We start from the raw sequence: 56510 nt of genomic DNA, 5'->3' as shown, positions 1-56510 counted from the left end.
CTTCTTCGCGGCGACCGCGCTCGTGCCCAGCACGGCGGCCACCTGGGCAAAGGGCACCGCGAAGAGATCGTGGAGCACATACGCCACCCGCTGCCCGGGGGACAGTTCGGCAAGGATCACGAGCAGCGCTCGGGACACCTCTTCGCGGCGCAGGTACGCCTCGTCGGCGCTCAACTGTTCGCTGGGCAGGTCATCGGCGAGCAGCGGAAGTTCGCCCCGTCGTTCGCGGCGCCGCAGCAGGTCGAGGCACAGCCGCGCGGTCACCGTGGTGAACCAGCCCTCCGGGTTGATCACCTCTGCCGGGTCGGCTGCCTGAACCCGGGTCCACGCGGTCTGGACCGCGTCCTCGGCATCGTGTTGCGATCCGACGATTCGGTAGGCCAGCGACATCAGCCTGGGCCGGGCCGCCTCGAACTGGTCAACGAGTTCCACGGACGGGTCACCTTCCATACGTGCTCAGCGTCAGGAGTGGCGAGAGAGGTCCACTACCCGACGGGCACGCCCGTAAGGAGCCACCATGAGCCTACAGATCGTCCGGTTCAACACCGAGGCCCCGCAGATCCCGCGTGTCGAGGAGGCCCTCAGGAAGCTCTTTGCCGCCATCGAGGCGGCAGCGCCGACCGGTATCGACTACACGGCGGTGCGGGTGGGTGACGGCCCCGAGTTCCTGCTGACCCTGCAACTGGCTGGCGCCGGCGCCAACCCGCTTCTGGACATCCCGGAGGCCCTCGCCTTCCGGACCGAGATCGCGCGATGGGCCAACGGTCCGGTGCCGCCACAGCCGGCCACCGTACTGGGGAGGTACTCCCGTTGACCGACGCACTCGACAATGGACTCCTCGTCGCGACCGTGGGCTGCCTCCTGGCCAACACCTTCGAGGGGGAGTGCCTTCCGATCTGGGATGCTCTGGCTTGTCGAAGATCCGCGGTCGGCCGCACGGACGGGCACGTGCCGATTGAGGGCCACCGGAGCATGCGCGGAGACCATCGTGAGGGCCGACGGGCGGGGCGTGGTCGGCCGTGCCTGCGCTCGTCTCCTCGCTGACGTCGCGAAGGTGACCGGCCCGGCAGGTGGTTCACCGACCTTTGCCGAGGCCAGGCAGTCCTCCGCGGCGTACCCGCGTATCACGGCCAGGCCCGAACTCGATGTCGTCGGTCGGCGGTTTGTCATCCATCTCCGCCATCGCGAGCTCGATCCGTTCCGCGCGCGCTGGCACCAGGACCGTCTGGCGGCGGAGGAACGGAGGCCGTCGCCGTTCTCAGGCCGGCTGCTGCTGCATGACCCAGATGGACAGGGGCTCGGTCAGGGTATGTACGACCTGCCATCCGGCACGGCGGTACATCTCGACGTTGGCCGGATTGCTGGTCTCCAGGACCGCGGGTAGGCCGTCCGCGGCTGCTCGGCTGAGCCCAACGCCCATGACAGCGCGGCCCCACCGGCGACCGGCGCTGTCGGGGTGAGTGCCCAGGACACCGAGGTACCAGAACGGGTAGGTCGGTAGGGCGGCGTGCACGGCCCGGTCGTAGGCGCGGACGCGGGCGAGCGCGTCGGCGGGCAGGTGAGCGGAGAGGGCGTCGTCCGAGGACGCGTTTCCGGCTGTGGGAGGTTCCCAGATGGCGGTCGATGCGCCGTGCTCTATCGTCCAGATAGTTCCCTTCTGGACACGCTTGTCGAAGAGGTGCCCGAAGAAGGTGGCCGCATATCGCGGGTAGGTCTCCTCGTCAGGGAAGAGATACCGCAGGACAGGGTCTTCGGGGAACGAGGCGACCAGCGAGTTGAGGACACGCGCACGGTCCGCCACGGTCGCAACGGTGATGTCAGGTGGTCGCACAGCCGCTGACTCTATTCACTCCGCCGTCGCACGCCGACCGATTATCGACTCCGCCGGTGGGCGGACTCGCTCGTGTCACTGACCGCACGTCGCGCAGCGTCTCGGTGGCAGGACCACGACGGCGAGGCGGACCTTCGGGGGCTGAGGCCGGCCAGTGGGGAGTTCAGCGGGCTGCGCCGCTCGCCGCTCGGTCTTGCCGATGACCGGGCACGCGGTCCGGCCGGTAGCCTGGATTCCGTGGCTACCGTGGTGCGCCGGACGCGGTCGACATCGCCGACCGGGTGGGCAGCCCGGGAACTCGACCCGGAAGTGGCGACCGCACCGCGCGGTATATCCCTCGCCTGCTACTAATGATCAAAGACCCGGCCACCTGAAGGATGTCCGCATAACGGCATCCCCTTGATTTACCGGGATTGACAGGCCCGGATGCGGGCCGGTAATGTCTGCCGCACCGCGAATGCAAGAGCGCATGTGCACAGTCTCTGTACGCGCCACCATGGACCGCGTCCAACATGTGGATGTCTGTTGACGGACCGCCGTCACGTCGATATAGGATTCGCTGGATACTATTTTTACGTCCACTCGATCTTGGATTCTGCTGTTCGCCAGAGAGATTCGGGGCACGTTGGCGTCGCCCCGCCGGAGTGAGTCGAATGTTCATCCGGAATGCTCGCCTGCCGTGAATGAGGCTGCGGCGAGTCCTTTCTGAACGTCGCGGTGGCGGCGTGTCGTTCGTTTCGTGTCACGGGGGAAGAGTCGAATGCCGTCCGAGTATGCGGTGGCAATTGTTGGTCTGGGCTCGAGAGGATGCAGCGTCTTCGAGCGTATCGTCGCGCTCGCCCGACTCGGTGTACCCGGTGCGCCCACCCGAGTGGAGATCATCGACCCGCTCTCGGACGGTCAGGGCCTGCACGGCACCGACCAGCCGGATTACCTGCTGCTCAATACGCTCTGCGGTGAGATATCCATGTATCCCGACGACGAGTCGGTCGGGTCGTACTGCGGGCCGGTCGGCCCGGATCTGCACAGCTGGGTGACCGAGCGTGGCCTCCGGCTGGCCGAGGACGGGCACACTCTCGGGCCCGCCGGCCGCCCGGTCCGGCCCACCGATTTCCTGCCCCGACGCGTCCTCGGCGAATACCTGCGCTGGTTCTTCGACGAGGTCCGCCGCGGCGTTCCCGACGGCATGCGGGTCACGGTGCACCGTGCGGCCGCCGTCGACCTCGACTCCGACCAGCGCGGCGGCGTGACCATCACCCTGGCCGACGGCACCCAGGTCCGCACCGACTACGCCTTCCTGACGATCGGACACACCGGCAACGAACCGCCGCCGGCCGGTGCCGAGGAGGCCGGGGCGCACCGCTGGATCACCGACCCGTACCCGCTGCCCCGGCGGCTGGACGTGATCGGCGCGGACGAGACCGTCGCGGTCGCCGGCTTCGGACTGTCGGCCATGGACGTCATCGCCACCCTCACGGTCGGACGCGGCGGGAGGTTCGAGCGGCAGAGCGGCGCTCTGCGGTACCAGCCGAGCGGCGCCGAACCGCGGATACTGCTGTACTCCCGATCCGGCATGCCCTTCCGGGCCCGGCCGGACCGGGCGGGGATCTCCACCGCCTTCCCACCGATCGCGCTCACCCGGGCCGCGGTGCGCCGACTGCGCGACACCGGGCCGATCGACGTCGACCGGGCGATCCTGCCGCTGCTGATGATCGAGATGCGGATCGCGTACCACCGGTGCCGCACCCTGCTCAGGGACGGACCGGACGCGCAGGAGCAGTTGGCCGCCGGACTGGCCGAGGCCGCGGGTGACGGCAAGCTGGTCGCCGCGGTGGACTCGCTCGACCGGCTGCACGGCGGGATCGATCCCGCCGAACTCTGGGACGGCGCAGCCGCCGCGCGCCTGGACGACAGCGACACGTACCAGCGATGGTTGCTGGCCACCGTCCGGGCCGACCTCGACGAGGCCGACCGGGGAGTGCTGGGCAGCCCGGTCAAGGCCGCCCTGGAGGCGGTCCGCGACGTCCGGGACTTCCTGCGCGACGCGGTCGCCGCCCAAGGGCTCACCCCGGGCTCCCGGGAGCACTTCTTCGGGCAGGTCGTGCCCCTGATGAACCGGGCCGTCGTCGGCCCGCAGAAGGATCGCCACCACGAACTGGTCACCCTGGCGGAGGCCGGCCTGATCCGGTTTCCCCTGGGGCCCGCGCCGCGCACCGCCTTCGACCCCGGCACCGGTCGCTGGGAGCTGACCTCCACCCGCCTGGCCACGGTGCACCGCGAACACGCCGACTGGCTCTGCGCCGGCAGCTCGCCCTGGCCGACCGTGCACTCCTCGGCCAGCCCATTGGTGCGCTCGTTGTACCGACGAGGGCGCCTGCGGCGGCACGCGCCCGCCAGCGCCGTCGTGCACGCCGCCGACGTCGACGCGAATCTTCATCCGGTGGGCGAGGGCGGTGCCGATCCCCGTCTCTGGTTGATCGGGCCGCTGTGCGAGGGCGCCACCTTCTACAACCACCTGATCCCCACCCCGGGATACTCCCGCGCTTTCGTCGACGCACACCGCTGCGTCGCGGAGATGTTCCACAAGCAGAAAGGACTGCAGTGATGAGCACCCTGGCCGAGGCCGACGAGGCTGCCAAGCACCAGTGGAACGAGGCGTATCAGCTCGACGGGCACCCCAACCTCTGGGGCGATCCGCCAGTGCCGTACGTGGTGAACGCCGCGAAGCTCTTCGCCGACCACGACGCGATGGTCGTGCTGGACCTCCCGTGTGGCGACGGACGGAACCTGTCCCCGTTGGCGCAGGCGGCGACGGTGGTGATCGGTGGCGACACCTCCGTCAACGCGATGAACCTCGCCCGTCGGGTGATCGCCAAGGCGAACGCCGACAATGTCGTCCTCCGCGCGGTGGACGTCTTCGCCACCGGCCTGCCCGACGATTCCGTGGACGGCATCTTCTGCTGGGACCTGCTGGGCCACCTCACCGAGCCGGTCAAGGCGCTCCAGGAGCTGTACCGGATCTGCCGGCCCGGCGGGCACATCGTGGCGAACATGTGGACCATGAACGACTGCCAGGTCACCGACCCCGGCATGGTCGAGACCGGGCCCAAGGAGTACCTCGACCACGCCGATTTCTACTGCAAGTTCTACGACCGCGACGATCTGGCGGCATATTTGTCGGCCAGTGGGGTCAGCGACGAAGTCGCCACGGTGGAACTGCTGCGCTGGACGGAGCCTCCGCACGCCGGTTACCGGCCCTGGTTCCACGAGCACGAGAGCCTCGCCTTCACCATTCGGAAGCGGGCCAGGCGGTGACGGGTCCGCGCCGCGCAGCGCGCGGATAACCTCGGCCCCGCGCGAGCAGGTCGGCGCCGCCCTTGCCGGTGTCGACCGACCGCGCATCCTGCATTTCACCGACAACTGACACCAATCAAACGGGGACTCGATGTATCTGGGGAAGGTAACGGGCTTCGGGACAGCCAACGGAACGTTCGGGGAACTGCTGCAGGGTGTCCTGCCCGAGGAGGAACGCCACTTCCTGGTGACCCTCCCGATGGACGGGTGGGCACACGCGGCATTCCACTACCTCCCGGACAGCCCGGAGGTCAAGGTGCGGCCGGCGCACAAGGCCAAGGCCCGCCGGCTGGCGACGCGCCTGCTGCGGACGTACGGGATATCCGGCGGCGGCGTGGTGGAACTCGGCGGTGCGCTGCCGGAGGGCAAGGGCCTGGCCAGTTCCTCGGCCGACCTGGTGGCCACCGCCCGGGCCATCGCCGACGCCATCGGCATTTCCCTGGACGCCGCGGCGATCGAGGGTTTCCTGCGCGACGTGGAGCCCTCCGACGGGGTGATGTATCCGGGCATCGTCAGCTACCACCATCGAGAGGTGCGGCTGCGGGAAGAGCTCGGTTTCCTGCCGCCGCTCACCATCGTGGCGCACGACCTCGGCGGCATGGTCGACACGATCCGGTTCAACCGGGCAACCGCCCTGCCCCCGATGCGGGTCCGCCACGAGTACCGGGCGCTGCTCGACGAGCTGGCCGCCGCCGTGCGCACCGGTGACCTGACCACGGTCGGCCGGATCGCCACCCGCAGCGCCGAGTTGCACGTGCACCAGCATCCCCGTGCCGACTTCGCGCAGATGCGTCGGCTGTGCCGTGAGGTCGGCGGCCTGGGGCTGGCCATCGCACACAGCGGTACCTACCTCGGTATCCTGCTCGGCGAACACCGAGAGGACGAGGAGCGGACCGCCGCCGCCCTCGCCCGCTGCGCCGAGCTGCCCGGAAAGGTGCGGGTTTTCCGCACCCTCGGCGCCGCCGACTATCCGAGCGTGCCCGCCGCCGTCGGGCGCGTGAGCCGGTGCGGCGAAGGGCTGACCGAGCTGCGCGAGCAGGTACGTGAGGGGATGCCGACGTGAGTACGACAGGCACGATCGCGGATCGGAGTTGGCCGCGGGCGCGTACCGCCGTCCTCCGCGACGCGGTCGGGGTCGGCGTGGCCGTCGGCGCGCTCGGGCTCTCCTTCGGCGCGCTGTCGGTACTGGCCGGCTTCTCCGTCGCGCAGACCTGTGCGCTGTCGCTGCTGATGTTCTCCGGTGCGTCGCAGTTCGCCGTGATCGGGGTGATGGGTGCCGGGGGCGGGGCACTGACCGGCGCGGCGACGGCCACCCTGTTGGGGGTGCGGAACAGCCTTTACGGCCTGAATCTGGCGTCCCTGCTGCGGCTTCGCGGGGTGCGGCGTCTGGTCGGCGCGCACCTGGTGCTCGACGAGAGTTCGGCGATGGCGATGGCCCGCAACGACCCGCGCGAGGCCCGTCTGGCGTTCTGGGCCACCGGGATCTCCGTCTTTGTCCTCTGGAACATCGCCACGCTGGCCGGTGCGCTCGGCGCACACGTGCTGCCCGACCCGGAAGCACTCGGACTCGACGTGGCCGCACCGGCCGCGTTCGTCGCCCTGCTGCTGCCGCGACTGCGCGGCCGGCGGCTGTGGGCACTCGCCATCGCCGCGGCGGTGATCGCGCTGATCATGGTGCCGTTGGTGCCGGCCGGGATGCCGGTACTGGTGGCCGGGCTGACCGCCGTCGTCGCGGCGTTCGCCGCCCGCCCGGCGGGTGACCGCTGATGTGGACCGCGATCCTGCTGGGCACCCTCGGGGTGTACCTGCTCAAGCTCGTCGGGCTCTGCGTACCCAGGTCGGTGCTGGAGCAGCCACAGGTGCAGGAGGCCTCGGCGTTGCTGCCGGTGGCGCTGCTGGCTGCCCTGGTCGCGGTGCAGACCTTCGCCGCCGGCCACGACCTGGTGATCGACGCGCGCGCCGCCGGATTCGCCGCCGCCCTGGTGGCGGCGTTGCTGCGGGCACCGTTCCTACTGGTCGTCGCGCTCGGCGCCGGTACCGCGGCCGTGCTGCGTCTGATCACTTAGCGCCACCGGGTGTTTGTCCTCGGTGTCCACCGCACGAATAATCGTGGTGCAGATGACCACACGAGTGCTGAAGGGGGACGGAGTGGCGGGCCGCCGACGGTCGCCCTCCCCATCAACCTATGGGTATTGATCACCACGGCCGGACCCAACGGCTGGACTGGGCAGACGTCACACTCCGCGAATGGGACTGCACGGTCCTGTCGTCGGATCCGGCGGATCCCGACCACGGCATCGTGCTGGACCGGTCCGCGTTCTATCCCGGCGGTGGCGGTCAGCCGCCGGACCACGGCGTGCTGATCTGGCAGGGCGTGCAGACGCGGATCGTCGGCACCCGCAAGGGCGACGACCTCTACCTGTTGCCTGCGCCCGGGGATCCGGTGCCCCCGGTCGGCACCACGGTGACCGGTGCGATCGACGACGACCGCCGTACCTCGCTGATGCGCACCCACTCGGGCCTGCACGTGCTCTGTGGCACCGTCTTCCGCGACTTCAACGTCCTGGTGACCGGTAGCAACATGGAGCCCGGTGAGGCCCGGATGGACTTCAACCTGCCGGAGATCCCGCCGGGCTTCAAACAGAGCCTGGAGGACGCGGTGAATGCCGAGATCGCCGCGGACCGCAAGATCGTCGTTCGGATGCTCTCCCGGGAGGAGGCGAACGCGACTCCCGACCTGGTGCGGACCCAGTTCAAGGCACCACCGGAACTGCCTCAGGTGCGGGTGGTCGACATCGTCGGGCTCGACGTGCAGGCCGACGGGGGCACCCACGTGGCGTCGACCGGCCAGATCGGCCGGGTGAGCGTCACCAAGGTCGAGAGCAAGGGCCGGCAGAACCGGCGGGTCCGGATCAAACTGAGTTCCTGACGCCCGGAGCTGGGCCGGTGGCGTCACCACCACCGGCCCAACCGCACACCGGTCAGCGGGCGTCGGGCAGTTCGCGCCGCAGGATCTCGGGCCACTGCCGCGGATCATCGCCGAGGTAGCCGTGGACCCAGTGCAGCCAGCGGTCCATGCCGAAGCCGACACACGCCGACGACGCCGTCGCTCCGGTGGCTTCGGTCATCGCGAAGCCCTGACCGAAGTGCTGTTGGTGCAGGTTGACGGAGCTGACCGCGACCGCGGCACCGCTGCCCACCATCCGCCCGCACACCTCCTGCTTGAGATCCCAGGTGGCCTGGTAACCGGCGAGGTCGGCACGGCTGTCGGTGAAGAACGGGTCGTTGGCCGAGCCGATCCGTGCCGGCAGCCCCAACTCCCGGACCACCTCGGTGAGATCGGTGAGCGCCCGGTCGCGGAAGCGGCGGGCGCCGGCCCGGTCACCCACGTAGACCACCTCGCGCATGTCGAACGACCAGAGCCGGGTGGCCTCGGCCGTGGTGCCGGCCTCATACCGAGCGCACGACTGACGGGCGGTGGCGATCAGCGGCTCGCTGAGCCGGGTGCCGCCGAGCGCGGCGAACAGGTGCAGGCACACGGTCGGTGCCACCGCCACCGGCGCCTCCCGCAGCTCGGCCCGCCGCTCGACGGCGGTGCGGGCCCGGGCGAAGCGGTCCAGTGCCGGCAGGTCGGAGGCCACCACCGCGCAGGTGGTCAGGTGCTGCGGGAAGGTACGGGCGTAACCGGCCCGCTCGATGGTCTCCCAGGCCACCAGATGGGGGACCAGGTACTCCTCGGCACCCCAGCGCCGGGCCAGGCGGAGAAAGAGCCCGTCCAGGGCACGGACGAGCCGGGCCGAACCTGGACCGTGCACGGCCAGGCCGGGCCCGACGGCGAAGCGGGGCGGGCCGCCGTCGGCACCGGCGACCGGGGCCACGTCGGCGGACCAGGCGTCGTACACGACCCGGGCCTGCCGCGCCGGCACGACGCGGGCCCGCTCCAGGGCCTCGGTCAGCCGCTTACCGACCTTCTCTGCCACGCTGTCGTCGACGTGGTAGACCACAGTGAGCTGGTCGGCGTGATCACATTCCCACGACCATGCCTCGTCGAGGCAGTAGGGGAGCAGATCGTCGAAACACCGCCGGCCGTCCGGCGTGAGGCGGACCTCGGCCTGCCACACCCGTGGTGCCGGCGTCACGATCGGGGCGCTCATCGTCGGCTCCGGGGCCGACAGTCCAGCCGCAGTCCGGTGGCGGCGCGGAAGCCGCGTCCGCGTACCGCAGGGATGGGACCGAGCGGGTGCACCTCCGCCACCCGCTCCACCAGCGCCGCCAGCACGACTTCCAGCTCGGCCTGGGCGAGACCCATGCCGAGGCAGACGTGCCGGCCAGCACCGAAGGCCAGGGACGGTCGGTCCCGGCGGGTGTGATCGAACCGGTGCGGGTCCGGATAGATCCCCGGGTCCCGGTTGGCGGCGGCCAGGCAGACCTGGACCGGAGTGGCCCGTGGAATCGGTACGCCGGCCAACTCGACGTCGGAAGCCGCGAACCGCAACGTCACATGCAGCGGTGGCTCGTGCCGCAGTGTCTCGGCGACGACCGCCGGGACCAGTGCAGGGTCGGCGGCCACCCCGGCGTACAGCGCGGGATCCCCGGCCAGCCGGGCGAAGAGGTTGGTGATCGCCGCCGCGGTCGTCTCGGTGCCCGCGGCCAGCAGCAGGATCGCGTTGTTGACGACGTCGGCCTCCGTCAGCACCTCGTCGGCGGCGAGGACGGCGAGGATGCCTGCGTGATCCGTGCCGGCGGCGATCCGGCTGCGGAAGTACGCGGCGAGTTCCCGCCGCCGCTGCACCACCGTCGCCAGCGGCACCGGCGCGTGGTCGACGTACTCGACGAGGGGTCGCATGGCCTCGTGCAGCCACTCGGCGTCCCCGTCGGGCAGCCCCATGAAGCGGCACACCACCCGCATCGGCAGGGTGGTGGCCAGCCGGTCGGCGAGGTCCGGGCGGGCGTCGGCCAGCAGGTCGTCCAGAGTCGCCGCGGCCAGCGGAGCGATGATGTCGCGGGCGAACTCGGCCACCTTCCGGGGACGCAGGACCCCGGCCGTCGCCGCCCGAGCCCGGGTGTGCGCCGACCCCTCCTGGTCGAGCATGGACGGCCCGAACGCCCGCCGGCTGGTGCGGAACGGGTGGTAGACGGTGAAGTCCGGCGAGGTGACGACCCGGCGCACCAGGTCGTACCCGACCACGAAGTACGAGTCCAGGGCGGGAACGAACGACACCGGTTGGTGCTCGCGGTGCCAGTCGTACAGCGGCCAGGGATTGGTCTGGAAGACCGGATCGGCGAAGTTCAGTTCACCGGCCGGCCCGGCGGTCAGATCGACCGTCGGCATGGAACCCTCCTCAGGGTGTGAAGCCCAGGTCGCCGGTGCCGTCCAGGAAGTCGCCCAGGTGGGTCAGGTCGGCGAGGGTCTTTCCGTCGTCCTGCATGGCCTTCTTCAGCGCCTCCTCGCGGTCGCGCAGGACCGCACCCGCGGCGAACACCGCGCCGACCCGGTCGGCGGGAAGCAGCAGGAAACCGTCCGGGTCACCGAACAGCCAGTCGCCGGGGCGCACGGCCACGCCGGCCACCTCGACGGTCTGCGGCAGGTCGGTGACGCGTTGGCTGGTGGTGCGCGCCGACACGAATGTCACCTGCGTGGAGAAGACCGGCACGTCGATGGCGGCGAGGTCGGTCAGGTCGCGTACGGCGCCGTCGACCACGATCCCGCCGAGCCGCTGCACCGCCGCGGAGGTGAGGAAGATGTCGCCGACGATCGCCTCGGAGCGCGTGACGGTGTTGTGGATGAACAGCACGTGCCCGGGCGGTGTCTGGGCCAGTGCCTGCAGCGCCGGGAGCATGTCGTCGGCCGTGGCCACCGGGAAGACCGGCCCGCAGATGCGTGGCCGGCCGTTGCGCGGCACCGCCGACAGGTGCAGCGGCACCACGAACTCGGGCGCGGCGTCCGCGAGCTGGGCGCAGCCGACGGTCGCGAAGCGACGACGGATCCGGTCGATGTGTCCCTCGTCGGTGGGCCGCTGCTCGGTGACGGTCATACCCGTTCTTCCGTTCCGGCGACGACGTCGTACAGGCCGCGGAGGGTGTAGAAGGTCTCCAGCTCGTGGTCGGCGAGATCGACCGCCACCCCGGTGGTCTCCTCGACGAAGACGATCATCCGGATCATCGAGAAGGAGTTGACCAGCCCGAGATCGAACAAGTTGTCGTCCGGATCGATGTCGGCGGGCGGGGGGTTCGTGCCCGCCTCGGAAGCGGTTCGGGTCAGGAACCCGACCACCTCACGGTAGAACTGCTCTCGTTCCATCTGCTGCCTCCCGGTCATCCGTTGAGTACGTTCCACAGCGTGTCCACGCCGGCGCGCAGTTGATCAGCCGGCACCGTCAGCGGCGGTGCGATCCGGATCCGTTCACCGTGCCGGCCACCGGCGAACACCAGGACGCCCGCCTCGAAGGCGGCCGCCACCACCGCACGGCTGGTCCGTTCGGTCGGGCGGAAGGACAGCGCCGGGCCGGTGACGTGCACCTCGTCGGCGAGCCCGGCGGCGGCGAGCCGGCCGGCCAGATCCCGCAGCGGACGCTCGACGGCGGCTGCCATCGCGGCGACGTCGTGACTGTCGAGATAGGCCGCGACCGCGATCGCCGCGGCCGGGCCCATGGTCCCGGTCTGGAAGGTGTGCGCCAGGTAGACGGCCGCCGCGTCCCGCTCCAGGTGCTGCTTGTAGACCACGGCGGAGAGCGGGTACATCCCGTTGGTAAGTGACTTGCTGAACAGCACCACGTCCGGGTCGAGGCCGGCGGTGGTGGACGGGCTGAAGGGGCCGTGCCGGTGGAAGCCGCACTGGATCTCGTCGGCGATCAGCAGCACCCCGGCCGAGCGCGCCGACTCGGAGAGCCGGCGCAGCCAGTCGACGTCGAGCGGCACGTAGCCGTTGGCACCCTGCACCGGTTCGTAGATGACGCAGGAGACGCCGGACCAGTCCTCGGGCACCTCCCCGGGAGTGAGGTGCCCGACCTCGGTGTCGAGCAACTCGACGAAGCCGGTGTCCTGCAGGGAGAACTCCCGCTGGACGGTGGTGACGGCGGCCGCGTCGACGCCCAGCCCGTGGAAGGCGCCTCGGACGCCCAGCACCCGGCCGGGACGGTGCCGGCGGGCCAGGGCCAACGCGGTGGAGACCGCGAAACTGCCACCGATCTGGAACAGGACCCGCCGATCGGCGGTGCCACCGAGTCGGCGGCACAGCCAACGCGCGACCAGTTCGGCGTCGGCCGTCTGGAACGGGGCGGCGAGGTCCGACGGCCGTCGCATCGCCGCCACGATGGCCGGATTGCGGTGGCCGAAATTGACCGCGGCGAACGCGGACATGAAGTCGGTGCAGGACCGTTGCCGCCCGGCCGGGTCCGCCAGCCGGAGCGTCGCGTTCTCCGCGTCGACGAGCAGGAACCGGCCTGGTAGGACGCCGCCTTCGTCGAGCCGGCTGAGGTATGAGGTGGTCTCACGGTCCAGTACGGCGTTGCTCACAGGCTCAAACTCCTCGAAGAGGTCCCGGACGCAGTGGCACGCGGCGACGCGTGGATGCCGGCGACGCTGAAGGTCAGCAACCGGCGGACGGGCTCAGCGGGACTCGATGGTCCGCAGCTGGGCAGGGCACGTTGGCCGGCTGAGGTCGACGCAGAGCTTGGGCCGCACCCGACGCCGGCGCGGATTGCGCGCCTGGCCGGTGCTAGGAGATGACCGCCCGTTATGAACGCGAAGTCGTGGTGTTTCCCCCGAACCACCCGAACACGCGACAGACGCTAGACCAACCCGGCGCGTACGGTCAACCGAAATGCTGTCGCATTTCCGCGGTCTCTTCGGTTCGCTGAGCGCCTTCGTGGTGGCCGTCTCCGCAGCACCGCCTTTTCGAGATCAAGATGGACTGCCGCGTCGCGGGCGGTTGGTTGCCGGCGCGGACTGCGTAGTGCCTTCCGGAAGTGTCCCGTTCCAGCATGCGGACACCGCAATGCCGGCAGAGCCACAGGTGAGAGGCGGATTGGCGGACAGCGAACGTCAGCAGCATTGACACCCGTCAGGCCGCTATCCCACCATGGGAGCGCGCCCACGGACGGCCATCGCTCGTCCGTGAGCGCAGATGTGCTGGTCGCCGATGGCAAACAGGCGACCGGTGCCGAACAACGGGGGTTTGCTGCGAACGCGTCGCGACGATCTCGTGGCCGGGTGTGCGTGCCTCCGTGTCGGTGAGCGCCACCCACTCTCCAACTCCGTTCTGACCGTCGTGCCTGCTCGGCCGTACGGGTCCGCGGTGAACGGCTGTGAGTTGTGCCCGATGAGGAGTTCGCGTGCCCATTGACAGTGCCAAACGGCAGGTTTGGCTCGTGCAGCAAGGCGTTTGGGACACGCCGATGGAATCCATGCCCCTCGCCGCTGGATACCTCAAGGCCACCGCGCTCGCCGACGAACGGATTGCGCGGGAAGCCGAGATAGAGATTCGCAATTACCGGGGCGGGATGAAGCTTTCCGCGCTCTCCCAAGATCTATTCCGGGACGGCGCTCCCGATGTCCTGGCGTTCTCCGTGCTCGGCTGGAACTACCGCGAGTTCGGAGTCCTGGCCGAGACGTTCAAGCAGCTTCGCCCGGACGGCTGGGTGATCTTCGGAGGCACCCACGTGGCCAATCGGGCCCAGCGGACCTTCGCGATGGTTCCCGAGGTCGACGTGGTGGTCAACGGTGAGGGCGAGTTCGTCTTCACCGACCTGGTCACGGCCTACCTCGATGGGCGCTCGCCGCGGTCGCTGGGCGACATCGACGGAATCTCCTTCCAGGATCCGGACGGCGCGGTGGTGACCACACCGGACCGGCCGCGCCTGGAGGACCTGGACGTCATCCCGTCACCCCTGCTGACCGGAGCCATCCCGCTGCTCGACGACGCCGGTGAGTTCCGGTACGACGTCGCGCTGATGGAGACCAACCGGGGATGCCCGTACAAGTGCTCGTTCTGTTACTGGGGCGGCGCGGTCGGCCAGCGGGTGCGGGCCTTCTCCCGCCAGCGTCTCCGCGACGAGCTGGAGTTCCTCGCCCAGCACAAGGTGCACACGGTGGTGCTCTGCGACGCGAACTTCGGCATGCTGCCGATCGACGCCGAGTTCGTCGCGGACCTGCTGGAGATCCGTGAGCGCTACGGTTACCCGCGCACGCTGGAGACGTCCTGGGCCAAGAACAAGTCGAAGGTGTTCTACGAGATCGTCCGGGACATGAAGAACGCCGGGATGCGCAGCTCGTTCACCCTGGCCCTGCAGACCCTCTCCGACGACGCCCTCAAGCTGATGAACCGCCGCAACATGAAGGTCAACGACTGGCGCGACCTCGTCGAGTGGCTCAAGGCGGAGGAGTTGGACTGCTACGCGGAGCTGATCTGGGGAGCGCCGGGGGAGAGCCTGCAGTCGTTCCTGCGGGGGTACGACAGCCTCGCCGAGCACGTGTCCCGGATCGCGGTCTATCCGATGCTCCTGCTGCCGAACACCGAGTACTTCGACAAGAAGGAAGCCTACGGCTTCGTGACCGTCCGCGGTGACACCGACGACTTCGAGTACGTCCTAGCCCACCACACCATGCCGCTGCGGGAGAATCTCGAGGCCCGCCGGTTCATCTTCTACGCCCGGGTGCTGGCGGAGAACCTGGTGCTACGGCACGTCTGGGCACCGGCCCGGGTGTACGCCGGGCTCAGTCAGTCCACGTTGCTGCTGAACTTCGCCGACTGGTTGGAGCGCCAGGACGACACCGACTCGGCGCCGCTGCGGGAGGCCGCAGCCAATGCCGCCGCCGAGTTCGGCGCGGTCAGTCCGGCGCTGGTCTACATGTACGGCGACCCACGCGCCAAGACGGTGCTCAGCCGGTGGTGGCAGCAGGCGGTACGCCCGCTGGTGCCGGAATCGGCCCGCCGGTGCCTGGACGAGGCCTTCCGGTACGACATCGTCACCCAGCCCACCTGTGCCGAGCCGGGCAGCCCGGAGGCGGCCGGGTTGGACCTGGTCGACGTCGACGGCGAGGCGTTCCTGCGTGGCGCGCCGGTCGAGTTCGAGTTCGACGTGCCGCGCCTGGTGGAGGCGATCGGACGCGGCGACACGGTGCCGATCGAACCACGGCGGCTGGTCACCTCCTTCTACTACAAGGTGGGTTTTGCCGCGTTCGTGGCCACCACGAATCACGAACAGTCGGCCTACTTCCTCGGCCGGCCGGAGCGGGACGTCCTGGGCGGCCGGCTGGCCCAGGACGTGGCCGGATGACTCGAGCGATCGGAGAGACACATGGACCTGGGTATGCGGCACGTGACGCAGCTGACCGTCGGCACCTGGCAGGCGGAGGTGCTCTACACCCTCGCCGAGCTGGAGGTCTTCACCGCGCTCGCCGACCAGCCGGCCACCGCGGCGGAACTGGCCACCGCCCGCGGATGGCACCCGGAAGCCACCGAGGCGGTACTCGACGCCGGCGTGGCACTGCGGTTGCTCAGCCGCACCGGAGCGGTGTACGCCAACACTGAGCTGTCCAGCCGGCTGCTCACCGGCGACACCGACGACTGCCTGGTCGAGTGGGTACGGACCATGGGCCGCTGGGCCCGGGCCTGGGCGCGGCTGACCGATGTGGTTCGCAACGGCGGGCCGGCCCTGGGCCACGACATCCGGCTGACCGAGGACCCGGCCTACCTCGCCGACCTGGAGGTCGGCTTCTTCCGGTACGCCACCCGGCTCGCCGAGGAACTGGCCGTGTGCGTACCCGGCCCGCTGGAGGGTGCACTTGTCGATCTCGGCGGGGGCTGCGGTGCCTACTCGATGGCCCTGTGCCGGCGGCACCCCGGGCTCACCTCCGTCATCTGGGAACTGCCGGACGCGGTGCCGCTGGCCAGCAAGGTGATCGCCGAACACGGAATGGCCGACCGGGTCAGCGTGGTCGGACGCGACTACACCCGGGAGGAGTACGGCACCGGCCTCGCGGCTGTGCTCATGTCCAACATGCTGCACTCCGAGCGCCGGGAGACCGCCGCCGACATGCTCCGGCGGGCGCACCGTGCGCTCGCGCCGGGCGGCCGGCTGATCGTCAACGGCAACCTGCTCAACGAGGACCGCACCGGCCCCCTCTTCTCCGCGCTGCACAACGTCTCGTCGATGGTGCTGTGGGAGGGCGGACGGGACTTCAGCGTGGCCGAGCTCAGCCGGCTGATCATCGACAACGGCTTCGGTGAGCCTCAGGTGGAGCCGATCGCCGGGGCCTCGTCACACGTGCTGATCGCGCGCAAGCCGGAGTGACGGTGCTCCACGAACCGGTCGTCACCGATCCCACCGAGCTGTACCGGCTCCGCGACGGCGTGTACGCCGCCGACCTGCTCATCGTGGTCGTCGCGGAGCTGGACCTGTTCACCTGGCTCGACCGGTACGAGCGCGAGCACGACGACCCGGCCGGGGTCGAGCAGGTGTGCGGCGCGCATCAGCTCGACCCGCGGGCGGCCGACGTGACGATCACCTACCTCGTCGCGCGTGGGTTGCTGGCCCGCGTCGGCGACCGGATCGTGCCGACCAGGGTCGCCCGGGAGCATCTGGTCGCCGGCTCGCCGTACGACCTGCGGGCCTACTACGCCTCGCTGCGGGAGCGGCCCACCTGCCGGGACCTGCTCGCGGTCCTTCGTTCCGGACGCCCCGCGGCGTGGGCCGGTGCCGGCGGCCAAGAGGCGTGGTCGGACCGGCTGGCGTCGCCGGAGTTCGCCGCGTCGATCACGGCCGCGATGGACGCGCGGGGCGCCTACCTGGGCCCGGCCCTGGCCGAGGCGATCGCGGACCTGCCCGCCCGCGCGGTCCTGGATGTGGGCGGTGGCTCCGGAATCTACGGCTCGGCGCTGGTGCAGCGACTGCCCGGCCTGCGGGTCGATGTCCTCGAACGGCCGCCGGTGGACGGCGTCGCCCGCACTCTGCTGGCCACGCGCGGCTACGCGGACCGGGTCGGTGTCGTGCCCGGCGACATGTTCGCCGGCCTGCCCGGTGAGTACGACGCCCACCTGTACTCGCACGTGCTGCACGACTGGGGAGCCGGCGAGATCCGCCGGCTCCTGGCGAACTCGGCCGCCGCCCTGCCGCCGGGCGGTTGGGTGGTGGTGCACGACACCCACATCAATGACGACCGATCAGGGCCATTGCCGGTGGCGGAGTACTCGGTGCTACTCATGCACTCGACCCCCGGCAAGTGCTGGTCCGTGGCGGAGCTGCGGGCAATGTTCGCCGAGACCGGCTTCGACTACGTGGACTGTCGGCCGACCGCAGCCGATCGCACCGCCGTCATCGGCCGGCGGGCCCGTCGATGACCGAGAGGAAGTTGGTGGCCGTGTCTCCCACCCTGACCGAACGCGTACGCGGTTGGACGCGACCGACCCGGGAACGGTGGTCGGCCATCTTCCGGCTGCTGCCCCGGGCCGGTGCCGGAGTGATCATCGCCGCGGTCCTGCTCAACCTGCTGATCGGCGTACTGCCGATGGCATTCATCATCTGGACCGGCCGGGTACTCGGTGACCTTCCGGCCGTCGCCGGTGGTGCTCCGGAGGCCTGGCGCACCATCGTGCTCAGCCTGACGATCGCGGTGGCCGCCTTCGTTCTCCAGCAGATGCTGGTGCCGTTCCAGTCGGCTCTGGGGGAGGTGGTGATCCGGCGGGTCGACGGCTTCTGTGCCGGGCGGCTGGGCCGCGCGGCCCTTGCCGAAGCCCCGATCGCGGTGCTCGAGCGGCCCGACATCAGCGGCCTGCTCGGTGAGGCGCGGGGCGGCTACGACCGGGTGCTGCCCACGCCGGGCGACGCGGTCGCGGGCGCGTTGGCGTTGATCGCGCGGTACAGCCAGCTCACCGGTGCGGTCGTCCTGGTGGGGTTCGTGCTCTCGGTACCCGCCGCGCTGCTGATCGGGGCGACCGCGTTGATCGTCCGGTACGGCCAGCGCGGTTCCCTCGGCCGCTTCGGCGCACTCTGGGTCAGTCTGCTGTCGAGCCGGCAGCGGGTGATGTATCTCCGCTCCTTCGGCACCAGCACCAAGGTGGCCAAGGAGATGCGGATGTTCGGGCTGCTGGACTGGTACCAGCGCCGGCATCGGGCCGACTCGCGCTCCTACCTGGATCCGCTGTGGGTCGGCCGCCGCCGGATCCTGCTGCGCCCGTTCCTCGCGTACGCCGCCGTCGCGCTTGTCGGCGGTGCGACCGTGTTGTATTGGCTGGCCGGGGCCGCCGGTAGCGGCACGCTGACGCTGACCCAGTTGGGTATCGCCATTCAGGGTGTGCTGATCCCGATCCGGTTCGGGGTGTTCTTCCCGGAGTCGGACGTGCAGACCCAGTACGGCATGCAGGCGTACCAGGCGTTGACCACGTTCGAGCGGACCGCCGCCGAAGGCCGGGCCGGCGTCGCCGGTGACCGGCCGGTGCCGGCCGGGCCGGTCGGCCGGATCCGGTTCGACGACGTGGTGTTCCGGTACGGCGAGGCCGGCAGCCTGGTGCTCGACGGTGTCTCCTGCACCCTGCCGGCCGGGCGTAGCACCGCCATCGTCGGGCTCAACGGTGCCGGCAAGACCACGCTGGTCAAGCTGCTGGCCCGGCTCTACGACCCGACCAGCGGCGCGATCTCGGTCGACGGCGTCGACCTGCGCCAGTATTCACCGCGGGACTGGCAACAGCGCCTCGCCGTCATCTTCCAGGACTACGTGCACTACGAGCTGGACGCGGCGGCCAACATCGGCCTGGGTGCGGCGGACCACCTCGACGATCGGGAAGGTCTGCTCGCCGCCGCCCGCCGGGCGGGAGCCGAGGAAGTGATCGACGCCCTGCCGCACGGCCTGGACACGATCCTGTCCCGACAGTACGCGGGCGGCACCGACCTCTCCGGGGGCCAGTGGCAGCGGATTGCCCTGGCCCGGGCGCTGTTCGCGGTGCGGCACGGCGCGTCCCTCCTGGTGCTCGACGAACCCACGGCCCAGCTCGACGTCCGCGCGGAGGTCGAGTTCTACGACCGGTTCCTCGAGCTGACCCGCGGACTCACCACGGTGATCATCTCGCACCGGTTCTCGACCGTACGACGCGCCGACCAGATCATCGTCCTGAACGGTGGGCGGGTCACCGAGCAGGGCAGCCACGACGAGCTGATGGCGACCGGCGGCCAGTACGCCGAGCTGTTCCGGCTACAGGCGAGACGCTTCTCCGACGACGACGAGCCGGTCGTGGAGGTGACCGCATGATAGGGCTGCTGCGTACCGCCCGCTTCATGCTGGGCCTGGCGGCCCGCCTGGACCGTGGCCGGCTCATCCGGTCGGGCGTGTTGATGCTCCTGGGGTACGCCGCGACCCCGTTCATCGCACTGGGCCTGCGGGATCTCACCAACGCCGCGCTGAGCGGCGACGTCTCCGCGGCCACCATCGCCGCGCTGGTCGTCGCGGTGCTGCTCACCTTCGAGCTGATGCTGGGCCACTTCGCGCACCTGTCGTACTTCGAGGTCGGCGAGCTGGCCGAGGTGGCACTCAACGAGGAACTGCTACGGCACGTCAACGCGGGCCACGGACTGGAACGGGTGGACGACCCGGAGTTCGCCGACGGCGTGACGATGGTGCAGGAGGAACTGGTCCGCACCCGGGTCGCGCTGGAGGCGGTGCTGCAGCTCGGCGGCCTGTTGCTTCAGGTTCTCGTCACGACCGTCGTGCTGGCGATGCTGAACCCGTGGTTGCTCCTGCTGCCCGTCGCGGCTCTTGCGCCGGTGTTCATCGGCAAGCGGGCCCAGGCGACCATCGACGCCGCCAAGGAGAACGCCGCGGAAACCACCCGCCAGGCACGGCACCTGCTGGAACTGGCCACCACTCCGGCCGCGATCAAGGAGATCCGCCTGTTCCACGGCGAACAGGAACTGCTGCACCGGCACGAACGGGCCTGGTCGGCCTCGACCCGACTGCTCTGGCGGGCGCACCGCCGGGCGGCGACGCTGCGCTCCGCCGGTCAGTCGGTGTTCGCGCTGGCGTACGGCGGCGCGGTGGTGCTGATCATCTCCCAGGTACGCGACGGGCGAGCCGACGTGGGCGACGTGGTCCTGGTGATCACCCTGGCGGTGCAGGTGGCGGTGCAGGTGGCGAGCGCCCTCAACCTGCTCGCGCTGTTGCAGGGCGTCGGCAGGACGGTGGCGCGGCTGACCCGGCTGCGCCGCTCGGCCGGCGGAGCGACCACGGTGGACGCGACGTCGTCCACGGTGCCGGAGCGCCTGAACGACGGCATCGTGCTGGACAACGTCAGCTTCCACTACCCGGGAACGGACCGACTCGTGCTCCGCGACATCAACCTGCGGTTGCCGGCCGGGGGATCGGTTGCCATCGTCGGTGAGAACGGCGCCGGCAAGAGCACACTGGTCAAGCTCCTCTGCGGGCTGTACCAGCCGGTGTCCGGGCGGATCCTGCTGGACCACAGCGACCTGTCCGACGTGCCGGACGAAGAATGGCGAAAGCGGGTGGCCCCGCTATTCCAGGACTTCGCACGCTTCGAACTGCTGGTGCGGGAGAGCGTCGGGCTCGGTGACGTGACGCGCGTCGACGACCGCGACGCGATCGCCGACGCCGTCGACCGGGCCGAGGCCGGCGGCGCGGTGGCCGCGGTACCCGGCGGCCTGGACGGCCTGCTCGGGAAGGGGTACGGCGACGGCGCGGAACTCTCCGGCGGTCAGTGGCAACGGCTCGGGCTGGCCCGGACGATGATGCGCGACCGACCGCTGCTGCTGGTCCTCGACGAGCCGGCGGCGGCCCTGGACGCGGCCGCCGAACACGCCATCTTCGAGCGCTACCGGGACTCCGCCGGCCGGGTGGGTGCGGTCAACGGCGGCGTCACGCTCTTCGTGTCGCACCGGTTCTCCACCGTACGCATGGCGGATCTGATCGTCGTGCTCGACGGTGGTCGGGTGGCCGAGAGCGGCAGCCACGCCGAGCTGATGGCGCGCGGCGGTCTGTACGCGGAGCTGTTCGGCATGCAGGCGCGGGTGTCCACGTGACCGCGCCGATGACCGTGCCGTTCGCCGGCACCCGTACCGCCGAGGCGGCGTTGAGCTGGGGGCAGGAGTCGATCTGGCGGACCGTACGCTGGCTCGACGAGGACGACCCGTACTTCAACATCCCGTACGTCCTGCCGATCGACGGCGACCCCGACCTGGACCGGGTCGGTGACGCGCTGCGCCGGCTGGTGGAGCGGCACGAGGCGCTGCGCACCACGATCACGGACACCCCGGACGGCGCCCGACAGACCGTCGTGGCGGCCGGCGAGCTCGTCGTCGACGTGCACGAGGCCGGCGACGACGCGTCGCAGGTGGCGCAGCAGGTCGCCGCCGACCTCGCGGCTCGCGCCTTCCGGTACGCCGAGGAGTTGCCCTTCCGCTGCGCGGTGGTGCTCCGCGACGGCGTGGCCACCCAGTTGGCGCTGGCCCTGTCGCACCTGGCCGTGGACGCCTGGTCGATCCGGGTGCTCACCGACGACTGGGCCGCCCTGGTCGCCGGTGCCGACCCCGGTGACGTGCCGACGCAGCCGCTGGACCGGGTGGCGTTCGAACGCGACGGTGCCGGGGCCGGCCGGGGAGCCGAGTCGGTCGAGTACTGGGCCCGGACGCTGGCACAGGCACCACGGACGCTGTTCGACTTCCCGCCACGGGAACCGGAGACGTTGCGGTTCGTCCGGGTCGGCATGGAGTCGCCGGCCCTGGCGGTGGCCGCCACGGAACTCGCCCACCGGTGGGGGGTGAGCACGGCCAGCGTGCTGACCGTGGCGTGTGGCGTCCTGCTCGGGGTGCACACCGGCCACGACCGCGTCGCACTTCAGCTCATCGTCGCCAACCGGCACGACCGGCGGTTCCGCACCATGGTCGGCCCGGCGGCCCAGGACGGCCTGCTCCTGCTCGATCTGGACGGGGACTCCTTCGCCGACACCGTGCGGCGGGGCCACATGCAGGCGATGGCGGCGTACCGGTACGGGCACTACGATCCGGCGGCCGTTCGCCAGCTGCGGGAACAGGCCGGCCTGGCCCGGGGCGCCCCGATGGACCTGTCCGCGTACTTCAACGACATCCGGGCCTCCGGTGCCTGGCCCCGGCTGCCGGCCGCGCCCGACGGCCCGCGCAGTCTCAGCTCGCGGACCCGCACCTTCGTGGTCGGTTCGCACGCCAAGGTGGACGCCAAGGCGTTCTTCGCCACCGGCGCGGCCCCCGACACCGGCCAGCTGTACCTGCTCGCGGACACCGCACACCTGGCCCGCGACACGGCGTTCGCCCTGCTGTGCGCCGCCGAGGAGATCCTGGTCACCGCCGTGGAGGCCGACGATCTGCGGATCTCCGACCTCGCCGCGGTCGCCGGGCTCACCGTGGTACGACGCGGGCCCGGCTGGACCCGCAGCGGTCCGGACTGGGTACGCCTCGAAGCGCCCACCGGAGCACCGCAGGACACGCCCGAGATCGTGCAGAGGTCTTCAACCACCGGAGGCGCCGTATGACCGCTGTGACCGAACTGACCTGGGACGACGAGATGCGGACCGCGGTGGACCGCCTCACCCACACCGCCGAGGAGAACTACTACAACCCTTACCAGACGTTCGAGTGGCCGGATCACATCGACGAGGGCATTCCGTGGATGAGTGCCGACCTGATGACCGTGCACGGCACCGAGGCGGCCGCCGACCTGTCGCCGGCGCAGCGACTGGCGCTGTCCAAGTGGGAGAGCATCCACTTCTACAGCCTGAACGTGCACGGCATCCGGGACCTCATGACGGAGGTCGTGGCGCGGATACACACTCCCGGATTCGAGATCCCCACCCCGTTCTTCCATCACTTCCTCGGTGAGGAGAACGAGCACATGTGGTTCTTCGCCGAGTTCTGCCTGCGCTACGGCGGGAAGATCTATCCGGACCGGACGATGGCCTTCCCCCGCGAGCCGGCCAGCCCGGTCGTCGACCACTTCATCGTGTTCAGCCGGATCCTGATCTTCGAGATCATCGTCGACTACTTCAACAGCCGGATGGCGGCCGACGCCACCCTGCCGGAGACGATCCGGGCCATCAACCGGGTGCACCACCAGGACGAGTCACGGCACATCGCGTTCGGCTGCCACCTCGTCCGGGTCCTGTTCGACCGGTTGCAGGCCACCTGCGAGCCCGCCGAGGTGGAGCAGGCCCGCCGGTACGTGGCCCGGTACATCGAATCCTCACTGCACCAGATGTACAGCGTGGACGCCTACCGGGACGCGGGTATCGACCGGCCCGCGGCGTTCCGACAGCGACTGTTGGCCGACCCGGGACGCCGGGCGGTGCACGACGCCTTCGCCGGGCGCGCGTACAGCTTCTACCGACGGATCGGGGTGCTGGCATGACCGCGGGCCCGACCGAAGCCCACCCGGGCACCGTGCCGGCGTTGCGCGACCCCGGCCCCGGGTTGATCGTGCTCGACCCCGACCAGGCTCGGCTCTTCCACCTCCTCGACGGCCTCTTCGTCGAGGTCGCGGACCGGTTCGGCGCCGCACCCGTGGTCGGGCCGCCGCTACTGCCGGCGGCGGACCTCGCCCGACTCGACTACTTCCGCAACTTCCCGCACCTGGGCGTGCTGGCCGCCCGCCTGACCCCCGAGGCGACCGCCGAGGCCGCCGCCGGTGCCGACCCCACCGCGCTGACCGCCGTGCCGACCGGCTACCTCCTACCCTCCGCGACCTGCTACGGGCTGCTCACCGCCATGACGGGCGTACGCCTCGACGCCCCGGTACGGCTGACCGCGACCGGCCGGTGTTTCCGCAACGAGGAGCGGTTCGAGGGCCTGCGTCGGCTCTGGGGCTTCCACATGCGGGAGATCCTGTTCGTCGGGGACCAGGACGGTGCCGCCCGGCACCTGGACGTCTCCCGCGAGATGATCCTCGACCTCGCGAACCGGCTCGGCGTGCCGGTGACGGTGGAGGCCGCCAACGACCCGTTCTACGACCGGACCGGATCCCGGGCCCGGCTGGCCATGCTGGACCCGGTCAAGCACGAGTTCGTCACCGTGGACGGCACCGCCATCGCCTCGGTGAACCGGCACCGCAACTTCTTCGGTGAGCGGCTCGACATCCGGATCGGTGCCGACAACGCGTACAGCTCGTGCACCGCCTTCGGGGTCGAACGCTGGGTTCACGCGATGGTGTGCGCGCACGGGTCGGTGCGGGCCGCGCTCGCGGTCGCGGAGCGGACCAGTGGCTGACGTTCCGGTCAGCGTCGGTGTGCTCGGCGTCCGGCTGCCTCTGGTGCAGGCCGGCATGGGCGGGGTGACCGGCCCCGCCCTGGCCGCTGCCGTGGCCGAAGCCGGTGCGTTGGGCACGGTGGCGCTGTACCGCTTCGACCCGGCTACCGCCGCCGCGCTGGTCCGCCGCACGGCGGAGAGCACTGCGGCCACCTTCGGCGTCAACGTGATCCCGGAGGTCGCCGGCGCGACGCTGCCCACGCAGATCGCCGCGGTGCTGGACGCTGCCGACCGCAAACTGGTGATCAACGTGTACGGCCTGCCACCGTCGTGGCTGATACCCCGGGTGCACGACGCGGGGCACACCGTGCTCGTCCAGGTCGGGTCCGCCGCCGACGCGCAGCGGGCGGTGGCGGACGGCGCCGACGTGCTCGCCTTACAGGGCGTCGAGGCCGGCGGACATCATCTGGGTGACCGGCCGGTCGCCGAGCTGCTGACCGAGGTGCTTGACCGCGGCGTGCCGGTGCCGGTGCTGGCCGCCGGTGGTATCCAGCGCGCCGACCAGGTCGCGGAGCACCTACGGGCCGGCGCGAGTGGATGCCTGTGCGGCACGGCGTTCGTGGTCGCGGCGGAGGCGACCGCGCATCCGGACTACCAGGCCGCCATCGTCGGCGCCGGCGACGACGCGACCACCGTCACCGACCGGTTCGCGATCGGCTGGCCGGGCCGCCGGCATCGGGTGCTGCGCTCGGCCGTCACGCAAGCGGCGGAACCGCCGGCCGGCCGGTTCGTCGCCTGGACCACGGTCACCGGCCGGCGGTTGCCGGTGCCGTGCGGGTCCGCTGCCGTGCCCACCGTCGAGATGCAGGGCCGGATCGCCGAGATGGCCCGCTATGCGGGTACCGGCTCACGCTGGGTGACGGCGGTGGAGCCGGCCGCGCAGATCGTGTCACGCCTGACGGGAAGGCCGGCCACCGGTGAACCCGTCGCCCGGGTCGGAGGCGCGCCGTGACCCGCACCGCGTCGCCGGGTTCACCGGACGGTCGGCACCTGTCGGGCCGAGGTCCGCAGCGTGGGGATCTGCCGGACCCGGATCTCGACCGTCGCGGTCCGGGCGGCGGCCCTGCCGAGGCACTGCGCCGGCTGGTCGGCGGTGCACCGGACGTCGGCCTCGACCTGGTCGCGGTCGAGCGGGTCCGGCGGGCGATCGACGACCACGGCGACCGCTGGCTGGCCGACATGTTCACCGGGCCGGAACTGCAGCAGTTGCGACTCGTCCGCGGCGATCTACCCGAACGGGCGGCCGGCCGGGTCGCCGCCAAGGAGGCGGTCGTCAAGGCGTTGCGCCCGGACGACCTCGTGGCCTGGCACGACATCGAGGTGCTGCGGCTGCCGCACGGCGCTCCAGTCGTGCGGTTGTCCGGCCGGGCCGGCCGGCACGCCGAGCACCGCGGCGTGCGGTCGGTCGCGGTGAGCATCACCCATCAGGACGGCTGGGCCGCCGCGATCGCGGTGGCCGGGTCCGCTGACCCCGACTCGATCGAGGAGTACCCACATGGATGAGATCCGCGAGTGGATCCGGAGCAGGAACCCGTCGCTGACCGGCGACATCAGTGAGGACGACGACCTCATCGAGGCACGCTTGATCGATTCGCTGGACTTCCTGGACTTCGTCTACCTTCTGGAGGAGGTCTCCGGCAGTCCGATCGACCTGCAGCAGTTGAGCGTCGACGACTTCCGGACACTGGGGCGGATCCGCAAGCGGTTCCTGCCGGCCGAATGAGGCCGGCCGCGCGGGGGGACGACAAGATGCCGGACCGCCTTCTCGTCAGGGTGTCGGACGAACGGACCGTCGAGGCGGAAGCGACCTGGGGGCAGCGGGCCATCTGGTCCTGCATCCAGTTCATGGGGGAGCATGATCCGTACTTCAACGCGGGGCGGGTTCTGCCGGTGCCGCAGCGGTGCGGCCTGACCGACGTCGCCGAGGCGCTCGGTGAACTGCTCCGCCGGCACGAGACCCTGCGGACCGTGTTCGAGTTTGCTGACTCGACCCTGCGACAGACGGTGCAGGGCTGCGGCGAGCTGCCGGTCGCGGTGGAGCCGTTGTCCACCGCCGGACACGCGTCGGCGGACGCGGCCGCCTGGACGCGGATGTACCAACTCGCCGGCCTGGTGTTGCCGGTGCACGAGTGGCCGGTACGGATCGCGGTGCTGACCGAGGACGACCGACCGCGGTTCGTGGCGGTGGTGTTCAGTCATCTGGCGGTCGACCACACCGGCGCCGACCTGGTCATGGCGGATCTCGCGGAGCTGTTGGCCGGGAAACGGCCGCCGCTTCCCGAGTGCCGGCCCGTCGACCAGGCCGCCTACGAGCGATCCGAGGCGGGGCAGGCCACGAGCGCGACAGCCCTGCGGCACTGGGCCCGTACCTTCCGGACCATTCCCGCCTCCATCTTCGACTACCGCACCCACGACACCGGCGAACACCGGTTCCGTCGGATGATCATGTACAGCGAGGCGGTCACCGCCGCTGCCGCCGCTGCCGCCGCACGCCTGCGGGTCACCTCGTCAGCGGTGCTGCTGGCGGCGCAGGCTCTCGTGTTGGGCCGGTACACCGGCCACGACGTCGTGCCCGTGCAGCTCATCTGCGCCAACCGCGACGCGGAGCGGGAACGGCTGGTAGGCACGGTCGCCGGAGACGGCATAGTCCGGGTCGACCTGGCCCAGGACTCCTTCGCGCGGGTCGTTCGGCGGACCTTCCTGGCAGGGGTGGGCGCGTACCGGTTCGGTTACTACGATCCCGAGGCGGCCTGGCACCTGAGGGCGGCGGAGCACCTCGCCCGTGGCGCGGTCCTGGGCATCGGCGTCTACTTCAACGACGTACGCGACAGCGTCCCGTCCGGTGTGCCGACCGACCCGGCGGACGAGCGGACGATACGCCGACTCGCCGCCGCCACGAGGATCGAGCAGGCCGGCGGTTGGGACCTGATGGACGCCCGGGTGTTCCTGACCGTGGCCACCGCCGGCGCGGCGACCCGGCTGTCGATGCTCTGTGACACCGCGTACGTGCCGACGGACGACATCGTCGCGCTCCTGCACGGCATCGAACGGGTGGTGATCGCGGCGGCGACCGACGACCTCACCGCGCAGCTGATCTCCGAGGCCGTGGGGGTGCCGTCGGTCGCACGCGGCCCGGACTGGGTGCGCGGCCCCGACGGATGGGTCGACCTGGCCGGCACCCGCGCACTGTGGCGCGACCTGCTTCCCGAGGGCGCCGTGGGCGGGGTCTTCCCGGACGAGGACCCGACCCTGACCGGTTCCGGGTTGGTCGGCTATCTCGCCGGGCCGCAGATCGGCGACCTCGGCGACCTGCACGAGACGTTCGTCGCCGCGCTCGGTGAGCGGACGGATGTACGCGCACCGTCCCGCTACGTCCGATGCGCCCACGGGCCGGATGATCCGGACGACCGGCTGGCGTGGGAGAAGTGCCCGGTGCTCGTCGAGGAGACGGGACGGCGGGCCGAGGGCACCACCGGTCGGCTCTCGGTCGATCCGGCGGTTCGTCGCGCGGCCTGGGTCGCGGCCGGCGCTGGTTGCTGACCGATCCGGGCCACGACCGGGGAACGGTCGTGGCCCCGGCGTCACGCCAGTGACTCCATGAACCGGTGCATCCGGTCGAGGGCCTCCGTCAGGCGGTCCGGTGTCTGGGTGAACGACAGCCGGACATGGCCCCTGCCGTGCCGGCCATAACTACTGCCCGGCATGACGGCGACTCCCGTCTCGGCGAGCAACCGCTGAGCGAAGACCACGTCCGGCAGACCCGCGTCGCTGATGTCGGGGAACGCGTAGAAGGCACCCATCGGCGGGGTGAGTCGCACCGCGGGCATGTCGAGCAGCCGGGTCACGGTGAGGTCACGGCGGGCGCGGTACTCGGCGGCGTACCTCGCCGACCAGATGGCCGTCTCGGGCGCGGTCAGCGCCGCCGGCAGCGCCCGCTGGACGAACGCCGGCATGCAGCAGTTCGTGTTGGTCAGCAGTACCGTGAAGTCGGCGGCGAGGTGCGGGGGAGACACCATGATCCCGGCCCGCCAGCCGCACATGGCATGGCTCTTCGATAACGTCTCCGAGACGATGACGCGTTCCGGTGGCAACTCGGCGAGCAACGCATCCGTGTCCACACCGGACCAGTCCAACCCCCGGTACGCCTCGTCGCGCAGCACGTAGAAGGAGTGCCGCCGGACGAGGTCCGTCAGCTCCCGGGCGGTCTCCGGGAGCAGGACGGCCCCCGTGGGATTGTGCGGCGAGTTGACCACCAGCAGGCGGGTCCGGGCGGTGACCCGGGCGGCCAGGTCGGCGATGTCGGGGACGAAGCCGGCCGCACTGCGCAGCGGATAGCCGACCGGCACTCCACCGGCGAGCCGCACCAACTCGGCGTAGACCGGGAAACCCGGATCCGGCAGCAGCACCTCGTCACCGGGGGCGACGAGGGTCAGCAGGGCGAAGTGCAGGACCATGTTGCTGCCGGGCACGAGCAGCACCTGGTCGGCGGCCACCGGCATCCGCAGCAGCCGCGCGTAGTGTCCGGCGAGGTGCTCGCGTACCTCCGGATCACCGGCCGGCGCCGTGTAGTGCGTCCAACCGTCGCGCGCACTGCTGACCATCGCCGACACGATGTGGGCCGCCGTCGGCAGGTCGGGCTCGCCGAGTTCGAGGTGGATGACGTCCCGACCGGTGGCGGCCAGCTCGTCCGCCTGACGCTGCACCGCGAACGCCGAGTGTCGCCGCAGATTGCGCAGCGGAGGCTGCGCCACCGCCACGCGGGACGGCGGCGGCGCAGTTGCCAGCGTACGCAGGGCCTCGGTCATTCCGGCTCGCCCAGCACCCGCTGCACCTCGGCGCGAATTCGTCCCTCGGTCGGCCACATCGCCTCTTCGAGTGGGGGAGAGGACGGCACCGGAACGTCGGGCTGGCAGACGAACCCGATCCGTCCACCGGTCGCGGCCGCCACCCCGGGCTCGTCGAGCAGCCGGGACAGGATCTGCGCGGGCGCGCCGGAGCGCGGGCCGTCGTCGACGAACACCAGCCGCCCGGTGCGGCGGACCGAGGCGGCCAGCGCCGCAGTGTCCAGCGGGACCAGCGTGCGGGGGTCGAGGACGTCACAGTGCACGCCGTCGGCGGCGAGCGCGTCGGCCGCGTCCGCCGCGACCTTGACGGCTCCACCGATCGCCACGATCGTGGCCGCATCGCCGTGGCGCAGGTGCGCGGCCGCGCCGAACCGTAGGGGCGCGGCGGCGAGCGCGGCACTCAGCCCGCGCTGACGGTTCAGCTCCGGCGCGACGAAGTACAGGACCGGGCCGGGCCACCGCGTCGCGCCGCGGAGCAACGCGCACGCGTCCCGCAACGAGCCGGGTACGACCACGGCGAGACCCGGTGTCTGCATGAAGATGCCGTACGGACACTGCTCGTTCTGCGGGCCGAGCTGCTGTCGCCCGCGGGTCGCCGACGTCACGATCATCGGCACCTGATACTGGCCGCCGGAGAGATAGTGCATCCGGCCGGCGTGGTTGACCAGTTGGTCCATCACCAGCATGGCGAAGGAGGCGCGGTTCAGGTCGACGATGGGCCGCAGGCCGCTCATCGCCGCGCCGACCGCCATGCCGGTCATCGCCTGTTCGGAGATCGCGCAGATGCGCACCCGGTCCGAGCCGAAGCGCCGACGCAGCGACGCCGGCGAGTTGGTGGCCAGGAACACCAGATTCGGATCCCGGGTGAACTCCTCCTCGAGGACGAGATCCAGCAGACCGACTTCGTTCACGATTCCTCCGCCCAGACATGCGTCGCCGCGTCCTCCGGTGCCGGCCACGCCGAGCTGCGGGCGGTCTCGACGGCGCGCTCGACCCGCTCGCGGGCCTGCTCCCAGATGGCCTCGACGTCCGCGTCCGACAGCCTGTCGCGCAGGGGCGGACTCTGCCGAGCGGTGTCGATCGGATCCCGCGCCCGCCATGCCGCCATCTCGTCGGATGGCCGCACCTCCGACGAAGGGCGCTCGAATTGCAGGTGGAACCGGGTCAGGTAGGTCCTGGCCTCGATGAACGTCGGACCGCCGCCGCCACGGGCGAGTTCCACGGCGTCGCGGGCCGCCGCGGCGACGGCCGCCACGTCGTTGCCGTCGACTCCCACCGCGCGGACCCGGTGCGCCTCCGCCAGGCGCAGCAGCGACACCTCGGGGTAGACCTCCTCGGTGCGGTTGCCGGCCTGGTATCCGTTGTGCTCGCACACCAGCACCAGCGGCAGCCGTTGCACGGCGGCGATGGTGAGGGTCTCGTGCACCGCCCCGCTGCCCAGGGCGCCGTCGCCGATGAACGCGACGCTTACCGCCGGCTCACCGCGTACCTGGGCGGCCATGGCGGCACCGGCGGCGACGGGTACGCCCGCGCCGACGATGCCGCTGGACATCAGGAGATTGGTCCGGCTGTCACTGATCAGCGCGGCCGCCTTGCCGCCGCACAGGCCGGCGGCACGGCCGAACAACTCCGCGGTGAGCGCGTCGAGATCCACCCCGCGGGCGATCGCATGCCCGTGCCCCCGGTAGTGGCTGACCAGGGAGTCGACCTCGGCCATCGCCGCGCACACCCCGACGGCGATGGCCTCCTGGCCGACGTACGGATGCACCGGCCCGATCACCTCACCGGCGGTGCGCAGCTCCATCATCCGCTCCTCGAACACCCGGATCAGCACCATGCTGGTGAACATCGCGACCGGGTCCGGCGCGGCCGGTCCGGCGCTCTTGGCCGGGGCGACGGCCATGGTCATAGGGTCTCCTCATCTCGCCTGTCGTGCGGAAGGTCGCCTCGTCGGGTGCTGATGGTCAGGCCGGTGCCGGCCGCGATCCGCGCCGTGATGAGCCGCGGGTCGTCGGCCAGCGTCTGCTCCACCCGCAGCACCGCGGCGCGGTGCTGCGGGTCGGTGTAGCGCTTCAGGTCCATGTCGTCGACGAGGAGCAACCCACCGGGCGCCAGCGCGTCGATCGTCAGGTCGAGGCCGGTCCACTTCCCCGCGACGGCGTCGGCGAAGATGAGGTCGAACCGGCCGAGCGTGGGCAGCAACGTCTCGGCGTCACCCGTGTGGATCGTGACGGTCGCCGGCCAGTCGTCGGCCCGGACGGCCGCAGCCAGGGACTCGTCCAGTTCGACCGTCTCCAGCCGGGCGTCGTCGCGCCGGCCGAGCCCCTCGGCCAGCCAGGCGGTGCCGACACCCGTACCGGTGCCCAGTTCCAGGATCCGACCGTTGGGCGGGACCGCCGCCGCCAACGTGGCCAGCAGCGGGCCCACCGGGTCCTCGCAGGCGCCGTGGAAGCCGAACTCGGACGCGCGGGTGAGGGCGCGGTGCACCCGGGCGGGTACCGCGGTGCGGGTCGTCATGGCGCCACCTCCGACGCGTCGGGACGGGATTTCGCGTGCCACTCGTCTCGTACGGGTGTGATGACCTCGGACATCAGCCGACGTAACAGCGCCGGCGACGCCTCGGGCGGCAGGCTGAACACGACGTGCCGGGCTCCGGCGGCCACCAGGCGTGCCGTCCAGAACCGGGCGGCGAGCAGGTCCCCGGCCGCGACGTGCAGTTGCGCCGACAGGGTGATCTCGGCGGGGTCGCGTCCGGCGTCGACACAGTGCTTGGCCAGGATGTCCCGACCCCGACGCAGCGTGCTGACCTGACCGTCGGCCACATTCCAGACGTCGGCGTGCCGGGCCACGACCTTCAGGGCGCGCGGTCCGGAGGCCCCGAGGACGAAGCGGGGCCGGGTGGTCGGGCGCGGATTCAGACCGGCGCCCTCCAGCTGGTAGTACCGGCCGGCGAAGTGGACCGTGTCCTCGGTGCAGAGCCGGTGCACGACGGTGCATGCCTCGTCCCAACGGGCGAGCCGTTCCGCCGGGGCGGGCAGGGGTATGCCGAGCCGCCGGCATTCCTCGGCATGCCAGCCCGCACCGAAGCCGAACTCGACCCGCCCGGCGGAGACGTGGTCGACGGTGGCGAGCATGTGCGCCAGCACGGCGGGATGCCGGTAGACGTTCCCGGTCACGAGGACGCCGATCCGCAGTCGTGTGGTCTGGGTCGCCAGCGCGGCCAGCAGGGTCCACGCTTCCAGGCAACTGCCCTCGGGTGCGGCGTTGACCGGCTGAAAATGGTCGTAGAGCCAGGCGTCTTCCCAACCGCCGTCGGCGTCCGCGGCGGACCAGAGCCGTTGCAGATCCGACCAACTGATCAACTGCTGGGCGACCTTGAAGCCGAAATTCAGCTGTGCGGCCGTCACGGCAGAGGCCATCGCGTACGGATGGTGGGCTGACTCATCGAGTGCTCCTGTCCCGCGGGTCGAGGCACACGGCACGCACCGCTGGCCGCACGAATATGGCAGCACCAGACGGCGGCAGGCCGTTCCCGACGGCGGTCGCGGTGTCATTTCCGGGTGGTGGCGACCGACGACGCGAATTGTTTCCTAGCGTCCGTTCAGTTCGCACAGATTTGTCGTCAGCGCGCACCGGCGCACCTGACGTCACGTCCAGGTAGTTGCTGACCAAGCCCTCGTTGCGGTCGCCAATTGTGGTGCGACGGCATGGGCGTACGCGATGTGTGCTATTTGAATCCCCCGTTGAACGACCGGTGTGGCGTCGCCTGAAGACGGTAGCCACCTGTCTCTGTTGAGCCTCCGGTGCGACGTCGTGACAGTCGGTCGCGACGCCTCGATGATGGAACCGTGGCCGGCGTCGGGTCGTCAACCAGCATCCCGCGCAGTGAGAAGCACCTATCTCTAGGGCGGCCCGGGGTCACGGAAAAGCATAGTGGACCGCCGCTGTGCCTTGACGGGCTGGCTATTGTCATCCGGGAGCCCGCGCATCGGTCGGTCCGCACCGCGGCAGGCAACGCTTTACGTATCCAGCCGCTATCATCGGACGTCGCGCGCGCTTTGACAGATCGCTTTCACGCCGACGGGGGAACGAAGGCGCATGATCAACAATGCTGGGTCGCGCAATACCACCGCGGTGCTCGACGACGGTGCCGGCCCGCCGTCGCTCAGCCGACTGTCGGACGCGGACCTGTCGTCCATGCTGCTCATTCGGCATTTCGAGAAAAACCTGCTCAAACTTTTCGAGCAGGGATTCCTGCACGGCACGACACACACCTGTCTCGGGCAGGAGTACGTGCCCGTGGCCCTGACGTCCCTGCTGCACGACCACGACCACGTCTTCAGCAATCACCGCGGCCACGGCCACTACCTGGCCCGGTACGCAGACCCCGAAGGGCTGCTTGCCGAGTTGCTCGGCCGCGCCGGTGCGGTCTGCGGCGGCGTCGGCGGCAGCCAGCATCTGCTCCGCGAACGATTCCTGTCCACCGGCGTGCAGGGGCAGAGCCTGCCGGTCGCCGCCGGCGTGGCGTTGCACCTGAAGCGGTCCACGCCGGGAGCGCTCGCCTGCGTCTATATCGGTGACGGCACGTGGGGTGAGGGCGCGGTCTACGAAGCCCTGAACATCGCCGCCCTGTGGGAGCTGCCGCTGCTCGTCGTCACGGAGAACAACGGCATCGCCCAGTCGACACCGACCGGGCAACAGATGGCGGGCGACATCGGCGGCCGGGCGGCGGCCTTCGGCATCGCGTACGAACGGTTCACCGGCTCCGATGTGACCCGGCTGCGAGCGGCCCTGCGGCCGCTGGTGGAGCACGTGCGTCGGGCGTCACGGCCGCTGGTCGTCGAGTTCGTCACCCACCGCCTCGGCCCGCACAGCAAGGGAGACGACTCCCGCTCCCCGGCCGAGTTGCGCGCGGTCCGCGCGGCGGACTGGGTCGTCGGGTACGCGGCCGGGCATCCCGAGCAGTTCGAACGGATCGACGCGGAGCAGTCGCGGCGGGTCGAACGGGTCGTCGCCGAGGTGCTCGCCCGGCCACTCACGGCGTGGAGCCCGCGGTGACCGCCCCCCGGGTGGCCGGCGATCTCAACACCGCGCTGCACCGGCTGTTCGCCGAGGACGAGCGGGCCATGCTGCTCGGCGAGGACGTCTGCGATCCGTACGGTGGTGCCTTCAAGGTCACGCGCGGACTCTCCACCCGGTATCCCCGCCGGGTGCGCAACACACCGATCAGCGAAGGCGCGCTGGTGGGGGTGGCCAGCGGGCTCGCCCTGGCCGGCGACACGGCCATTGCGGAGATCATGTTCGCCGACTTCGTCACGCTCGCCTTCGACCAGTTGGTCAACTTCGCCAGCAAGTCGACCGCGATGTACGGCCGCGACCTGCAGCTGCGTCTGGTGGTGCGGTGCCCGACCGGTGGGAATCGTGGCTACGGGCCCACCCACAGCCAGACGCCGCAGAAACATCTCATCGGAGTACCCGGGCTGGCCCTCTACGAGGCGTCTCCCTTGCACGACAACCACACGCTGCTCACCCGGATCCTCGACGACGGCGTACCCGCCGTCCTGTTCGAGGGCAAGGTCCTCTACGGCGAACGCATGTTCGCCGGCGGCGTGGTCGACGACCTCTTCGGCTACGACCTCACCGACGGCGTGGCCCGGATCCGCCTGCACGACCCGGTGCCGCCGGACTGCGTACTGATCACCTCCGGAGCGATGGTGCACCGCGCCGTCGAGGCGCTGCGTGAGCTGCTTCTGCACGACGAGATCGTGGCCGAGCTGCTCGTCGTGTCCCGGCTCTACCCGGTGGACCGGGTACCCCTGCTGGGCTTGACCGCAGCGGCGCGGCGGGTGGCGGTGATCGAGGAGAGCACCGCCGGGGGCACGTGGGGTGCCGAGGTCGCTGCGGCTCTGCACCCACCCCTGTGGGGCACCCTGGCCGCGCCGATCCGTTTGATCCATTCCCTCGACAGCATCATTCCCGCCGCAGCCCACCTGGAACGCCAGGTGCTGGTGCAGAGCGACACGATCCGGCACGCCGTCAAGGAGCTGGTCCATGGTTGACATCCGAATCCCCCGGCTGAACACGAACGACGCGTCGTACGTGCTGGTCGAGTGGCTGGTCGACGACGGCGCAACGGTGCAGAGCGGCGCGACGGTGGCGACGGTCGAGACGTCGAAGGCCCTGGAGGATCTGGTCTCCGAGCACACCGGGGTGCTGAACCGCCGGTTGCCGGCCGGCGCCGACTGCCGGCCGGGGCAGGTCGTGGCGGTACTGACGCCGTCGTCGCAGCCGTCGCCGGTCACCGACCCGGGCCGGGAGGAGGCCGACGTTACGCCGCAAGCCCCACGGGCCACGCCCGCCGCCCTGGTGATCACGGAACCCGCGCGGACTCTCATGCGGGAACACGGTCTCGACGAACAGGACCTGGCCACGCTGGGCCGCGCGCTGATCCGCCGCAGCGACGTGGAGGCTCTGCTGGCCGGTGGTCCGGTCGGGCCGCCGCTCGACGCACCGGAGACCACCGCGGCGTCGCGGGAGGACGGCCATGCCCGGCCCGCCCGCTGACCACGACCCGGAGCAGCCGTCCCCCGGCTGGGAGAGCGTCCAGGTGAACGTGGCCGGAGCGCACCTCGCCGGTGCCGTCTGCGCGGACCTGGATCGCCGCACCTTCCTGCACCCCGGCCCGCCGCTGGACGTCGCGGACGCGCCGGCACCGATGCGGTCGGCCATCGTGGGCGCACTGCTCCTCGAAGAACAGGCCGACAGCCCGGCCGCCGCCGAGCGGCTGATCGACCGCCGCGAGGTGCGGCTGGTGCCCTCGGTCGACGCGGGTGCCGTGGTGCCGATGACGGGGGTGCTGTCGCCGTCCATGCCGGTCGTCGTCGTGACGGACACCGACGGGCGGCAGGCGTTCGGGCCGCTGGAGAACGGTGCCGGCGCGTGCCTGCGCTTCGGCTGTCACGAGCAGCAGGTACTCGACCAGATCCGGTGGATCGCCGAGGTCGTCGCACCGGTGCTCGACCAGGTGGCCCGGCTGACACCGATCAACGTGACCCGCATCATGGCCGAGTCCCTGCGACGCGGCGACGAATGTCACGCCCGCACCGTCGCGGGCAGTTCCCTCCTGCTGACCCAGGTCTTCGCCACCCTGCTGGGCCGACAGCTATCGGGCCCGGACGTGGCCCGCGTGGCCCGCTGGTGCCGCGCCAACCTGCACCTGTTCGGGGCATTCGCCACGCCTGCGGCCCGCCTCCTCGCCGACACCGCACACGCGCGCGAGCACAGTCCGATCGTGACGACGCTGGCCTCCAACGGCAACGAATTCGGCATCCGGGTCAGCGGTGCCGGCGACAAGTGGTTCGTCACCGAAGCGCCGGTGGGCGAGGTCGTGCTCTTCGACGGGTACCGCCCGGCGGACGCCCATCCGATCGCGGGTGACTCCTTCGTCATGGAGGTCGTGGGTCTCGGTGCCATGGCGCTCGCCACCAGCCCCGTCGTCGCCGTGCAACTGGGTTGGTCGGCGGCGGATGTCGCGCGGCACACCGCCCGGATGCGCGAGATCACCACCGAGCCGGGCGACCGGTTCAGGTTGGCCGGCGACGAGTTCCGAGGGGCCGCCGCCGGCATCGATGTGCACCGGGTGGCGCGCGCCGGCTTCGGCCCGTCGGTCAACACCGGCATCGTGCACCGCCGGCCGGGCGTCGGCCAGATCGGCGGCGGCATCGCCGAACTGCCCACCGCGCCGTTCCACCAGGCTTCGGCCGTGCTCGGTGCGACCACGGGGGTGTCGTCGTCGCCCGGACGTTAAGGTCCCGTCGGGAGGTGCGGTGATGAGTTTCCGGCTGGCTGCGTACGCCGTGTGCGTCGAGGATGATCGAGTGCTGCTCGCCCGTCACGTGTCGCCGGCTGGTGAGACGACCTGGACCCTTCCGGGCGGCAAGGTGGAGCACGCGGAGGATCCGTTCGACGCGGTGATCCGGGAGGTCGGCGAGGAGACCGGCTACGACGCGGTGGTTGCACGTCTGCTGGGCGTGGACTCCAGAGTCATTCCCGCCACCGAGGCGTGGTCAGGGCAGGTGCACCAGAACGTGGGCATCTTCTACCAGGTCCGCATCACCGGGGGCGTCCTCCGGCCGGAGCCGAACGGTGCGACCGCCGAGTCGGTCTGGACGCCGATACCGGACGTGGTGCACCTGCGCCGGTCCTCCCTCGTCGACATCGGCCTCGCCCTGGCGCGGACGCGTCCGGAGACCGGTCACGTCCCTGCGGTCCCGGCCGGCGGGCTCATTCAGCATTGAGCACTGCTCAGTCGAGACGGGCGCGAGCCACCCACATCTGCCCTGCGGTGCACGGGAACCCTTCCCCCACGCGGATCCGAGCGATGTCCCTGATTCGAGCAGGAAGGTGGCGCGCCGCACGGATACCTGACAGAGCCCTGACAGGTAGCCGTGGGTGGAGCAGCCTCACGAGGCTGCGTCCGAGGGTCGGGCGGTGTCAGGCGTGCAGGGTGGGTCGGTAGGTGAGTTCCTGGGTGCGGCCGTCAAGGGTCCGGCTCTCGATCAGTTCCAGGTCGAAGTCGGCCGCACCCTGGAAGATCGGCTCCGTACCGGTCTGACCCGTGATCACCGGGAAGATTGTCACCTGGACGCGGTCAACCAGACCGGCGGCCATCAGCGCCCGGTTCATCGACAGGCTGCCGTGCGACCGCAGGGGCACGTCGGACTCCTCCTTCATCCGGGCGACGACGTCGACGGCGTCGCCGTGCGCGATGGTCGCCTTCGGCCAGTCGAGAGGACCGTCGAGGGTGGTCGACACCACCGTCGCCGGGAGGTTCCGCATCCGGGTGACCCAGGCGTCCCGCACCTCGGACTCCTCGGTGCTCTCGGCCAGCAGCCGCGCGAACACCCGGTACGTGTCGGCTCCGAAGACCATGCGCTGCTCCACGCTGTACTCGGCGAGGCGGTGCGCGAGCAACTCGGGGCCCTGCTTGCCCCAGTAGCCGCCCCAGTCGCCACTTGTGGTGCCGTAGCCGTCGAGGCTGGCGAAGACGTCGAAGGTGTAGGTGACGGTCATGATGTTCTCCTCGTACGGGTGAGTTCGGTGCGACGCCGCTGTAGGAAGGCGCGTTCGGTCTCGTTGGTGGCCAGCGCCATGGCCTCGTCGTAGGCGGCCCGCGCCGCTGTGTCGCGGCCGAGCCGGGCCAGCAGTTCGGCGCGGGTGGCGGGCAGCCGGTGGTAGCCGGGGAGGTCGATGTCCGCCAACGCGGCGAGGGCCACCGCCGGTCCGTGTACCTCGGCCACCGCGACCGCACGGTTGAGCGCGACGATCGGGGTGGGCGCCAGCGCGAGCAGTTGGTCGTACAGTGCCAGGACCTGTCGCCAGTCGGTGGCGGCGCCGTCGGTGTGCACCGCGCTGATCGCGGCCTGGATCTGGTACGGCCCTGGCCGGTTCCGCCGCAGGCAACGACGGACCAGGTCGTGGCCCTCGGTGATGAGGGTCCGGTCCCACGACGAACGGTCCTGCTCGGCCAGCGGGACCAGTTCGCCGGTCGGGCCGAGCCGGGCCGGGCGGCGTGCCTCGGTCAGCAGCAGCAGGGCGAGCAGGCCGAGCACCTCCGGCTCGTCGGGCATCAGCGCGGCGAGTTCGCGGGCGAGCCGGATCGCCTCGGCGCACAGGTCCGTCCTGATCAGCGGCCCGGCGGTGGTCGTGTAGCCCTCGTTGAACATCAGGTAGAGCACGGTGAGCACGGGCGGTAGCCGATCCGGCAGTTCGTGTTCGGCGGGCACCCGGTACGGGATGCCGGCGTCGCGGATCTTCTTCTTGGCGCGCACGATCCGCTGGGCGACGGTCGCCTCCTGGATCAGGTACGCCCGGGCGATCTCTGGTACGTCGAGGCCGCCGAGGAGGCGGAGCGTGAGGGCGGTACGCGCGTCGGGGGCGAGCGCCGGGTGGCAGCAGGTGAAGATGAGTCGCAGTTGGTCGTCCCGCACCGGTCCCACCTCCTGGGGCTCGTCCTGTTGGTGCAGTAGCAGGGATTCGGCGTGCCGGGCCTCGCGGGTCGTCTCCCGGCGGAGCCGGTCGACGGCCCGGTTCCGGGCGGTGGTCACGATCCAGGCGCCGGGATTCGGCGGCAGGGTCTGCCACTTCTGCAGCGCGGTGGTGAAGGCGTCCTGCACCGCCTCCTCGGCGAGGTGGATGTCGCCGAGGAGGCGGGCCAGAGTGGCGACGCAGCGGCCGTACTCCGCGCGGTAGACGCTCGCCAGGTCCATGTCGGGTGACCGGCCCTGATTCAGGCCTGGGACAGGTCGTCGAACGGGCGGACCTCGATCGGGCCGCAGGCCGCGGCGCACTTCTCGGCCCAGGCGAGCGCCTCGTCCAGGTCGGCGCACTTGATGACCCAGAAGCCGGCGATGTGTTCCTTGGTCTCGGCGAACGGCCCGTCGCTCATGGTGGTGGCGCCGTTCTCGATCCGCACGACGGTGGCACTGTCCGGTGTGCGGAGCCCGCCGCCGAAGACCCAGGCACCGGCGGCCTGCATCTCGTCGTTGACCCGACCGGTCTCCCTGAACATGGTCTGCATCTCCTCGTCGGACGGCTCCGGCGCGCCCTCGACGAAATGCACGGACAGCAGGTACTGCTTCATGACGATCCTCCGGTAGCTCGATGGGTGGGTGTGGTCAGGCGGCCAGGCGGCGCGCGACAGCGGGGATCACGATCGCGGCCGCGACGAGGTGGGTGACCATTAGCAGGGCCTTGGTGGCCGGACCGGCGTCGACGATCACATCCGGCACCAGCGACAGCACGGTCAGCACCACCGTCGTTCGGACGAAGGTGCGCCGCGGACGGCGGGCGAATCGGGACAGCAGCGTGGCGATGACCACGCCGAGCAGCGAGAAGACGGCGGTCAGCACGCCGAACCCGGTGACCGGGATCGGGGCGCCGCCGATGTCGAGGCTGACGCCCGCCGCGTTGCCGGCGGCGGCGACGGCCATCGTGGCGGCGCTGGCGGCAGCCGTGGCGGTGACACCGGTCCCGATCAGCGCACCGATGGCCGACATGGTGGTGCGGGTGCTGTTCGTGGTGGTGCTCATCGTGCCCTCCAGGAGGCGTATCGCCCGGCTCGGTGCCGGGCTCTCACCAGAGCTACGAAGACGATCAACCCCGATCGACAGGTACGCCAGGATTCTTTGAGAAAGTTCAGTCCGGCGCGGGTTGCGGTCTGGCTTTCTGCGGATGGAACGTCTCGTGACGGGCCAACATGGCGACGAACTCGCCGATCTTCCGTTCCTGGTCCCGCTTCCGGGCCTGCCCGTCGATCCAACCGAAACACAGGGCCTCGTCGACCGCCTGCTGCCAGGTCAGGGTGGTGACCGAGCTGCCCTTCCTGGTCAGGGCCGGCCAGACGCCGGGCGACGTGGCGTGGTTGACCGACAACCAGGCAGGCAGGGCGTCGGCGTCCGGCACGATCAACTCATCCAGTTCGGTGCTCGCCATGGCAGCAGACTAGGGCGGTTCGCCGGCCTGAGGCAGGCGGGGCGCAGCGCGCGTCTTCGGCAAGTGCGGGCGGATTACGTCTGGCTGACATGACGCTTGCCGGCCGTACGGTGTCGTCCCGCCGGAGCGGCGGCCGAGGTTCTGACGAGGCGGCACGGGTAGCGTCGGCAGCATGTCGTTGGAGGCCGTCGGGGCGCTGCGGGAGCCGGTGCGCCGGGCAGTGTACGAGTACGTCGTCGCGCGGGCGGAACCGGTGAGCCGTAACGAGGCTGCCGAGGCGGTGGGCATCGGCCGTACCCTGGCCGCCTTCCATCTGGACAAGCTGGCCGAGGCGGGGCTGCTGGAGACGGCCTACGCGCCGCGCAGCGGTGGGCCGGGTGCGGGCCGGCCGGCCAAGCTGTACCGCCGGTCCGCCGCCGAACACGCGGTGACGCTGCCGCCGCGCGACTACCGGCTGTTGGCCGATGTGCTGGCGGCTGCGGTCGAGCGGTCCGGTGTGGAACCGGCGGTCCATGCGGCGGCCCGCGAGGTGGGCGCGAAGCTCGCCGGTGGAGAGGTGTTCGAGCGCCTGGGGACGCTCGGCTACGAGCCGTTCGTGGACGCCGACCGGACGATCCGGCTGCGTAACTGTCCGTTCCACGCACTGGCCCAGGCGTACCCCGCGCTGGTCTGCGGTCTGAACCTGGCACTGCTCGACGGTCTGGTGGATGACCGCTGGGACGTTCGGCTCGACCCCGGACCGACCGGGTGCTGCGTCGCGATCCAATCTAAAGACAATCAGGATTGACATAGAATGTAGGCTTGGTCGCATGGCCGACCATCACGTGGCGCAACTGAACATCGCTCGGCTGCGCGCTCCTCTCGACAGCCCCGAGCTTGCCGACTTCGTCGCCCTGCTCCCCGAGGTCAACGATCTGGCCGAGCGTTCGCCGGGTTACGTCTGGCGACTACAGGACGAGTCCGGCGACGCGACCGCGCTACGGCCCTTCGAACCGGACATCATCGTGAACCTGACCGTGTGGCAGTCGATCGAGTCGCTGCGTGGCTTCGTGTACCGGACCGCGCACCTGGAGCCGATGCGCCGACGGCGGGAGTGGTTCATCCCGCTCGACCGGCCCCATCTCGTGCTCTGGTGGATTCCCGCCGGCGTCCTGCCGACACTCACCGAGGCCGCCGAACGGCTGGAACTGCTGGGCAGTGGCCCGTCGCCGGAGGCGTTCACCCTCCGCGAGCCGTACCCCGCGCCCGGCGAGCGGGCCGCGTGAGCGCCTGGGCAGACGGCGGCGAACAGGGTCGGTGGCGGCCCGCACCTCATGATCGTGCGTCGAACTCGGAGCGGGCCTGAAAGACGCGGTCCATGTGGGTCTCTGCCCAGGTCTTGATCGCGACCATCAGCGGAAGCAGGTCGTGTCCGATCGGGGTGAGGGCGTAGTCGACGCGGGCCGGCACCGAGGCGGTCACGGTACGGGTGAGCAGACCATCGCGTTCCAGCGTGCGCAGGGTCTGGGTGAGCATCTTCTGACTGACCCCGGCGATGCGGCGGGCAAGTTCGCTGTGCCGCTGCGGACCACCGGCGAGCGCCGCGATGACCAGCGCCGCCCACTTGTCGGTGAGCGTGCTCAGCAGTTGCCTGGTCGGGCAGGCCGCGAGGAAGGCGTCATAGTCGCGTTTGGCCTGTTCACGTCGTTGCTCAGCGGTCGTCGTCGCCATCACCCACCACCTCGCCGGTGCCCTAGGAACTTTCAGGTACCTACTTTCTGACAGTGCCCAAGGGTACCTACCGTGGTGGCGACCAGGACATTGAGCGGAGGCACGGCGATGCGCGCAGTCAGCTATGCACAGTTCGGAGGGCCGGAGGTTCTGCGGGTGGTGGCGGATGTGCCGGTGCCGGAACCGGGACCGGGACAGCTGCGAGTACGGGTGGCCGCATCCGTGCTGCACCCGGTCGACCTCATGATCCGCTCCGGTCGATTCCCGGCACCGCTGCCGGTCGGGCTGCCGTACGTGCCCGGCTGGGATGTGGCCGGGACGATCGACGCGATCGGCCCGTCGGTCGGCGGCTTCACTCTGGACGACGAGGTCATCGGCTTCTCACCCTGGCTGCGGACCACGGTCGGCGCGCACGCCGAGTACATCGTCCTCGACGCCGCCTGGCTGACCACCGCACCCACCGGGATTGCCGCCACCGAGGCCGCCACCCTGCCGACCAACGGCCTCACCGCCGCGCAGGCCCTCGATCTGCTCGCGCTTCCGGCGGGCTCGTCCGTGCTGGTGACCGGTGCCGCCGGGCAGGTCGGCGGATTCACCTTGGCACTGGCCCGAGTCGCGGGCCTGCACGCCACCGGGTTGGCGGGGGCCGACGACCGCGAGTTCGTCGAGTCGCAGGGAGCGGCGTTCGTGCCACGCTCGGAGGATCCGGCCCGGGCGGCGGCGGGCAGCTTCGACGCGGTCGTCGACCTTGCGGTGATCGGGCCGTCGCTGATGGAGCTGGTCAGTGACGGCGGCGGTTATGTGGCCGCCTCACCCCCGCTACGCCCGGAACCGGTACGAGGGATCCGGACGTTCGCACTTGAGGTGCTACCGGACGGCACCCGGCTCGGTGAACTGGTGAAACTGGTGGAACGCGGCGAGATCCCGCTACGGGTGGCCGGGGTCTACTCGTTCGCGGAGGCGGCGACCGCGCACCACCGACTGGCCCAGGGTGGCGTGCGGGGCGGCGTCGTGATCGTTCCCTGACCCCGCCCGGAATCACCACCCCACTCCGACCTCGCCTCGAACCTCGGCTGAGGAGCGGACACCTGGGCGACAGCCGGGAACGGTCTGCTCCACCCCGCTGAGGCGGGTGCTGTCAGTCGATGTGGCCGCTTCGAGCGCGACGTGAGGCGCGGGCGTCGCGCGCGGCGCTCAGCCGGCCGGTCGCCGGGCAGGTCCGGTCTTCGATCAGGTGATCGGCGCGGGTAGCGTGAGGCGATGGAGGGCGCAGGGCCTCGACGTGGCGCTGACCAGAACGTCGTGCGCGAGGTGAACAGATCGCTCGTACTCGCTGCCCTCAGAGCGGGCGGACGGATCTCGAGAGCCGGCATCGCGCGGGTCACGACGTTGGCCAAGCCGACCGTTTCCGCGATCATCGACGAGCTGATCGCCGACGGTCTGGTCCGGCAGGTCGGCCGAGGGGCCACCGCGGTCGGTGGCGGCCGCCCACCGATCCTGCTGGAGTTCAACGCCGCCTCGCACCTCGTCGTCGGCGCGCACATCGGCGCCCGGCGTACCACGGTGGCGGTAAGCGACGCCGACGGGCACGAGCTGGGGCGCAGTGAGTTCGACACTCCGACCGGCGAGCCCGAGACGGTGCTGGGAGAGGTTGCGGCGCAGGCGACGCGCGTCGTCGGGGCGGCGGTTCCGGACGGGCGGATCGCCGCCGTCGGTGTGGTGCTGCCCGGGCTCACCGACTTCCACCGCGGTGTCTGCCTGCTGGCGCCGAACCTCGGGTGGCGCGACGTACCCGTCGGCGAGGTGTTGACCGCCGCGCTCGACGTGCCGGTCTACCTGCACAACGCCGGTCAGGCGGCGGCGGTCGCGGAGCATCTCGAAGGCGTCGGCGGCAAGGTCGGGGACCTGGCGTTGCTGTACGTGGGTACCGGCCTGTCGGCGGCGGTGCTCTGCGCCGGACAGGTGCTCCACGGTACCGGCGGCACGGCCGGCGAGATCGGACACTGCCGGATGCCGGGCGGTACCGTGCCGTGCAACTGCGGCAACGTGGGTTGCCTGGAGACGGTGGCGTCCGGGCCGGCGCTGGTCCGGCTCGCGCGGGAGGCGATCGCGGCCGGCCGGGTGTCGGTGCTGGACGACTGCTTCGACGTGCGGGACGTGGCCGCCGCCGCGCGCTGCGGTGACGCCGTGGCGACCGAGGCGGTGACGGAGGTGGGTCGCAACCTGGGTCTGGCCGCATCGTGGGTCATCAACGCGTACAACCCGGCGATCCTGGTTCTCGGCGGTGGCCTCGCCGCGATCTCCGATCTGCTGCTGCCCAACCTGCGGGCGACGGCGACGGAGTGCGCGCTCGGACCGGCTCGGCGTGCTGTGGAGATCCAGGTTTCCACCCTCGGCCGTGACGCGGAGGTACGCGGTGCGGTGCTGCTCGCGTTGCAGCATTCCGCGACGTACGACCGGGTGGTGCTCCGGTCCTGAACTCGCGGACCGGCATCGCCCGACCACTTTGGAAGGTCATTGAACTAACTGGTTCGTGCCCGTAGAGTCGGCCGCGACAGCATCGCTCGAGTGCCTCGACCCACCGGCACCGGACCACTGTGGAGCGTGCGATGACACTTGTTGCCGGCGTCGACTCGTCCACCCAGTCGACCAAGGTCGTGGTGTGCGACGCGGACACCGGCGAGGTGCTCCGCGAGGGTCGTGCCCCGCACCCCGACGGGACCGAGGTCGACCCGCACCTGTGGTGGGCCGCCTTCGAGCGGGCCAGCGCAGGGCTGCTGGACGGCGTGGCCGCGATCGGCGTCGGCGGGCAGCAGCAGGGCATGATCTGCCTCGACGAGGCTGGCGAGGTGGTGCGTCCCGCGCTGCTGTGGAACGACACCCGCTCGGCGCGCGCCGCGGTCGACCTCACCGGCGAATTCGGAGGTCCGCAGGCGTGGGCCGACGCGGTCGGGCTGGTGCCGGTGGCCAGCTTCACGGTCACCAAACTGCGCTGGTTCGCCCGCACCGAGCCGGAACTCGCGGCCCGGACCAGCACGGTGCTGCTGCCGCACGACTGGCTCACCCACCGGCTGCGCGCGGGCGGGGGAGAGCCGACGACCGATCGCGGCGAGGCCTCCGGCACCGGGTACTGGTCACCGGCGACCGGAGAGTACCGGCGGGACCTGGTGACGCTCGCCTTCGGCCGGGACGTGGCGCTGCCCCGCGTCGCCGGGCCCGCCGAGACGGTCGGCGAGACCGCCTCCGGTGCGATGCTCGCGGCCGGCACCGGCGACACCATGGGCGCGGCACTCGGCGTCGGCCTGCGACCCGGCGACGTGGTGGTGTCGCTGGGCACCTCGGGGTGCGCGTTCGGGGTGAGTGAGGTGCCGACCGCCGACCCGCGCGGGCTGGTGGCCGGTTACGCCGACGCGACAGGTCGGTTCCTGCCGCTGGTGTGCACGCTCAACGCGGCGAGGGTGCTGGTCGCGGTCGCCGACCTGCTGGGCCGGTCGCTGGCCGAACTCGACGAGTTGGCGCTCTCGGCGCCGCCCGGCGCGGACGGGCTGACGCTCCTGCCGTACCTGGACGGGGAGCGCACCCCCAACCTGCCCGACTCCCGCGGTCTGCTCGCCGGGCTGACCCGGGCGAACGCGTCGGCGGCGAACCTGGCGCGGGCCGCGGTGGAGGGCATGCTCGGTGGCCTCGCCGACGCCCTCGACGCCCTCCGTGCCCAGGGCATCCCGGTCGACCGGGTGCTGCTGATCGGCGGCGCGGCCAGGTCACGCGCGGTACGGGCGGTCGCACCGGCACTGTTCGGCGTGCCCGTGTGCGTACCGAGCCCCGGCGAGTACGTCGCGCTCGGCGCGGCACGCCAGGCGGCCTGGGCACTGTCCGGTGCAGCCGATCCGCCGCAGTGGCCGGTCGCGGCCGAGGAGGTGGCCGCCGACGGCACCCCGGGGGTGTACGAACGCTATGTCGACGTCCGCCAACGGGCACTCCGGCTGCTGACCTGACGGAAAGCGCCCGCTCGGCGAATCGGCGACGCCTTTTCATTCATCACCAACAATGATGACGCCAGCCTCGGTGCGGGCGATCGTACTATACGCGCTGGCTCGATTTGACAATCGTCTCATGGTTCTGGACGGCAGCGGGTGTTAATTTTGCACACTTGCCACGAGGGCTGACCAATCCGCGCACCGAATGTTGACAGCGCTCGTGCTCAGAAGCGGGTCGAAACTCCCTGACCAAGTCATTCGTAGGTGGTAGAAGATGCATTGACAGGTTTGGTGGCCGACGCTACTGTTTGCAACTGGGTTGGTACGGCACCACGAGGTGCCGCGGCGGTCGCAGTGTGTCCCGACTTCGGGGAGCGTTTTTGGACATCCGCGAAATGCTGCCACACATCAGCCGACGCCCCTCGCGCAAAATGTTGTCGCGACGGATTCAACTCACCTTTTCGGTCGGGCAGGGTCGGCGCTGACGCTGCTATTGGACACCACGGCGAGCTGCTTCAGGGTGCCCTCCATGACGGCTCGGTGAGCCTCGTCATGGCTTGGTCGCGATGCCCGTCGGTGTCTTCCGGGTCATGACACATGCCGGCATCATCCGTACCGAAGTGTTGCGTGCGGAGCTGGCCAAGACGGAAGGATGGGGATGAGATCCTCAGTGTTGGAGGAGATCACCGCGGGAGTCGAACAGCCGCAGATCGTCCGACTGGGGCCCAACCTCTTCGGCGTCGTGTTCGCCTTGATGAAGATGATCCCGGCACGCTACATCCTGCGGCAGGCTGTCGCGCGCGGCGACATCGGTCCCGACACGCTCATCGTGGAGACCACCTCGGGCACGTTCGGACTCGCCCTCGCCATGCAGGCCGCGCTGCTGCGCCGACGCCTGATCCTGGTCAGCGACCCGGTGATCGATGACGAACTCCACCGGCGGCTGACCGACCTCGGTGCAACGGTGGAGATCGTCCGGCACATGGCGGCAAGCGGCGGCTACCAGGGATCGCGACTGGAACGGCTCGCCGAGATCCGCGCCGAACACGACGACTCGTTCTGCCCCGAGCAGTATGCGAACCCGGACAATCCCCGCTCCTACCGCCTGGTGGCCGAGTTGCTCACCGAGGCCCTGCCTCAGGTCGACATGCTGATCGGACCGGTCGGGTCGGGCGGATCCATGTGCGGCACCGCGTCCTTTCTCCGATCGGTCAATCCCGACCTGCGGCTGGTCGGCGTCGACACACACCGCAGTGTGCTCTTCGGCCAGCCCGACGGAGCGCGATCCCTGCGCGGTCTGGGAAACAGTCTGATTCCGTCCAACCTCGACCACACCGCGTTCGACCAGGTGCACTGGTGCAGCGCTGGTCAGGCATACCGGGCCACCCGGAAACTGCACCGCGAGCACGCCGTCTTCCAGGGGCCGACCAGCGGCGCCGCCTTTCTCGTGGCCGAGCGTACGGCGATGACGAACCCCGACGCGGTGACCGTGGTCATGCTGCCCGACCAGGGCTACCGCTACCAGTCCACCGTCTACGACGACCGGTGGCTGGCCGAGCAGGGGCACTCGACCGACCCGACCGGGGACCGGCCGGTGGAGACGAACCACCCCCGTGCCGAGCACGCGGAGTGGTCCTGGTTCAACTGGGGACGACGGAGCCTGCGCGAGGTCCTCGAACACCACGGCACCAGCAGCGTGGCGGCGCGATGAGCGACACCGGCCGGATCAAGGAGCCGATCGGCCTGCGGACGCAGCGGCAGATCTACGGTGAGCCGACGCCGGCCGAGATCGCCGAGGAACTCGACCGCACCACGCTGGTGGATCTGGCTCACGTGGTCATGCTCCGCGAGCGGCGGCTGATCGAGCCCGAGGCGGCGGTCGCGCTGGCGACGCTTATCGAGCAGCTACGCGACAGCCGGTTCGCCGCCCTCGCCGACGCCCGCATGCCGCGCGGGCTGTATCTGGCCTACGAGCAGTACCTCACCGCGGAACTCGGCGAGGACATCGGCGGCGTACTGCACACCGGACGGTCCCGCAACGACATGAAGGCCACGGTCACCCTCACCCGGTTGCGCGAGTGGCTGCTGACCTTCCTGCAGGAGACGACGAGGCTCGTCGCGGTGCTGCTGAGCCGGGGCCGCGAGTACCGCGACGTCGTGATGCCGGTGCACACCCACTACCAGGCGGCAATGCCGATCACCTACGGCTACTACCTCACCGGCGTCGCGGCCGGGCTGACCCGGGAGATCGAGTCGGCCTGGGACTCGGCCAGAGGACTACGGCGCTGCCCGATGGGCGCCGGTGCGGTCGCCGGAAGCGACCTGCCGATCGATCCGGCGCGGGTCGCCGCGCTGCTGGGATTCGAGGAACCACCGGTGCACGCCCTGGACGCCATCGCCAGCCGGGACGTGTCGCTGCGGCTGCTGGCGGACGCCACCGGGGTGGCCGTCGTGCTCAGCCGGCTCGGCACCGACCTGCAGCTGTGGAGTACCGAGGAGTTCGGCTTCATCCAGTTTCCCGACCGCCTCGTCGGTGGCAGCTCGGCGATGCCGCAGAAACGCAACGCCTTTCTGCTGGAACACGTCACGGCCGCCGTGGGGAGGGTGAGTTCGTCCTGGGTGGGCGCGGTCACCGCGATGAAGGGCGCACCCTTCACCAACTCCATCGAGGTCGGCACCGAGGCGGTCGGACTCGCCTGGCCGGGTCTGCGAGCCGCCACCGACGTCGTACAGCTGGGTCAGGTCCTCGTCAGCGGCGCCCGACCACGTCCCGGTCGGATGCGACAGCGGGCGGTGGAGGGGATCACCACGGCCACGGCGGTGGCCAACCGACTGGTCCACGATGGCATGCCCTTCCGGACCGCGCACCACACCGTCGGCGCGGCCATCCGGGAGCTGCTGGCCGACGCCGGTGGCGAGCCGATCGGCTCCGACTGGGTGGCGCGGCGGTTCCCGGCCGCCGCCAAGGTCGCCGACCCGGCGGTCGCGGTGAGCCTCACCGACGCCGGCGGTGGCCCCGGTGACTGGCAGCGCGGATTCGACGACGTGTACGGCCGGTTGCGGGTCCTGCGCGACGGGACTCTGCGGGAATTGACGCGGCTGACCGCCGCGCGCGCCGAACTGGACGGCGCCGTTGGTGCGCTGCGGTCCGGCCGGACCGTATCCGACCGGCAGAAGGAGGATCGGTGGACACCTCGGCGGTGATGGTGTTCGTGGAGAGCAACACCACGGGGACCGGACGGCTCTACTGCCGCGCGGCGCGGCACCGGGGCCTACGTCCGGTGATGCTCGCCCGCGATCCGTCCCGGTACCCGTACCTGCACCAGGACGGGATTCAGTCGCTTGTGCTCGACACCGGCGACGTCGAGGCGGTCGCGGGCGCCTGTCAGCAGCTGGGGTCGGTCGCGGGCGTCACCTCCAGCTCCGAGTACTTCGTCCCGGTGGCCGCCGGGGCGGCACTGCGGCTGGGTCTCACCGGCCCCGATCCCGTCGCCGTCGAGCGGGCCCGGGACAAGGGGCGGCAACGGGAGGCGCTGCTGGCGGCGGGCGTACCCGTGCCCGACTTCCGCGTGATCCGTAATCCGGCCGAGGCGAAGGTGGTCGCGGCCGAACTCGGCTGTCCCGTGGTGGTGAAGCCGGTGCGGGGCTCGGGCTCGGTAGGGGTGCGGCTGTGCCGTACCGACCGCGAGGTCGTCGAACACGCGACCCGGTTGTTCGCCACCAGGGTCAACGAGCGGGGTCTGCCGGTCGAGCCGAGAGTCCTGGTCGAGCGCTTTGTCAGCGGTCCCGAGTTCTCCGCGGAGTTCTTCGACGGTGAGCCGGTGGGCCTGACCGCCAAACACCTCGGCCCGCCCCCACACTTCGTCGAGACCGGTCACGACTTCCCCGCGGAACTGGAGCCGGCGGCGGCTGCCGCGCTGACCGGGTGCACCCGCGCCGCGCTACAGGCGCTCGGTCTCACCTGGGGCGCGACGCATACCGAGCTTCGGCTGAGCCCCGACGGCCCGATGATCATCGAGGTGAACCCACGCCTCGCCGGCGGTCTGATCCCTGAGCTGGTGCGCGCGGCCCTCGGCATCGACCTGGTGGACTGCGTCATCGCGCGGGCAAGCGGCGACCTGCCCAAACTGCGTCCGCTGCGCCACGGGCACGCCGCGATCCGATTCCTGATCGCGCCGGCAAGCGGGGAGATAGCCGAGATCGACGGGGTCGAGCCGGCAGGACGGGCCGCCGCGGTCCGCGCGATCAACATCGGCGTGGCGGTCGGGGATCGCGTCACGGTGACCGGGGCGTTCACCGACCGGATCGGCTCGGTCATCACCGCTGCCGACACCGGCCCCGAGGCCGCCCGACAAGCCGACACGGCGCTGAGTCAACTGACCGTACGGCTCGCCGAACAGTCCGAGGACTGAGTGACCGCGGCCCGGTCCGCCGACGCCCCACGCACCGACGGGACCGGTCCGGGTGGGCGGTACCCTGCGGCTACCGGGGCGGACCCGGCCCGGCCGGAGAGGATCGCGCAGCTCGTGGATGACATCGTTTCGCTGGTCCGGCCAGAGATCTACGCGATGCGGCCCTACAGTTCGGCGCGCGTCGAGGCCGAGCAGGCCGCCCGGATCCACCTCGACGCGAACGAGAACCCCTATCCGCCGTACCCGGGCGGGGCCGAGCAGGAGGGCCTCAACCGGTACCCGGAACCGCAACCGCCGTCGCTGCTTGGCCGCTTCTCCGAGATCTACGGACTGCCGGTGGAACAGCTCTTCCTGTCGCGCGGCGCGGACGAGTCCATCGACCTGCTGGTCCGCGCGTTCTGTGCGGCCGGTCGGGACGGCATCCTGATCACGCCGCCGACCTTCGTCATGTACGAGACGGCCGCGGCCATCCAGGGCGCTGCGGTGTGCCGGGTGCCCCTGGTGTCCGGGTCGTACCAGCTCGACGCCGACGCGATGCTGGCCGCCTGCGACGCCGACCCGGGGATCAAGCTCGTCTTCGTCTGCTCACCGAACAACCCGACCGCCAACCTGATGGACCGGGCAGCGGTACTGCGGCTCGCCGAGCGGCTGCGCGGCCGGGCGATGGTGGTGGTCGACGAGCTCTACCTCGACTACTCGGGACAGCCGTCACTCGCGGGCGACATCGCCGAGCATCCCAGTCTCGTCGTCGTGCGCTCGCTGTCCAAGGAGTACAGCCTCGCCGGTGAGCGCTGCGGCATCACACTCGCCCATCCGGAGGTCATCGGGGTACTGCGCCGCATCATGCCGCCGTACCCCCTCACCGTCACGGCGATCCGCGCGATCGGCGCGGCGATCTCACCCGCGGGCATCGCCCACGGCCGGCGCAACATCGAACGCATCCTCGCCGAGCGGGATCGCGTGCGCAACGCCCTGACGCAGCTGCCGGCCGTGATCGAGGTGTTTCCGTCGGACGCGAATTTCCTGCTGCTGCGGACCGAGGAGCCGCAGCGGCTGTGCGCCGCCCTGGCCGCGCAGGGCATCAGGCTGCGGGACCGCAGCAGCGTGATCGACGGCGGCGTCCGGCTGTCGATCGGCACCCCCGAGGAGAACGACGACCTGCTCCGGGCCCTCAAGCTGCACGGCTGAGGGCCCGGAGCAGGCCGACCCGGGCTCCGGCTGCCCGCACCGGACCCGGAGATCGGGCCGGTAGCGGCGAGGGCGGGACCGTCGTGGCGGCGGCCACGCCCTCACCGGCCGGGCTCAGGCCACGGTGGGTTGCCGCAACGCCTGCCAGGCGCCGAAGCCGCCGAGCAGGTCGGAGACGTCGGTACGGCCGGCCTCCCGCAACAGGCTGGCCGCGACCGAGGAGCGGTAGCCCCCGGCGCAGTGCACGACGACGGGCCGGTCGTCGGGCACCTCGTCGAGTCGCCGGGGCAGTTCGGCCAGCGGGATGTGCAGCGACCCGTCGATGGCGCCCTGCTCGCGCTCGCTGGCGTTGCGCACGTCGAGCACGCGCGGCGGCTCGGCCCGGTCGAGGGCGTCGCGCAGCTCGGTGGCGGTGACCCGGCTGGCCGGGGTCAGCTCGGCGACCATCTCGCGGAACGCGTGCTCGGGGTCGCGTAGGTAACCGGCGACATGGTCGAAGCCGATCCGGGCGAGGCGGGTCACGATCTCCTCCTCGCGGTCCTGGTGGGCGACGACGAGGATGGTGCGCTCCGGTGCCACGACGCTACCGGCGGTCTCGGCGAAGCGGCCGTCGGCGGGGATGTTGATCGCGCCACGGAGGTGCCCGGCGGCGTACTCGTGCGGGTCGCGGGTGTCGACGACGATGGCGCCGTCGGCCCGGGCGGCGAGGAACTCGGCGGGGGTGAGCGGCCGGGCGGCGCGGGCGTGGTCGAACAGCTCGCGGGCCTTGCGGTTGAGCACCGCGTCGAAGGCGAAGTACCCCGGTGCCGCCGGCTGACCGCCGGTGACCAGCGCGACGAACTGTTCCTCACTCATCGGCGCGCAGGCGTAGTTGGTGCGGCGCTGCTCGCCGATGGTGGACTGCCGTTCGGTCGACAGGTTCTTGCCGCAGGCCGAGCCCGCGCCGTGGGCCGGGAAGACCCGCACCTGGTCGGGCAGGTTCATGAGCTTGTGGTGCACGCTGTGGTAGAGCATGCTGCCCAGCTCGTCGGCGGTGACGCCGAGCGAGGCGAGCAGGTCGGGCCGGCCCACGTCACCGATGAACAGCGCGTCACCGGTCAGCACTCCGTACGGGACGGTGTCGTCGGCGTGCTCGTACACCAGCACGCTGATCGACTCCGGGGTGTGGCCGGGTGTTTCCAGGATCTGCAGGGTCACCTCGCCGAGGCTGATCCGGTCGCCGTCGGTCAGCTTGCGGATCGGGTACTCGGTCTCGGCGCGTCGGCCGTACCCGATCCAGGCGCCGGTCGCTGCCGCCACCTCCAGATGGCCGGCGAGAAAGTCGGCGTGGAAATGGGTGTTGATCACTCCCTCGATGGTGAGCCCCCGGGACCGGGAGTCGGTGAGGTACTCCTCGATGTCGCGGCGCGGGTCGACCAGGACCGCCCGGCCGGTGGTGTCGTCGGCGATCAGGTACGACGCCTGGGAGAGGCAGTCCAGGTAGTACTGGGTGAACAGCACGGTCAAACTCCTTCACAACGAGCACGGTTGATGGGTTCTGTTCCTGTATACCCCGGGGGGTATGCAGTGGGCAAAGTGCTACGATCCGGTCTCCGGCGGGGTCACCTCCGCCACGAGTTCGGGTGCCCAGCACTGGTGGCCGCAGCGGCCCGCGTGCACGGCGAGGATGCGGGTGCCCGGCAGCCGGGCGGCCAACCGGGACAGGCCGGCACGCAGTTGGCGATGATGCTCGGCCACGCTGACCGGGTTCCCCGCGCAGTCGGAGTGCGCGGCGACGACCAGGGTCGCGCTGCCGTGGGCGCGCTGGGAGACCCGCACCTTGTCGAGAAGGGCGTCCAGTCGGGCCTCACCCGTGGTGGCCAGCACCGCCTCCGGCCCGGGCTCGGTGATGGTGTCGAGGTACTCGACGTCGAGATGTTGTCGCACCCACTCGTCGAGGGGGCGCTGGATGCGGCCGTCGATGCAGCTCAGCAACGTGGCGAACCGGTCGGGCACGGCTAGAACACCTCCTGTGGTGACGGCGGCCGTACGGGTGTGCCGGGCACCGGCTGCGTCACCCCGCCGCCGGTGGCCGTCAGCGCTGCGGTCAGGTCAGGGTGCACCTGACCGGCGCCATGCACCGTCTGCCACACGCCGGCCCGCCCGAGCAGGTCACGCACCGGCCCACGGACCGTTGCCAGGTGCAGCGCCACGCCCCGGGACGCGAGACGTTGGTGCAGCTCGGCGACGGCGTGGGCACCGTCGACATCGGTGTCGCTGATCGCGCTCGCGTCGAGCACCAGTGACGTCAGTTCCGGCCGTTGCTCGGCCAGGCTGAGCAGCCGGTCCTCCAGGAACTGGGCGTTGGCGAAGTACAGCGGCCCGTCCACCCGGACGATCGCGACCCGGGGGTCGGTGACCAGGCCCGCGTAGCGCGCCACGTTGCGGTACGTCTGCGTGCCCGGCACCCGGCCGAGTTCGGCCAGATGCGGCCGGGCCGAACGCCACAGGAAGACCGCCAGGGCGAACGCCACGCCGGTGGCTAGACCGGGTTCGACCCCGAACAGCAGGGTGACCACGAAGGTGAGCGCGAGGGTCAGGCCGTCCGAGCGGCGGGTCCGCCACGCGGTCACCGCCGACCGGCGGTCGACCAGCCCGAGCACCGCGACCACCACGATGGCGGCGAGCACCGCCTTGGGCAGGTGGTGGAAGGCCGGCGTCAGGAACACCGCGGTCAGGGCCACCATCAGGGCGGTGACCACACTGGCCAGCGGGGTACGTGCCCCGGCGGAGAAGTTCACCGCGCTGCGGGAGAAACCGCCGGCCACCGGGAACGCCTGGAACAGGCCGGCCGCGACGTTTGCCGAGCCGACCGCCGCGAGTTCCTGGTTGGGGCTGATCTGCTGGCGGCTCCGCGCCGCGAGGGACTTGGCCACGGCGATGCCCTCCATGTAGGCGACAAGTGCGATCGCCACGGCGGCGGGCAGCAACGCCGTCACGTCCGAGCCGCCCAGGGCGGGGACGGCCGGGGCGGGCAGCCCGCCGGGGACCTCGGTGAGGATCCGTACGCCGTGCGTGCCGAGGGCGAATGCGGCGCTGGCCACGGTGACGCCCGCCACCACGAGCAGGGCGCCGGGCAGTTTCGGCAGGTAGCGGCGCAGCAGCAGCAGACCGGCGACGCTGGTCAGCGAGACGAGGACCGTCAGCGGGTGGACGGTGGTGGCCGAACGCCAGAGCGACGCGGCGATCTCCGGAAAGGTCTCCGCGCGCCCGGCGTCGAGTCCGAGCAGGTCCTTCACCTGGCTGGCCGCGATCACGATCGCGGCGGCGGAGGTGAACCCGGACAGCACCGAGTGGGACATGAAGTTGACCAGGGCACCGAGCCGGAGCACACCCATCAGCACCTGGATCGCGCCGACCAGCAGGGCGAGCAGGCCGGCGAGGGCGGCGTAACGGGCGGGGTCGCCGCCGGCGAGAGGAGCCAGTGCGGTGCCGGTCATCAACGCGGTGATGGCCACCGGCCCGACGGCCAGCGATCCGGAACTGCCCAGCAGCGCGTAGACCAGCAACGGCACGATCGAGGCGTAGAGGCCGGTGACCGGGGGCATACCGGCCAGCGCGGCATAGGCCATGCTCTGCGGCACCAGCATGACCGCCACGGTCAGACCGGCGATCAGGTCGTGGCGCAGGGTGTGGCGGTCGTAGTGGCGCAACCATCCGAGCAGGGGTACCACCCGGGCCACGCCGGAGCGGTCCTGCCGGACGTCCGTACCGTTCACGCCTGTTGCCGTTCGTTGCGCAGCCGCGCCAGGGACCGGTCGACGTCGCAACCGGCGCCGCGGTTGTAGGGCAGTCGGGACAGCATCGCGCCCATCGCGCAGGTGTCGGTCAGGGCGGCGAAGGTCAGGCCGGCGCCGATGAAGCCGGCCACGAATCGGGCGGCGGGCACCCAGACACTGGCGATGACGGCGAGCAGCACGACCCCGCCGGCGACGAGGCGGACCTGGCGTTCCAGACTCCACCGCTGCCGGCCGCGCTCGACCGCCCCGCCCGCGGCGACCCAGGCGTTCATGCCGCCGGTGATGACGGTGGCGTCGGTCAGACCGGCGTCGGCCAGTCGGGTGCAGGCCGTCGTGGCCCGGTTGCCGGACTGGCACATCAGCAGGATCCGGCCGCCCGCGTCGTTGACGATCCGACCCAGGTGCGCGTCGACCTGGTCGAGCGGCAGGTTGATCGAGGCGGGGACGTGCGCGGTCTCGAACTCGCCCGGGGTACGCACGTCGACGATCAGCACGTCGGGGTTGTTGGCGATCAGGGCTCGTGCGGTGGGCACGTCGATGGTCGGGGAACTGCTCCTGGCGGTCACGGGACACTCCATCCTCAGGCTCGGCTATATACCCCTGGGGGTATCTTGCCTCGAGTATTGACCAAGAATCGGTGAACCG

Annotated in this window: 54 protein-coding genes and 1 pseudogene (1 of these 55 cut by a window edge); 33 read left to right on the top strand and 22 right to left on the bottom strand. The window is 71.0% G+C overall.

Going from position 1 to position 56510, the window contains the following annotated elements:
* A protein-coding gene (locus ACFY2A_RS15445; RefSeq protein WP_387172068.1) for a sigma-70 family RNA polymerase sigma factor crosses the window boundary here: on the bottom strand, positions 1-432 show its 5' portion. It extends 417 nt beyond the left edge of the window; 432 of the gene's 849 nt are visible here — the first part of the coding sequence; it begins with the start codon at positions 430-432; its stop codon lies beyond the left edge, outside the window.
* Positions 433-517: 85 nt separating this feature from the next.
* Here ACFY2A_RS15445 and ACFY2A_RS15440 point away from each other — a divergent pair, with 85 nt between their 5' ends.
* Positions 518-814 (top strand): hypothetical protein, encoded by a 297-nt coding sequence (locus ACFY2A_RS15440; RefSeq protein ID WP_387172066.1) that lies wholly within the window; start codon positions 518-520, stop codon positions 812-814.
* Positions 815-1258: 444 nt separating this feature from the next.
* Here ACFY2A_RS15440 and ACFY2A_RS15435 read toward each other — a convergent pair whose 3' ends face one another.
* On the bottom strand, positions 1259-1801 hold the full coding sequence (locus ACFY2A_RS15435) for a GNAT family N-acetyltransferase (protein ID WP_387172064.1): 543 nt from the start codon (positions 1799-1801) through the stop codon (positions 1259-1261).
* 790 nt (positions 1802-2591) lie between these two features.
* On the opposite strand from ACFY2A_RS15435, the gene ACFY2A_RS15430 reads away from it, so the two are divergent.
* The 6 genes from ACFY2A_RS15430 to ACFY2A_RS15405 all read left to right on the top strand — a co-directional run bounded on the left by ACFY2A_RS15430 (position 2592) and on the right by ACFY2A_RS15405 (position 8114).
* Positions 2592-4436: an FAD/NAD(P)-binding protein gene (locus tag ACFY2A_RS15430; protein ID WP_387172062.1), complete on the top strand. Its 1845-nt coding sequence runs from the start codon at positions 2592-2594 to the stop codon at positions 4434-4436.
* Positions 4436-5146, top strand: coding sequence for a methyltransferase domain-containing protein (locus tag ACFY2A_RS15425; RefSeq protein WP_387172060.1), 711 nt, complete (start codon positions 4436-4438; stop codon positions 5144-5146). Before ACFY2A_RS15430 ends, ACFY2A_RS15425 begins: the two co-directional genes overlap by 1 nt.
* 130 nt (positions 5147-5276) lie before the next feature.
* The gene (locus tag ACFY2A_RS15420) at positions 5277-6248 is read left to right on the top strand and encodes a kinase (protein WP_387172058.1); all 972 of its coding nucleotides are present in this window, start codon (positions 5277-5279) and stop codon (positions 6246-6248) included.
* On the top strand, positions 6245-6952 hold the full coding sequence (locus ACFY2A_RS15415; protein ID WP_387172056.1) for an AzlC family ABC transporter permease: 708 nt from the start codon (positions 6245-6247) through the stop codon (positions 6950-6952). Before ACFY2A_RS15420 ends, ACFY2A_RS15415 begins: the two co-directional genes overlap by 4 nt.
* The gene (locus tag ACFY2A_RS15410) at positions 6952-7251 is read left to right on the top strand and encodes an AzlD domain-containing protein (protein ID WP_387172054.1); all 300 of its coding nucleotides are present in this window, start codon (positions 6952-6954) and stop codon (positions 7249-7251) included. The genes ACFY2A_RS15415 and ACFY2A_RS15410 overlap by 1 nt, the downstream gene beginning before the upstream one ends.
* 119 nt (positions 7252-7370) lie before the next feature.
* Positions 7371-8114, top strand: a complete 744-nt coding sequence (locus tag ACFY2A_RS15405; RefSeq protein WP_363924343.1) for an alanyl-tRNA editing protein — start codon at positions 7371-7373, stop codon at positions 8112-8114.
* Positions 8115-8166: 52 nt separating this feature from the next.
* Here ACFY2A_RS15405 and ACFY2A_RS15400 read toward each other — a convergent pair whose 3' ends face one another.
* The 5 genes from ACFY2A_RS15400 to ACFY2A_RS15380 are packed head-to-tail and all read right to left on the bottom strand — an operon-like array spanning position 8167 to position 12700.
* Entirely contained in the window at positions 8167-9339 is a 1173-nt protein-coding gene (locus ACFY2A_RS15400; protein ID WP_387172052.1) for a hypothetical protein, read from the bottom strand.
* Positions 9336-10517 (bottom strand): cytochrome P450, encoded by a 1182-nt coding sequence (locus ACFY2A_RS15395; protein ID WP_363924341.1) that lies wholly within the window; start codon positions 10515-10517, stop codon positions 9336-9338. The genes ACFY2A_RS15400 and ACFY2A_RS15395 overlap by 4 nt, the downstream gene beginning before the upstream one ends.
* Positions 10518-10527: 10 nt before the next feature.
* Entirely contained in the window at positions 10528-11220 is a 693-nt protein-coding gene (locus ACFY2A_RS15390; protein WP_387172050.1) for an RraA family protein, read from the bottom strand.
* Complete coding sequence (locus ACFY2A_RS15385) at positions 11217-11486, bottom strand: phosphopantetheine-binding protein (protein WP_363924339.1); 270 nt, start codon at positions 11484-11486, stop codon at positions 11217-11219. The genes ACFY2A_RS15390 and ACFY2A_RS15385 overlap by 4 nt, the downstream gene beginning before the upstream one ends.
* 14 nt (positions 11487-11500) lie before the next feature.
* Complete coding sequence (locus ACFY2A_RS15380) at positions 11501-12700, bottom strand: aminotransferase class III-fold pyridoxal phosphate-dependent enzyme (RefSeq protein WP_387172048.1); 1200 nt, start codon at positions 12698-12700, stop codon at positions 11501-11503.
* Between the two features lie 854 nt (positions 12701-13554).
* On the opposite strand from ACFY2A_RS15380, the gene ACFY2A_RS15375 reads away from it, so the two are divergent.
* Genes ACFY2A_RS15375 through ACFY2A_RS15320 form a run of 12 tightly spaced genes read left to right on the top strand, consistent with a single transcriptional unit; the run spans position 13555 to position 28002 of the window.
* Complete coding sequence (locus tag ACFY2A_RS15375; RefSeq protein ID WP_387172045.1) at positions 13555-15462, top strand: KedN5 family methylcobalamin-dependent radical SAM C-methyltransferase; 1908 nt, start codon at positions 13555-13557, stop codon at positions 15460-15462.
* A gap of 21 nt (positions 15463-15483) precedes the next feature.
* Positions 15484-16479 carry a methyltransferase gene (locus ACFY2A_RS15370; RefSeq protein ID WP_387172043.1) on the top strand — a complete coding sequence of 332 codons (996 nt, stop codon included), beginning with the start codon at positions 15484-15486 and terminating at the stop codon, positions 16477-16479.
* Positions 16480-16481: 2 nt separating this feature from the next.
* On the top strand, positions 16482-17525 hold the full coding sequence (locus ACFY2A_RS15365) for a methyltransferase (RefSeq protein WP_387172041.1): 1044 nt from the start codon (positions 16482-16484) through the stop codon (positions 17523-17525).
* A gap of 20 nt (positions 17526-17545) precedes the next feature.
* Positions 17546-19429, top strand: a complete 1884-nt coding sequence (locus ACFY2A_RS15360; protein ID WP_387172039.1) for an ABC transporter ATP-binding protein — start codon at positions 17546-17548, stop codon at positions 19427-19429.
* Entirely contained in the window at positions 19426-21213 is a 1788-nt protein-coding gene (locus tag ACFY2A_RS15355) for an ATP-binding cassette domain-containing protein (RefSeq protein WP_387172036.1), read from the top strand. Before ACFY2A_RS15360 ends, ACFY2A_RS15355 begins: the two co-directional genes overlap by 4 nt.
* Entirely contained in the window at positions 21210-22697 is a 1488-nt protein-coding gene (locus ACFY2A_RS15350) for a condensation domain-containing protein (RefSeq protein WP_387172034.1), read from the top strand. The genes ACFY2A_RS15355 and ACFY2A_RS15350 overlap by 4 nt, the downstream gene beginning before the upstream one ends.
* Positions 22694-23569, top strand: coding sequence for a diiron oxygenase (locus ACFY2A_RS15345; protein WP_363924331.1), 876 nt, complete (start codon positions 22694-22696; stop codon positions 23567-23569). The genes ACFY2A_RS15350 and ACFY2A_RS15345 overlap by 4 nt, the downstream gene beginning before the upstream one ends.
* The gene (locus tag ACFY2A_RS15340) at positions 23566-24423 is read left to right on the top strand and encodes an aminoacyl--tRNA ligase-related protein (protein WP_387172032.1); all 858 of its coding nucleotides are present in this window, start codon (positions 23566-23568) and stop codon (positions 24421-24423) included. The genes ACFY2A_RS15345 and ACFY2A_RS15340 overlap by 4 nt, the downstream gene beginning before the upstream one ends.
* Positions 24416-25414 (top strand): NAD(P)H-dependent flavin oxidoreductase, encoded by a 999-nt coding sequence (locus ACFY2A_RS15335; protein ID WP_387172031.1) that lies wholly within the window; start codon positions 24416-24418, stop codon positions 25412-25414. The genes ACFY2A_RS15340 and ACFY2A_RS15335 overlap by 8 nt, the downstream gene beginning before the upstream one ends.
* Positions 25411-25965, top strand: a complete 555-nt coding sequence (locus ACFY2A_RS15330) for a holo-ACP synthase (protein WP_387172029.1) — start codon at positions 25411-25413, stop codon at positions 25963-25965. The genes ACFY2A_RS15335 and ACFY2A_RS15330 overlap by 4 nt, the downstream gene beginning before the upstream one ends.
* Positions 25958-26185, top strand: coding sequence for a hypothetical protein (locus tag ACFY2A_RS15325; protein WP_387172027.1), 228 nt, complete (start codon positions 25958-25960; stop codon positions 26183-26185). Before ACFY2A_RS15330 ends, ACFY2A_RS15325 begins: the two co-directional genes overlap by 8 nt.
* Before the next feature lie 26 nt (positions 26186-26211).
* Complete coding sequence (locus ACFY2A_RS15320) at positions 26212-28002, top strand: condensation domain-containing protein (protein WP_387172025.1); 1791 nt, start codon at positions 26212-26214, stop codon at positions 28000-28002.
* A 41-nt stretch (positions 28003-28043) separates the two neighbouring features.
* On the opposite strand, the gene ACFY2A_RS15315 is transcribed toward ACFY2A_RS15320, so the two are convergent.
* From ACFY2A_RS15315 to ACFY2A_RS15295, 5 genes are read right to left on the bottom strand one after another with little or no spacing between them, the layout of a single operon-like run.
* Complete coding sequence (locus ACFY2A_RS15315) at positions 28044-29267, bottom strand: pyridoxal phosphate-dependent aminotransferase (RefSeq protein ID WP_387172023.1); 1224 nt, start codon at positions 29265-29267, stop codon at positions 28044-28046.
* Entirely contained in the window at positions 29264-30217 is a 954-nt protein-coding gene (locus ACFY2A_RS15310; RefSeq protein ID WP_387172021.1) for a transketolase C-terminal domain-containing protein, read from the bottom strand. The genes ACFY2A_RS15315 and ACFY2A_RS15310 overlap by 4 nt, the downstream gene beginning before the upstream one ends.
* The gene (locus ACFY2A_RS15305) at positions 30214-31215 is read right to left on the bottom strand and encodes a thiamine pyrophosphate-dependent dehydrogenase E1 component subunit alpha (RefSeq protein ID WP_387172019.1); all 1002 of its coding nucleotides are present in this window, start codon (positions 31213-31215) and stop codon (positions 30214-30216) included. The genes ACFY2A_RS15310 and ACFY2A_RS15305 overlap by 4 nt, the downstream gene beginning before the upstream one ends.
* A complete protein-coding gene (locus ACFY2A_RS15300) occupies positions 31212-31823 on the bottom strand; it encodes an O-methyltransferase (protein WP_387172017.1) in 612 nt (203 codons plus the stop codon). The genes ACFY2A_RS15305 and ACFY2A_RS15300 overlap by 4 nt, the downstream gene beginning before the upstream one ends.
* The gene (locus tag ACFY2A_RS15295) at positions 31820-32725 is read right to left on the bottom strand and encodes an LLM class flavin-dependent oxidoreductase (RefSeq protein ID WP_387172015.1); all 906 of its coding nucleotides are present in this window, start codon (positions 32723-32725) and stop codon (positions 31820-31822) included. The genes ACFY2A_RS15300 and ACFY2A_RS15295 overlap by 4 nt, the downstream gene beginning before the upstream one ends.
* A 679-nt stretch (positions 32726-33404) precedes the next feature.
* Here ACFY2A_RS15295 and ACFY2A_RS15290 point away from each other — a divergent pair.
* The 5 genes from ACFY2A_RS15290 to ACFY2A_RS15270 are packed head-to-tail and all read left to right on the top strand — an operon-like array spanning position 33405 to position 37603.
* Positions 33405-34364, top strand: coding sequence for a thiamine pyrophosphate-dependent dehydrogenase E1 component subunit alpha (locus tag ACFY2A_RS15290; protein ID WP_387172013.1), 960 nt, complete (start codon positions 33405-33407; stop codon positions 34362-34364).
* Positions 34361-35365: an alpha-ketoacid dehydrogenase subunit beta gene (locus ACFY2A_RS15285; RefSeq protein ID WP_387172011.1), complete on the top strand. Its 1005-nt coding sequence runs from the start codon at positions 34361-34363 to the stop codon at positions 35363-35365. The genes ACFY2A_RS15290 and ACFY2A_RS15285 overlap by 4 nt, the downstream gene beginning before the upstream one ends.
* Positions 35358-35870, top strand: a complete 513-nt coding sequence (locus ACFY2A_RS15280; RefSeq protein WP_387172009.1) for a biotin/lipoyl-containing protein — start codon at positions 35358-35360, stop codon at positions 35868-35870. The genes ACFY2A_RS15285 and ACFY2A_RS15280 overlap by 8 nt, the downstream gene beginning before the upstream one ends.
* Positions 35851-37113: a DUF1116 domain-containing protein gene (locus tag ACFY2A_RS15275; RefSeq protein ID WP_387172007.1), complete on the top strand. Its 1263-nt coding sequence runs from the start codon at positions 35851-35853 to the stop codon at positions 37111-37113. The genes ACFY2A_RS15280 and ACFY2A_RS15275 overlap by 20 nt, the downstream gene beginning before the upstream one ends.
* A 22-nt stretch (positions 37114-37135) precedes the next feature.
* Entirely contained in the window at positions 37136-37603 is a 468-nt protein-coding gene (locus tag ACFY2A_RS15270) for an NUDIX hydrolase (protein ID WP_387172005.1), read from the top strand.
* Positions 37604-37799: 196 nt separating this feature from the next.
* On the opposite strand, the gene ACFY2A_RS15265 is transcribed toward ACFY2A_RS15270, so the two are convergent.
* The 5 genes and pseudogenes from ACFY2A_RS15265 to ACFY2A_RS15245 all read right to left on the bottom strand — a co-directional run.
* A complete protein-coding gene (locus ACFY2A_RS15265; RefSeq protein ID WP_387172003.1) occupies positions 37800-38378 on the bottom strand; it encodes a dihydrofolate reductase family protein in 579 nt (192 codons plus the stop codon).
* Positions 38375-39574, bottom strand: a complete 1200-nt coding sequence (locus tag ACFY2A_RS15260) for an RNA polymerase sigma factor (protein ID WP_387172001.1) — start codon at positions 39572-39574, stop codon at positions 38375-38377. Before ACFY2A_RS15260 ends, ACFY2A_RS15265 begins: the two co-directional genes overlap by 4 nt.
* Positions 39575-39594: 20 nt before the next feature.
* The gene (locus ACFY2A_RS15255) at positions 39595-39948 is read right to left on the bottom strand and encodes a YciI family protein (RefSeq protein ID WP_363924314.1); all 354 of its coding nucleotides are present in this window, start codon (positions 39946-39948) and stop codon (positions 39595-39597) included.
* Positions 39949-39982: 34 nt separating this feature from the next.
* Positions 39983-40396: a DUF6069 family protein gene (locus ACFY2A_RS15250; protein ID WP_387171999.1), complete on the bottom strand. Its 414-nt coding sequence runs from the start codon at positions 40394-40396 to the stop codon at positions 39983-39985.
* A 193-nt stretch (positions 40397-40589) separates the two neighbouring features.
* Positions 40590-40799, bottom strand: a pseudogene (locus ACFY2A_RS15245) (YdeI family protein); the annotation flags it as partial.
* A 172-nt stretch (positions 40800-40971) separates the two neighbouring features.
* On the opposite strand from ACFY2A_RS15245, the gene ACFY2A_RS15240 reads away from it, so the two are divergent.
* Positions 40972-41586, top strand: a complete 615-nt coding sequence (locus tag ACFY2A_RS15240; RefSeq protein WP_387171997.1) for a helix-turn-helix transcriptional regulator — start codon at positions 40972-40974, stop codon at positions 41584-41586.
* Positions 41587-41608: 22 nt separating this feature from the next.
* Positions 41609-42064: a DUF3291 domain-containing protein gene (locus tag ACFY2A_RS15235; RefSeq protein WP_363924310.1), complete on the top strand. Its 456-nt coding sequence runs from the start codon at positions 41609-41611 to the stop codon at positions 42062-42064.
* A 46-nt stretch (positions 42065-42110) separates the two neighbouring features.
* Here the strand turns inward: ACFY2A_RS15235 and ACFY2A_RS15230 are convergent, their stop codons facing one another.
* Complete coding sequence (locus ACFY2A_RS15230) at positions 42111-42509, bottom strand: helix-turn-helix domain-containing protein (protein WP_363924309.1); 399 nt, start codon at positions 42507-42509, stop codon at positions 42111-42113.
* Positions 42510-42617: 108 nt separating this feature from the next.
* Between ACFY2A_RS15230 and ACFY2A_RS15225 the strand changes: the two genes are divergently transcribed.
* The 7 genes from ACFY2A_RS15225 to hisC all read left to right on the top strand — a co-directional run bounded on the left by ACFY2A_RS15225 (position 42618) and on the right by hisC (position 52086).
* Positions 42618-43535: an NADP-dependent oxidoreductase gene (locus tag ACFY2A_RS15225; protein ID WP_387171994.1), complete on the top strand. Its 918-nt coding sequence runs from the start codon at positions 42618-42620 to the stop codon at positions 43533-43535.
* Between the two features lie 234 nt (positions 43536-43769).
* The gene (locus tag ACFY2A_RS15220) at positions 43770-44987 is read left to right on the top strand and encodes an ROK family protein (RefSeq protein ID WP_387171992.1); all 1218 of its coding nucleotides are present in this window, start codon (positions 43770-43772) and stop codon (positions 44985-44987) included.
* Positions 44988-45118: 131 nt separating this feature from the next.
* Complete coding sequence (gene xylB / locus ACFY2A_RS15215) at positions 45119-46504, top strand: xylulokinase (RefSeq protein ID WP_387171990.1); 1386 nt, start codon at positions 45119-45121, stop codon at positions 46502-46504.
* Positions 46505-47144: 640 nt separating this feature from the next.
* Positions 47145-48197 (top strand): pyridoxal-phosphate dependent enzyme, encoded by a 1053-nt coding sequence (locus tag ACFY2A_RS15210; RefSeq protein ID WP_387171988.1) that lies wholly within the window; start codon positions 47145-47147, stop codon positions 48195-48197.
* On the top strand, positions 48194-49690 hold the full coding sequence (locus tag ACFY2A_RS15205; protein WP_387171986.1) for an argininosuccinate lyase: 1497 nt from the start codon (positions 48194-48196) through the stop codon (positions 49688-49690). Before ACFY2A_RS15210 ends, ACFY2A_RS15205 begins: the two co-directional genes overlap by 4 nt.
* Entirely contained in the window at positions 49672-50898 is a 1227-nt protein-coding gene (locus tag ACFY2A_RS15200) for an ATP-grasp domain-containing protein (RefSeq protein ID WP_387171984.1), read from the top strand. Before ACFY2A_RS15205 ends, ACFY2A_RS15200 begins: the two co-directional genes overlap by 19 nt.
* 114 nt (positions 50899-51012) lie before the next feature.
* Positions 51013-52086, top strand: a complete 1074-nt coding sequence (gene hisC, locus ACFY2A_RS15195; RefSeq protein ID WP_387171982.1) for a histidinol-phosphate transaminase — start codon at positions 51013-51015, stop codon at positions 52084-52086.
* 114 nt (positions 52087-52200) lie between these two features.
* On the opposite strand, the gene ACFY2A_RS15190 is transcribed toward hisC, so the two are convergent.
* The 4 genes from ACFY2A_RS15190 to ACFY2A_RS15175 form a co-directional block, all read right to left on the bottom strand.
* Entirely contained in the window at positions 52201-53586 is a 1386-nt protein-coding gene (locus tag ACFY2A_RS15190; RefSeq protein ID WP_387171980.1) for a rhodanese-like domain-containing protein, read from the bottom strand.
* A 78-nt stretch (positions 53587-53664) separates the two neighbouring features.
* Positions 53665-54081, bottom strand: a complete 417-nt coding sequence (locus ACFY2A_RS15185) for a carbonic anhydrase (protein WP_387171978.1) — start codon at positions 54079-54081, stop codon at positions 53665-53667.
* 2 nt (positions 54082-54083) lie between these two features.
* On the bottom strand, positions 54084-55844 hold the full coding sequence (locus tag ACFY2A_RS15180) for a SulP family inorganic anion transporter (RefSeq protein WP_387171976.1): 1761 nt from the start codon (positions 55842-55844) through the stop codon (positions 54084-54086).
* A complete protein-coding gene (locus tag ACFY2A_RS15175; RefSeq protein ID WP_363924298.1) occupies positions 55841-56431 on the bottom strand; it encodes a rhodanese-like domain-containing protein in 591 nt (196 codons plus the stop codon). Before ACFY2A_RS15175 ends, ACFY2A_RS15180 begins: the two co-directional genes overlap by 4 nt.
* Positions 56432-56510 lie beyond the last annotated feature (79 nt).

It is taken from the genome of Micromonospora sp. NPDC000442, from assembly GCF_042898635.1.
In the GTDB taxonomy this organism is placed as follows: domain Bacteria; phylum Actinomycetota; class Actinomycetes; order Mycobacteriales; family Micromonosporaceae; genus Micromonospora.
This window is presented reverse-complemented; position numbering and strand designations above follow the sequence as displayed.

Coding starts and splice junctions, on each gene's coding strand:
- ACFY2A_RS15440 (WP_387172066.1), top strand. CDS start 518: ATGAGCCTACAGATCGTCCGGTTCAACACCGAGGCCCCGCAGATCCCG.
- ACFY2A_RS15430 (WP_387172062.1), top strand. CDS start 2,592: ATGCCGTCCGAGTATGCGGTGGCAATTGTTGGTCTGGGCTCGAGAGGA.
- ACFY2A_RS15425 (WP_387172060.1), top strand. CDS start 4,436: ATGAGCACCCTGGCCGAGGCCGACGAGGCTGCCAAGCACCAGTGGAAC.
- ACFY2A_RS15420 (WP_387172058.1), top strand. CDS start 5,277: ATGTATCTGGGGAAGGTAACGGGCTTCGGGACAGCCAACGGAACGTTC.
- ACFY2A_RS15410 (WP_387172054.1), top strand. CDS start 6,952: ATGTGGACCGCGATCCTGCTGGGCACCCTCGGGGTGTACCTGCTCAAG.
- ACFY2A_RS15405 (WP_363924343.1), top strand. CDS start 7,371: ATGGGTATTGATCACCACGGCCGGACCCAACGGCTGGACTGGGCAGAC.
- ACFY2A_RS15400 (WP_387172052.1), bottom strand. CDS start 9,339: ATGAGCGCCCCGATCGTGACGCCGGCACCACGGGTGTGGCAGGCCGAG.
- ACFY2A_RS15395 (WP_363924341.1), bottom strand. CDS start 10,517: ATGCCGACGGTCGATCTGACCGCCGGGCCGGCCGGTGAACTGAACTTC.
- ACFY2A_RS15390 (WP_387172050.1), bottom strand. CDS start 11,220: ATGACCGTCACCGAGCAGCGGCCCACCGACGAGGGACACATCGACCGG.
- ACFY2A_RS15385 (WP_363924339.1), bottom strand. CDS start 11,486: ATGGAACGAGAGCAGTTCTACCGTGAGGTGGTCGGGTTCCTGACCCGA.
- ACFY2A_RS15370 (WP_387172043.1), top strand. CDS start 15,484: ATGGACCTGGGTATGCGGCACGTGACGCAGCTGACCGTCGGCACCTGG.
- ACFY2A_RS15355 (WP_387172036.1), top strand. CDS start 19,426: ATGATAGGGCTGCTGCGTACCGCCCGCTTCATGCTGGGCCTGGCGGCC.
- ACFY2A_RS15345 (WP_363924331.1), top strand. CDS start 22,694: ATGACCGCTGTGACCGAACTGACCTGGGACGACGAGATGCGGACCGCG.
- ACFY2A_RS15340 (WP_387172032.1), top strand. CDS start 23,566: ATGACCGCGGGCCCGACCGAAGCCCACCCGGGCACCGTGCCGGCGTTG.
- ACFY2A_RS15325 (WP_387172027.1), top strand. CDS start 25,958: ATGGATGAGATCCGCGAGTGGATCCGGAGCAGGAACCCGTCGCTGACC.
- ACFY2A_RS15320 (WP_387172025.1), top strand. CDS start 26,212: ATGCCGGACCGCCTTCTCGTCAGGGTGTCGGACGAACGGACCGTCGAG.
- ACFY2A_RS15315 (WP_387172023.1), bottom strand. CDS start 29,267: ATGACCGAGGCCCTGCGTACGCTGGCAACTGCGCCGCCGCCGTCCCGC.
- ACFY2A_RS15305 (WP_387172019.1), bottom strand. CDS start 31,215: ATGACCATGGCCGTCGCCCCGGCCAAGAGCGCCGGACCGGCCGCGCCG.
- ACFY2A_RS15300 (WP_387172017.1), bottom strand. CDS start 31,823: ATGACGACCCGCACCGCGGTACCCGCCCGGGTGCACCGCGCCCTCACC.
- ACFY2A_RS15295 (WP_387172015.1), bottom strand. CDS start 32,725: ATGGCCTCTGCCGTGACGGCCGCACAGCTGAATTTCGGCTTCAAGGTC.
- ACFY2A_RS15290 (WP_387172013.1), top strand. CDS start 33,405: ATGATCAACAATGCTGGGTCGCGCAATACCACCGCGGTGCTCGACGAC.
- ACFY2A_RS15280 (WP_387172009.1), top strand. CDS start 35,358: ATGGTTGACATCCGAATCCCCCGGCTGAACACGAACGACGCGTCGTAC.
- ACFY2A_RS15275 (WP_387172007.1), top strand. CDS start 35,851: ATGCCCGGCCCGCCCGCTGACCACGACCCGGAGCAGCCGTCCCCCGGC.
- ACFY2A_RS15270 (WP_387172005.1), top strand. CDS start 37,136: ATGAGTTTCCGGCTGGCTGCGTACGCCGTGTGCGTCGAGGATGATCGA.
- ACFY2A_RS15265 (WP_387172003.1), bottom strand. CDS start 38,378: ATGACCGTCACCTACACCTTCGACGTCTTCGCCAGCCTCGACGGCTAC.
- ACFY2A_RS15260 (WP_387172001.1), bottom strand. CDS start 39,574: ATGGACCTGGCGAGCGTCTACCGCGCGGAGTACGGCCGCTGCGTCGCC.
- ACFY2A_RS15255 (WP_363924314.1), bottom strand. CDS start 39,948: ATGAAGCAGTACCTGCTGTCCGTGCATTTCGTCGAGGGCGCGCCGGAG.
- ACFY2A_RS15250 (WP_387171999.1), bottom strand. CDS start 40,396: ATGAGCACCACCACGAACAGCACCCGCACCACCATGTCGGCCATCGGT.
- ACFY2A_RS15240 (WP_387171997.1), top strand. CDS start 40,972: ATGTCGTTGGAGGCCGTCGGGGCGCTGCGGGAGCCGGTGCGCCGGGCA.
- ACFY2A_RS15235 (WP_363924310.1), top strand. CDS start 41,609: ATGGCCGACCATCACGTGGCGCAACTGAACATCGCTCGGCTGCGCGCT.
- ACFY2A_RS15230 (WP_363924309.1), bottom strand. CDS start 42,509: ATGGCGACGACGACCGCTGAGCAACGACGTGAACAGGCCAAACGCGAC.
- ACFY2A_RS15225 (WP_387171994.1), top strand. CDS start 42,618: ATGCGCGCAGTCAGCTATGCACAGTTCGGAGGGCCGGAGGTTCTGCGG.
- ACFY2A_RS15220 (WP_387171992.1), top strand. CDS start 43,770: ATGGAGGGCGCAGGGCCTCGACGTGGCGCTGACCAGAACGTCGTGCGC.
- xylB (WP_387171990.1), top strand. CDS start 45,119: ATGACACTTGTTGCCGGCGTCGACTCGTCCACCCAGTCGACCAAGGTC.
- ACFY2A_RS15210 (WP_387171988.1), top strand. CDS start 47,145: ATGAGATCCTCAGTGTTGGAGGAGATCACCGCGGGAGTCGAACAGCCG.
- ACFY2A_RS15205 (WP_387171986.1), top strand. CDS start 48,194: ATGAGCGACACCGGCCGGATCAAGGAGCCGATCGGCCTGCGGACGCAG.